The organism is Sandaracinobacteroides saxicola (assembly GCF_014117445.1).
Classification (GTDB): Bacteria; Pseudomonadota; Alphaproteobacteria; order Sphingomonadales; family Sphingomonadaceae; genus Sandaracinobacteroides_A; species Sandaracinobacteroides_A saxicola.
Window position 1 is genome coordinate 3235141 of the sequence record NZ_CP059851.1, and the last position, 53903, is coordinate 3289043.

Genomic DNA, 53903 nt, shown 5'->3' on the forward strand with positions numbered 1-53903 from the left:
GGGCGGACGCAGCACCGGCTGGCGCTGTGGGGCGGGCTGTGCAAGGTCAACCTGGCGCCGGACGGCCTGCCGGCGGCGCCGCGTTCGCCGATCCGCCGCCTGCTGATCGCCGATGCCGCCTGCACAACGCGGGAGGATATGAGCGACCCCGATGACAACCTGGTGTCGCGCGTGCCGGTGGGTGAGGCAGGCGTGACGCGGGCGGGGTTTGAGATCGCGGTGCGCGAGCTGGCGGTGGTGAGCGGCTTTTTGCGGGATCTGGGCGCAGTAGAAGATGCCGACGGCCTGCTGCTGGGCAGCACCCGGATTATCCTGACTGCAGACCCGCACGCGACTATCGACGCGCCGCTCGAGGGCCCCGGCTGGCGCTACATTACAATTCAAGTGCAAAGCTGCGACCGCGCCTTCGCCGCGGCGCTGGCCGCCGGCGGCACGGCGATGATGCCGCCGCAAACCTACGCCGACATCGCCCGCTTCGCCATGCTCCGCGATCCCGGCGGCACGATCTGGGAAGTCAGCCAGAACCGGGCACTGGTGAGGCATCTGGAGGCGGGGTGACGAACGCTCCGGTTCTGACTCGCAACACGGGCACGCACGTTGAAAACAGCGACAGGCTCACCGCCGGTAAACCTCCCGCCGGTTACCCAACCTTACCACCGTGATCAGCACCACCTCATCTTCAATGTCGGCGATGATCCGCCAGTCGCCCACGCGATATTTCCAGAAGTCGCCCCATTCACGCCCGCGCAGTGCCTCGCCGATGCTGCGCGGATCGTCGAGCGCTGCCACACGGTCGCGCAGGAAGGTCAGGATGCGGCGCGCGATCTGCGGGTCGAGCTTGCGGAGCTGCTTTTCGGCGCTGGCGGCGAACTCAATCCGCCAGGCCATAGTCTTCCAGCAGTTCGCTCAGCGCCACGCGCCCCTCCGCACCGGCGCGCACCCGTGCGCGCACCGCGGCGGACAGATGCGCGTCCTCCAGATCGTCGATATGCTCCACGATCGCCTCGGTCGCGTAGAACGTCTTTGATCGCCCGGTCAGCGCCGCCAGCGCCGAGAGCCGATCCTCGATGGGTGCGGGAAGGCGAAGCGACATCGGCATGGGAACAGGGTAATTGTGCGATACGCGTATTGCAAGCCCGGGACACACTGCGCTTGCATCGTACCGCTGCCCCCGCTATCAGCGCGCACTTCACGCGAATCGAATGAACGCGTTGCCCGGCCGTATGGGCTGCCGTGGCCACGCCCGATACGCTTCACCCTGGGCGGCAACGCCCATGCAGGAGACCGTAAAATGCCCAAGATGAAGACCAAGAGCGGGGTGAAGAAGCGCTTCACCATGACCGCTTCGGGCAAGCTGAAGCATGGCGTCGCCGGCAAGCGGCACCGCCTGATCAGCCACAACGCCAAATATATCCGCCAGAACCGCGGCACCGAGGTTGTGAGTGACGCCGACACGCGCACGATCAAGCTCTGGGCGCCATACGGCCTGAAATAAGGAGGTTCTGACACATGGCACGGGTAAAGAGGGGCGTTACCGCCCGCGCGCGTCACAAGCGCGTCCTTGAACAGGCGAAGGGCTATAGCGGCCGTCGCAAGAACACCATTCGCGTTGCGAAGCAGGCGGTCGAGAAGGCCGGCCAATATGCCTATCGCGACCGCAAGGCGAAGAAGCGGTCCTTCCGCGCGCTGTGGATCCAGCGGATCAACGCCGGCGTACGCGAGCTGGGCCTGACCTACAGCGTCTTCATGAACAAGCTGGCCGCATCGGGCCTGGAGCTGGACCGCAAGATCCTCGCCGACCTGGCGATGAACGAGCCGGCGAGCTTCCGCGCGGTGGTGGACCAGGTGATGGGCACGACGCCGGCCACGGCCTGAGCCCAGCGCACACCATCGAAGGGCCGCGGACCATCCAGGTTCGCGGCCCTTTGTTTTGCACGCTTTCGGACTCGCCTTTTTGTTCCACCTATGTTCTCATGCGCCATGCTCCGCTGGCTCTACCTCGACCTCAACAGCTTTTTCGCCAGCGTTCACCAGCAGTTGCGCCCGGAACTGCGCGGCCGACCGGTTGCCGTGGGGCCCGAATCGGTCGATTCGGGCACCATCATCGCGGCGAGTTACGAAGCCAAGGCGTTCGGCGTGAAGACCGGCATGCGCGTCGGCGAGGCGAAGCTGCGCTGCCCCGGGCTGGTGTTCGTGGGCAGCGGCCATGATGCTTATATCCAGATACACCATAAGATCCTGAACGAGGTGGAGCGCCACATCCCGGTCACCAAAGTCTGTTCGATCGACGAATTCGCCTGCCGGCTGCTGGACAACGAGAATGACCCCGCCCACGCGCTGGCGCTGGCGAAACGCATCAAGGCGGGCATCGCCCGGAATGTCGGCGAATGCCTGACCAGCAGCATCGGCATCGCGCCGACACGGCTGCTCGCCAAGATCGCAGGCGACATGCAGAAGCCGGACGGGCTGACCCTGATCGAGGCGCATGAGCTGCCGCAGCGGCTCTATCCGCTGCCGCTGCGGGACATTCCCGGTGTCGGCGCGAAGATGGAGGCGCGGCTGGCGGCGCGCGGCATCACCACCATGCAGGCGCTGCTGGAACGCAACCCGATGGCCGCGGGCAGCGCCTGGGGCAGCGTGGTCGGCGCCCGCTTGTGGTGGATGCTGCACGGGCATGAAATCGCCGATGCGCCGGCGAAATCGAAGTCGCTGGGGCACAGCCATGTGCTGGCACCGCAGCTGCGCGATGCCGAAACGGTGCGGCTGACGGCGCGGCGGCTGCTGCTGAAGGCGGCCACGCGCCTGCGCAGCGGCGATTTCCTGACCCGGCATGTCACGCTGCACGCCCGGTTCGAGGATCGATATGGCTGGGCGGAGACGCGGCGCGTGGCGCCGACCAACGACAGCTATCCCCTGCTGGAGGCGCTGGGCGACCTGTGGCCGGTGCTGCACCAGGTGATCCGGGCGCGCGGCGTGCGGGTGCGCACCATCGGCGTGACGTTCGACGATATCGCGCCGCGCATCGGCGCGCAGGGCAACCTGTTCGAATTCGCCGCCACCCGACCCGTGCGCACGCCGGCGCTGTCCGCCGCGCTTGACCGCCTGAACCGCCGCTTCGGCCGCGATACCGTCACCCTCGGCCCACCCCCCGTTGGCCGGGCGCGGGAAATGGGCGCCAAGATCGCCTTCGGGCAGATTCCGGAGCGCGCCGAATTCCACGCTTGATTGCGCTTGCCCTGCCCCTCCCCTAAAGCCGCGCGCATGACCGACATCACCCCGCAGATCGTCGCCGAACATGGCCTTTCGCCCGACGAATATGAGCGCATCGTCGCCGCCATGGGGCGCACGCCGAACCTGCTGGAACTGGGCATCTTCTCGGTCATGTGGTCCGAACATTGCAGCTATAAATCCACGCGCCTGCATCTCGCCAAGCTGCCCACCAAAGCCCCCTGGGTGATCCAGGGGCCGGGGGAGAATGCCGGCGTGATCGACATCGGCGATGGTCTCGCCGCCATCTTCAAGATGGAGAGCCACAACCACCCCAGCTTCATCGAACCCTATCAGGGCGCGGCGACCGGCGTGGGCGGTATCATGCGCGACGTGTTCACCATGGGCGCGCGGCCCGTCGCCAACCTGAACGCGCTGCGCTTCGGCGCGCCCGACCATCCGAAGACCCGCCACCTGCTGCGCGGCGTCGTCGCCGGCATCGGCGGCTATGGCAATTGCGTCGGCGTGCCGACCGTGGGCGGGGAGGTGAATTTCCACCCCAGCTACAACGGCAACATCCTGGTGAACGCCATGACCGTCGGCATCGCCCGCGCCGACCGCATCTTCTATTCGGCGGCCGCCGGCATCGGCAATCCCGTGGTCTATGTCGGCAGCAAGACCGGGCGGGACGGCATCCATGGCGCCACCATGGCCAGCGCCGAGTTCGACGCTGACAGCGAGGAGAAGCGGCCGACGGTACAGGTCGGCGACCCGTTCATGGAGAAATTGCTGATCGAGGCCTGTCTTGAGCTGATGGAGACCGACGCCATCGTCGCCATCCAGGACATGGGGGCGGCGGGGCTGACCAGCAGCAGTGTCGAGATGGCATCGAAGGGCGGCGTCGGCATCCACCTGAAGCTGGATGACGTGCCGCAGCGCGAGAGCGGGATGACACCCTATGAAATGATGCTGTCGGAATCGCAGGAACGCATGCTGATGATCCTGAAGCCCGGGCGGGAGGCGGAGGCGGAGGCGATCTTCCGCAAATGGGCGCTGGATTTCGCGGTGATCGGCAGCGTGACCAATACCGGCCGGCTGGTGCTGGAGCATGGCGGCGCGATCGTGGGCGACCTGCCGCTGGCACCCATCGGCGACGAGGCACCGAAATATGACCGTCCCTGGGTGCCGACGCCGAAGCGGGCACCCCTGGGGCCGGTGGCGGAATCGGGCGACCTGCTGGCAGACCTCGCCACGCTGATGGCCAGCCCGGACGTCGCCAGCCGGCGCTGGATCTGGGAACAATATGATTGCGAGGTCGGCGCGGACACGGTGCAGCGGCCCGGCGGCGATGCGGCGGTGGTGCGGGTGCACGGCACGGCCAAGGGCCTGGCGATGACCACCGATTGCACGCCGCGCTATGTCTTTGCCGATCCGGTGGAGGGCGGGAAGCAGGCGATCGCGGAAGCCTGGCGCAACCTGTGCGCGGTGGGGGCGAAGCCGCTGGCGGTGACCGACTGCATGAATTTTGCAGCACCCACGCGGCCGGAGGTGATGGGGCAGTTCGTGGGTGCCATCGAGGGCATGGCGGCGGCCTGCGCCGCGCTCGACTTTCCGGTCGTGTCAGGGAATTGCAGCCTGTACAACGAGACCGAGGGGCGCGGCATCCTGCCGACCCCGGCGATCGGCGCGGTCGGCCTGCTCGACGACTGGAGCCACAGCGCCAGCATCGCGCTGAAGGCCGCGGGCGACGAGATCTGGCTGCTGGGCGGCCTGCCCGGGCATCTCGGGCAGAGCCTGTGGCTGCGCGACGTGCGCGGCAGGGAGGACGGCCCGCCGCCGCCGGTCGACCTGGCGGCCGAACGCGCCGCCGGCGATGATGTCCGCGCCGCCATCGCGGCCGGGCTGGTCACCGCGGTGCACGACCTCAGCGACGGCGGCCTGCTGGTGGCGCTGGCGGAAATGGCGCTGGCCGGCGGATGCGGCGCGTCGCTCGACACGCCGCTCACCACGGCGCAGGCCTTTGGCGAGGACCAGGGCCGCTATCTGCTGACCCTTCCCGCCGGCACCCCGCCGCCACCGACCGGGCTGCCGCTGCGGCTGATCGGCACGGCGGGCGGCGATTCGATCGTCCTCGCCGATGGGACCAGCGTGCCGCTGGCCAGCCTTCGCGCCGCGCACGAAGGCTGGCTGCCGGCGCTCATGCAGGCTGTTTAGCGTCGGCCTCCAGCCAGCGCAGGATGGTTTCCGGGTCGCTCACCTCATAGGGGTCGCCGCCCTCGCCCTCGTCGTTGCGGCCCGGCTCCTCGAAAAAGGCTTCGATGATGCCGTCGTTGACGACCATCGAATAGCGCCAGCTGCGCCAGCCGAAGCCGAGGTGGTCCTTGTTCACCAGCATCCCCAGCCCGCGGGTGAAATGCCCGCTGCCGTCGGGAATCAGCGCCACGCGCTTCAGCCCCAGTTTCAGGCCCCACTGGTACATCACGAAGGCGTCGTTGACGCTCAGGCAATAGACCTCGCTGACGCCGTGGCGCGCGAAGGCATCCATCGAGCGTTCATAGGCCGGGCATTGTTCGTTGCTGCACGTCGGCGTGAAGGCGCCGGGCAGGCCGAACAGCACCACGCGCTTGCCGGCGAAATAGTCGGCGCTGGTCATGTCCTGCCAGCGAAAGGGGTTGTCGCCGCCGATGCTCGCGTCGCGCACCCGGGTGCGGAAGGTGACGTCGGGAACGCGCCGGCCGATCAGGGGATGGGTCATGGGCTGCCTTTCAACGATGTTGATGCCCGCCGGATAGCGTCGCGCGTGTCCGGCGGGCAATCGATTCATCTGAATGACAGCCAGTGAGGCGGTCGATCAGCGCGCCATCCGCTATCGCCAGCGGTTGTGCCGCGCGAAACGGATGCTGCCGCTGGCGCCGCGCTGCTGGGCGCGGACGATGCGCGCGTCGCGGCGGGAATAGAGCCCGTCAGACACCCGGCGGTCGATGGCGCGGTCGATGTGCGCCTGCTGGCGGTTGAGCAGGCGGGCCTCGCGCGGCGCGATCTGCCCTTGCGCCACGCCGGCGTCGATGCGCCGGTCCTGGTTGGCCTGGCGCGCCTCCGCGCGGTCGAGCGCCGCCATGGGCCCGGCATGGGCGATACTGGCCAGCCCCAGCAGGGCGGCGGTGATGATGATACGCATCGCTTCACTCCCTCTGCCGCCGCGACCATCACGGCAGCAGAGGGATTACGACGCCGCCCGCCCGCGTCCCCCGTTACAGGCTGGACAGCGCCGCGCGCACGATCATCACGCCCATCGCCAGCCAGGACAGGGCGAACAGCAGGAAACGCAGCGCCACCTTGTTGATCGTGGCCTGCACCAGCGAATGCAGCACCCGCAGGCCCAGATAGGCCCAGGCGCAGGCCGCATGCACCGGGTCGGCAAGGCCAAGCAGCACCACCGTCAGCGCGATGGCGTAGAACAGCGTCGGCGCCTCGAACAGGTGATTGTAATTGTCGGCGACCCGCCGCACCTCGCTGGGGATGCGATCGTGGTAGCTGCCGGGGTGCATGGCTTCCTGCGGGTCCAGCTTCGCCCGGCTGAACGCCGGCAGGCGGGTGGCATACATCCACAGGAACATCAGCAGGCTCAGCATCCCCATGCCGATCACGGCATGCAGGATGGACACGGCATGCGGGTTGGAAATGGTCTCGATCATGCGAACTCCCCTTTTTGTCCCGTCACCATGCGAAAGCGCCGCCGCGGTCGCAACCTATGCAAAAGGCCGCCGGGATTGCCCCCGGCGGCCTTTCCATCGTTCGGCCTTTCGGCTGCGCGAATCAGCCGAGGGTGACCCCAGCCGCGATCCGCATGACCTGCGGCTTCGAGCGATGAGACATGGGACCACCTCCTTTCGATTGTTGACGGATGCCCTCAACATGGGCTGGAACGCGGGCCATGACAAGTCCCTCCCTCCTGGAGCTGCGGATCGGCCGCGCTGTCCGCTTCGGCAAGACCGTCACCGCCTATGGCAAGCAGCCGGTCCAGGGGCCGCTGGCCGCGCATCAGCTGGGGCTGGTGGGCGATCAACAGGCCAACCAGCGCGTGCATGGCGGCCCGGAAAAGGCGATCTATGCCTATGCCGCCAGCAATTACCCGCACTGGGTGGCGGAGCATCCGCGGCATGCCGACCGCCTGGTGCCCGGCGGCTTCGGCGAGAATCTGCTGGTGGCGGGCCTGGACGAAACGACCGTCCACATCGGCGACCGGTGGCGCATCGGCAGCGTGGTGCTGGAGGTCTGCCAGCCGCGCCAGCCCTGCAACACGCTGGCGCGCTGGTATGGCGACCCCGCCATGGTGAAGGCGATGATCGAGAACGGCCGCAGCGGCTGGTACAACCGCGTCGCTGAACCGGGCCAGCTGGCCGCCGGCGACGTGCTGACATGGGAGGAACGCCTGCCCGGCGCCTGGAGCATCGCCCAGGTGCTGCGCGTCAGCTACGCCGATCCGCCTGACAGCGCGGCGCTGGAGGCGCTCGCCGCCCACCCCCGCCTCGCCAAAAGCTGGGCGACCTGGGCGGCCCGGCTGGCGAAGGCGGCGCGCTGACGCCGGTCAGCTGGCGAGCACCGCCATGTTCGGGCCACCCTTGCCGGCCGTCACCGTCACCGGCGCGCCGATCAGGTCGGCATCGACCATCGCGCCGCAGCCGTCATGCACCTGCGCCAGAAACCGCGCGCCGTCGCCCGCCTGCCGGCCGATGACGATGGCAAAGGCCGGCCGGCCGCGGTCGTGGATCACGGTGAAGGCCTCAATCCGGCCCTCGCCGGCGGGCGCTTCCTCCAGGCGGGGGGAGGCCATCGCATCCACCTCGGCCTGATAGCCGGCCGGGTCGGCGCGTTCGAACGCGCGCGGCGTGGTGTTCCACACACCGAAACTGTGCTTGGTCAGATAGCCGCCGTTGGCGAACACGAAGCCGTGGCTGCCGGGGTTGGCACGGCAGCGCGCCGCGACCTCGGCGATGCCGTGCATGGAATAATTGTTGCCCGGCCCGCCGAAGTAACACAGCCCGCCGGTCAAGGTCAGGCCGCGCGGATCGTCATGCGCGATGCCGATACTGTCGGCGGCGATCTGCACCGCGCTGGAAAAGCAACTGTAGAGGTCCATGTGCGCGATGTCGTCCGCGCGGATTTCCGCCGCCGCCAGGGCGTGCGCCGCGCCGATGCGCACCGCCGGCGAGCTGTGGTAATCGACCCGCTCGCTGACCAGGATCTTCTCCTGCGTGTCGGCGCAGCCATGCAGATGGACCCGCTTGCCCGCCGGCACCCCCAGCCGGTCGGCGGCGGCGGTGGACATCAGCAGCAGCGCTGCCGCCTGATCCACGAACATGTTCGAATTCAGATATTTGGTGTAGGGATAACCGATATAGCGATTGTCGTCGGTCGGCGTGATGATCTCCGCCGCGCTGCGTTCCACCGGCAACTGCGCGAACGGGTTCGCCGCCGCCACGCGCGTGAAGCGCGCCATCAATTCGCCGATGTGCGCCCGCTGCGCCACCATGCTGCGGCCATAGTGCGCCGCCAGCGCCGTTTCGAACAGCGGATAGACATTCACCGGCAGCGCGATCCCATGCAGCAGCTCGTGGCGGGAGATCATCTGGATTTCCTTGCCCAGCGTCTCCGGTTCGCCCGCATCCTCGCGCCAGTCCAGTTTCAGCCCGGCCTTCTGCGCCCTCGCTTGGGTGCGGATCGGCTCGCAGCCGGCCAGCAGGACAACATCATGCTCGCCGTTCGCGATCTGTTGCGCGAACAGGTTGGCCAGCATCTGCGGCGTGTTACCCCCCACTGGCCCATAGAGGCAGCGGCGCGGGCTGGCACCGATACGGTTGGCGATGGACCGCGGATAATTGGACGACCCCCCGAACGGCCCCGCGAACGCCGCGGCGCTGTCCGCGAACAGCTTCACCACCGCGATGGCATCGATCGCCGCCGCGACATCATGCCCGCCGCAATCGGCGATCGCCCGCCTCGCCACCGCCGCCAGCATGTCCTGCGGGCTCAGCATGGCATCGCCGCGGTCGACATATTGGCCGATGCCGACCAGCACGGGGGTCATCGAGGGAAGGGTCATGCGATTGTCCTGCTGTTGCTGGCGCAGGTCGCTACTATGACGGCCGCTGCCGCGGCATACCCCAAAAGAAGAGGAAAAATGGTGCCCAGGGACGGGATCGAACCGCCGACACTGCGATTTTCAATCGCATGCTCTACCAACTGAGCTACCTAGGCACGGGATGCGCGCTATAAGCGCGGGCGCGGAGCGGGTCAACCGTCGCCGTCGTCCTCCGGCTTCAGCGGCACGCGATAATCCTCGTCCAGCCAGCGGATCAGGTCACGGTCCCGGCAGGCGGCCGAACAAAAGGGCGCGTGCGCGGCGACGATCGCCTTGCCGCAGATCGGGCATCGCTCAGACCGCTTCGACATGGCCACCCCCTACCCCCGCCCGGGCGGTGACCGCAACAGGCCGGCCTGTTGTGGCCGACAGCGCGGCCGGCAGCGCCGGCTGACCCTCCAGCCAGCGCGCGGAGTCGGGTTCCAGCACCAGCCGCATCGGGCCGTGGCCGCTGTCGCGCGCGGCCGCCTCCAGCAGCGCAAGGGCACGCGATTCCGCCCGCTGATACCAGGCGCGCTCGATGATCGACGGGCCCTGTCGCGGCAGGATGACCTGCATCAGGCCATAGCCATTGATGGCCGTGCGTTCGTGCGGCGGCGCCATGGCGGCATCGAAGGCTTCACCCACCGCCGTTCGCGCCGCCTTGTCGGGCAGCGACGGCAGGTCCAGCACGACGCTGCCGCCGACGCCATAGAGCCGCAGCGCCGCCGCCAGCGCCCGCACCGCCGCCATCGCCAGAACCAGCGGCGGCGCGTCGCCATCGACATCGACCGCCAGATGCGCCGGCGTCGGCGTCAGCAGCAGCACCCCGCCGGGAAAGGCCAGCCGGCCGAGTTCGGCGGCGGTCCAGGCGTCATCCCACTGTTCCGCCAGCCAATCCGGCCATTGGTCACGCGCCAGGATGGCCGGGGCTGCCCGCAAAAGCCCTTCGCCGGGCATGTCGGGCGCCGGGCGGGCGCGCGCCGGTTTCAGGCGGCCGCGTTCGGGAATCGCGGCGCGCGTCACCTCGATCACCAGCCGCGCGCCCTGGGTCAGCCCGGCGGGCCAGGGCGCGACCGCCAGCACTTCGTCGCCGATGCTTGCCCGACCCGGCGCGTCGACCCGCGCGGCCCAGACCTCGCCAGGCTGCACACCATCGCCTGCGCGGCGCACTGTCATCGCGGTCAGCCGCCGTTCGTGAACCTCGGCCAGCCGGACGTCGCCGATGCCCTCACGCCGGAAGAACATGCGCCGTCACCAGCATGGCGCGCGTCTCGAACAGCGGCAGGCCCATCACGCCCGAGAAACTGCCCGACAGGAAACGCACATGCGCCTCGAACGCACCCTGGATGGCATAGCCGCCGGCCTTGCCGCGCCATTGCCCGCCGTCGACGTAGCGCTCGATCATCGCCGGGGTCAGCGGCGCCACCGCGACGGTCGTGCTGCTCAGCCGGTGCCGCGCGATGCCGGCCGCGTCGATCACGGTGACCGCCGTCAACACCTCGTGGCGGCGGCCCGACAGCAGCCCCAGGCAGGCACGGGCGGTGGCTTCATCGTCGGCCTTTGGCAGGATGCGGCGCCCGGCGGCGACCAGCGTGTCGGCGGCGAGCACCACCTTGCCGGGGTGACGCGCGGCGACCGCGGCCGCCTTCTCCGCGGCAAGCCGCGCCACATGGGGCCGCGGCACTTCCGCCTTGCGCGGCGTCTCGTCGATGTCGGCGGGGTCGATCGCCGCCGGCGTCACGCCCAGCCGGGCGAGCAGTTCGACCCGGCGCGGGCTCGCCGATGCCAGGACCAGCGGGGTCAATGCCAATGCACCATGGCGCCATGCGGGTGCACCGTGGCGAGCAGCCGCTCCCGTCCATCGGGCCACAGCGTCAGGCGAAGGGTCGGCGGTTGGCCCGCGGCCACCGCGTCGGGGTCCACCGCATCGAACTCGAACCGTAGCCAGGCGAGCGGCGCCTGCGCGCTGGCGCGCGCGCCCATTGCGGCCATGTGCGCCGCGATCCGCGCCTGCACGTTTTTGGGGAAATATTGGAAGGCGATGGAGTGGAATACCACGGTCGCGGCACCGGCCTCAGGGGCCACCTTCGCCTCCACGAAATCAGCGGCATCGCCACGCGTCAGCGGCGGCGGGTCGGCGCGCGCGGCGGCGATCGCCGCCTCCATGCGCGCCAGCCGCTCCCGCTGGTCGGGCCAGACATAGGCAAGCATGCGCCGGGCATCGTCCGCGCTGCCCACGTCGAGGGGGTTGAGGTCGACGCCGGCGCGGGCAACCACGCGCACCGTCGCCCCGGGCGGATCGGCGCCCTGCCATACCGGCGCGAGCAGCAGCGGCGCGTCGGCGGGGCCGGTCTCCAGCGTGCCAAGGCGATAGCGATAATGATCGAGCCGCAGGTTCAGCCCGGCGCTGGCGCCCAGCTCGAACAGCCGCAGCGGCAGGCCGGTCTCGGCGGCCACCACCATCATGCCGGGCATCAGCACGCCCGAGCGGGCGACCTCGTTGGTCTGCGGCGCGCTGTCCAGCCAGGGCAGCAGCGCGGGATCGGCGAGCACCGGTTCCAACGCCGCCCACAGCGCCTGCGGATCAGGCAGCGGCGCCGGGGGATAGAGCGCGGCCAGCATCGGTGCCCGGCCCTGCCGCACCTGCGCGTGCAGGGCGCCGGTCAGGCGCAGCACGGTGGCGTCGGCGGCGTGATTGTTCGGCAAGGGGTCCAGTCGCAACGCCATGGCGCCCGCCGGGTCGAGCCGGTCGGCGATCAGGCGGCACAGCAGCGCGGTGAAAGGCGATCCCAGCGCGTCGCACCATCCCGCCTGGGTGCGGGCATGGGTTCGGAACGCGCTGTCCGCCGTCATTTGAACCGGTAGGTGATCCGGCCCTTGGTCAGGTCATAGGGGGTCAGTTCGACCAGCACCTCGTCGCCGGTCAGCACGCGGATGCGGTTCTTGCGCATCTTACCGGCGGTATGGCCCAGGATCTCGTGGTCATTCTCCAGCCGGACACGGAACATGGCATTGGGCAGCAATTCCACCACCTGCCCGCGCATCTCCAGCAACTCTTCTTTCGCCATGAAGCTCTTTCAAAGGATTTCGTGGCCGTGCCCTAGCCGTGAAAGGGGGTTTTTGTCCAGCGGTCAGCCAAAGACATCGGCCATGGCATAGCGTCCTGGCGGTTTCCTCGCCAGCCAGCGCGCCGCCGTCACCGCACCCCGGGCGAAAATCTCGCGGCTCTCGGCGCGGTGCGTCAGCTCGATGCGCTCGCCGTCCGCCGCCAGGATCACGCTGTGATCGCCCGCCACGCTGCCGCCGCGCAGGCTGGCGAAACCGATGCTGCCCGCCCTGCGCGCGCCGGTCACGCCGTCGCGCAGCGCGGTACGCAGGGCGGCGAGGGGCTGACCGCGCCCCTTCGCCGCCGCCTCCCCCAGCGCCAGCGCGGTGCCCGACGGCGCATCCACCTTGTGCCGGTGGTGCATCTCGACGATCTCGACATCCCAGTCCGGCCCCAGCGCCGCCGTCGCCTCCGCCACCAGCCGCGCCAGCAGCGTCACCCCCAGCGAGGTGTTGGCCGCCTGCAGGATGGCGATGCTGCGCGCGGCGCGGTCGATGGCGGCATGGTGCGCCGCCTCCAGCCCCGTGGTGCCAACGACGATGGCCGCGCTGCCCTCCACCGCGGCGCGCAGGTTTTCGTCCAGCGCGGCGGGCGAGGTGAAGTCCACCAGCACATCCGCGGCGCGCGCCAGCGGCGCCACGTTGGTGCAGATCACCTTGCCCTGCCCCAGCGGCTGGCCGCATGCCGGATGCCCGGCCCGCTCCACCCCGCCGGCCAGCACAAGGTCCGGCGATGCGGTGATCTGGGCGATGATCGCCTGCCCCATGCGCCCGCCCGCGCCCAGGATGCCGACTCTGATGCGCTCTGCCATGCCGCCGACTTTTCCGCTAAGCCGCTTGTCATGGCAAGAGACAGCATCGTCATCCTGACCGGCGCCGGCATCTCCGCGGAATCCGGCGTGCCGACGTTCCGCGCCGCCGACGGCCTGTGGGAAGGCCATCGCGTGGAGGATGTGGCGACGCCGCAGGCCTTCGCCCGCAACCCCGACCTGGTGCAGGGGTTCTACGATGCGCGCCGCGCCGCGCTGGCGGCTGTGGTGCCGAACGCGGCGCACCATGCGCTGGCGCGCCTGGAGCGTGAATGGGATGGCGGCTTTCTGCTGGTGACGCAGAATGTCGATGACCTGCACGACCGCGCCGGCTCGCGCGCCCTTGTTCACATGCATGGCGAACTGCTGAAAGCCTGGTGCACCGGCTGCGATGCGCGCCATGCATGGCAAGGCGATTTGCGATGCATGCCGCGCTGCCCCACGTGCGGTGCCGCGAACCTGCGCCCGGACATCGTCTGGTTCGGGGAGATGCCCTATGCCATGGACACCATTGAAACGGCGCTTCACCAGTGCAGCCTGTTCATCAGCATCGGCACGTCGGGCGCGGTCTATCCGGCCGCCGGCTTCGTGGAGATCGCGCGCTGGGCCGGCGCGCGGACGGTCGAGCTGAACCTGGACCCCAGCGCCACCAGCAGCCGGTTCCACGAGAGCCGGCTGGGCCGCGCCACCGACCTGGTGCCGGCGTTCGTGGATGAACTGCTGGCCTGAGCGTATTGCGCGCGTGTTCCGATTGCACCGGTTCACGGCGCATGGCAGGCTGCGGCCATGAAACCGCTGTTCCTCGCCGCCCTGCTGCTCGCCACCAGCGCCACCGCCCGCCCGCCCGAGATGCGCGGCACCGAATGGGTGCTCGTGGAGATGAACGGCAAGCCTGTCGCGCCCATCCCGCGCGTGACGCTGACGCTGGGCAAGGATGGGCGGATGAACGGTGCCAGCGGCTGCAACCGCTTCATGGGCGGCTATGAACTTCGCGGTGGCAGCATGACGGTCCCGGGCCCGGTGGCCGGCACCATGATGGCCTGCACGCCGGAGGCAATGGCGTTCGAGGATGCCTATCTGACGCAGCTGAAAAAAGGCGGCCGGGTGCGGGTGAGCTGGGAAGGCAACATGCGCATCACGCCCGACGGCGGCGGCCAGTTGCGCTTCCGGGCGGACGTGCCGGCGCCCAAATAACGAAACCGGTGCTGCCGCCCGTCATCGCCGGCTGGTTCGCGGCCCGCGGCTGGACGGTACGCGCGCATCAGCTTGCCATGCTGGAGGCGGCACACGCCGGCGAGCATGCGCTGCTGGTGGCGGCGACCGGCGCGGGCAAGACGCTGAGCGGCTTCCTGCCGGTGCTCGCCGACCTGATCGAGCGGCCCGGGGAGGGCCTGCGCGCGCTCTATGTCAGCCCGCTGAAGGCGCTGGCGGCGGACGTGGCGCGCAACCTGCTGACGCCGATCGCCGACATGGGTCTCGACATCCGCGTGGAGACCCGCACCGGCGACACCAGCAGCGACGCCAAGAAGCGACAGCGCGAGAAGCCGCCGCACATCCTGCTGACCACGCCCGAATCGCTGAGCCTGCTGCTGACCTGGCCCGACAGCGCCACCATGCTGGCCGGGCTGGACACGGTGATCATCGACGAGATCCACGCCTTCGCGCCGACGAAGCGCGGCGACCTGCTGGCGCTGGCGCTGGCGCGCCTGCAGAAGCTGAACCCCCGGCTGCGGCGGGTGGCGCTGTCCGCCACCATCCCCGACGAACGCGGCATGCGCGGCTGGCTGGCGCCGGGCGGCAACCCCGACGCCGTGCGGCTGGTCACGGGCGAAGCGGCGGCGCTGCCCGACATCGGCATCCTGATCCCCGACGGGCGCATCCCCTGGAGCGGGCACAACGCCCGCCATGCCGCGCGGGAGGTGGTGCGGCTGATCGAGCGGCACCGGTTAAGCATCGTGTTCGTCAACACGCGCGCCGTCGCGGAACTGGTGTTCCGCGACCTGTGGGCGGAGAATGAGGCGGCGCTGCCGATCGGCATCCACCATGGCAGCCTGGCACCCGAGGCGCGGCAGAAGACCGAGGCCGCGATGGCCGCCGGGCGGCTGCGCGCGGTGGTGGCGACCGCCAGCCTGGACCTGGGAATCGACTGGGGCGATGTCGATCTCGTCGTCCAGATGGGCGCGCCGAAGGGGGCGAGCCGCATGGTGCAGCGCGTCGGCCGCGCCAACCACCGCATGGACGAGGCCTCGAAAGCGGTGATCGTGCCGGGCAACCGGTTCGAATATCTGGAGAGCCTGGCGGCCTATGACGCGGTGATGGCGGGCGACCTGGATGGCGACCCCTTCCGGCCGGGCGGGCTGGACGTGCTGGCGCAGCATCTGATGGGCGTGGCGTGCGCGGAGCCGTTCGAGGCCGGTACGATGCACGCGGAAATCAGCTCGGCAGCGCCCTATGCCGGGGTCAGCCGGGCGACGTTCGACCGGGTGCTGGAGCTGATCGCCACCGGCGGCTATGCGCTGCGCGTCTATGACCGGTTCCGCCGGCTGGTGCAGGGCAAGGACGGCCGCTGGCGGGTGACGCATCCGCGGCTGACGGCGGCGCACCGGTTGAACGCCGGGGTGATCGTGGAGGCGCCGGCGGTGAAGGTGCGTTTCGGGTCGCCCCGCGCCGGCGGCAAGGCGCTGGGCACGATCGAGGAATGGTTTGCCGCGCAGCTGCGGCGCGGCGACCGCTTCATGTTCGCCGGGCTGACGCTGGAGGTGGTGGCGAACGACGGGCCTGATCTGGTGGTGCGGATGGGGCGCGGCAATCCCAGCGTGCCCGCCTATGTGGGCGGCCGCATGCCGATGACCACGAACCTCGCCGACCGCGTGCGCGCCATGCTGCCCGACCGGGCGCAATGGGCGCGCATGCCCGACGATGTGCACGAATGGCTGGCGTTGCAGGCCGAGCGCAGCATCGTGCCCGCGCCCGACCAGCTGCTGGTGGAGACCTTCCCGCGCGACGGGCGCTGGCACATGGTGCTCTATGGCTTTGAAGGGCGCAACGCGCACCAGTCGCTCGGCATGGTGGTGACGCAGCGGATGGAGGCGCAGGGGTTGCAGCCGCTGGGCTTCGTGGCGACCGACTATGTGCTGAGCGTGTGGGGGCTGCGGGAAGTGACGAACCCGCTGGCACTGCTGCATCCGGATATCTTGGAAAGCGAATTCGCCGCCTGGATCGAGGGAACGCCCTTCCTGAAGCGGGCGTTCCGCGATGTGGCCGTCATCAGCGGCCTGATCGAGCGCACGCTGCCGGGGCAGGCCAAGACGGGGAAGCAGGTGATGTTCTCGACCGACCTGATCTTCGACGTGCTCCGCCGGCACGAGCCGGGCCACCTGCTGCTGGAGGCGGCCTGGGCGGATGCGCACAACAAGCTGACCGACCTGCCGCGGCTGGAGGGGTTGCTGCGCCGCGCGCAGACGCAGCTGCTGCATGTGCCGCTGGAGCGCGTCAGCCCGCTTGCCGTGCCGGTGATGCTGGAGATCAGCAAGGAGATGGTGACGGGACTGGCGGACGAGGCATTGCTGGAAGAGGCGGCGGCGCTGGCGGCAGAGGCGGCGTGACGGCGGTCACGCTCATGGCCTTTTGGGTGATGTAACCCGAGTTCCTGACAAGGACAGGGGAATATCTCATGTTATTGAAGTCGAAACGGGGCCGGGGCGTGCTGCTGCTTGCCGGGGCGAGCCTTCTGATGAGCGCCTGCGCCAACCGGCATGCGGTATTCCGGAACAACAGTTTTGCTGCAGCGCCGTCAATCGTCACCGTAGATGCCAAGCAGCGCAACATTATCAGCAACAAGATCGGCAATGACCTGCGCATCTGCGCGGAGGCTGCGCCGGATGTCTTCAGCGTGCTGAGCAGTAGCGGATCTTTCGACGCCAATGTCACCGATGCGGTTCGGGCCAAGCTGGGCATCTCGATTGCCGAATCCGGCGCTACCATAGAGCGCACGCAGACCATTAACCTTTTGCGAGAATCGCTTTATCGCACGTGCGAACGCTATTTGTCCGGTGCCATCAATCAGGACCAGATGGTGGTGCAGGCGGCGCGCGATCAGCGTGTGATGCTGGGGGTGCTTGCGATCGAACAGATCACCCGTACCGTGCGGCCACCGTCGACCGTGATCGTCGCCGGGGGCACGACGACGAGCGTCAGCGGCACCCTGGACGAAGCGATGGCGGAGGTGGACAAGCGGGTCGAGGCCGAAGCCGACGCCAAAGCCGCCTTCGACAACGCCAAAGCCGCCAAGGCTAAAGTGAAGCCGGACAAGACGGACTGACTGGACTGTGACGCCGTCAAAAAAGATGACAAGGCCAGCAAGGAGGACAAGGACGTCTGCACCCTGGCCGGCACCGTCGATGCGAAGAAAACGGCGCTAGCAAAAGCCACGGCGTCCCGCGAGGCGGCCGAACGGGTGGCGGGCGGTGCGACCGGCGGCGTCACGGCAGGAACAGGCGAAGGAGGCGCCCCATCGGGCACGATTGCCACGACAGTCGCCGATCCGGCCGCATTGAAAGCCGTGGCGGACAGCGTCAAGGATATCGTCAATGAATCGAACACGGTCGATGACTTCCTGATGCTGTGCATCAACATGCTGTCGCGCGCGCCGGAGCCCGGGGTTCACGATCTGCGGGCGTCCTGCCTCACGCTTGTCACCAGCGCGGCCAACCTCAATGCCGCGAAACTCGATCAGCAAGTCGAGAAACTCACGGCACGACGGCAAGATATCATCAACACGGCGCCAGCAGCCGGGAAAAATCTGTCCCAGATGTCATTCGACAAGATCGAACCGCAGCTGCGCGCCGCGCGCGAAAGCATCGGTTTGCCACGCGAGGACAGCGTCTGGCAGGCGCTTCTCGCCGGGATCAAGGCTAATGACGCAACCGCCGTCGAAGCTGCGATGAAGCGTCTGAACAACACCAGTCTTGTTACTAAACTCAACGCGATCAAGGAGTAAGTCAACATGCCGGATCAAGCCATCTATGCCCAAAGCCAGGCACAATGTCAGGCGGCGGTAAACACATTCATCATAAACAATCCAGGCGGCAACTGTCTGTTCGGACCGGCACTGATTCCCCGGACCCAGAATATCGACACCGGTCGCTTCCTGCCTTCGGTTCAGGGTTTCTGGCTGGCGGTCGTCGGATTCTGATCGCTTCCGCCGCCATGACGATTGCCGATAGGTCTTTTCCGGTGACTGCGCCCGGGTGAACGCGCCATTGACAGCATCGGTGTGCCCGCACAGGTTCGCCGCTGATGTCCCTGCTCTTCTCCCGCAACTTCGGCCCGCTGATGGCGGCGCAGTTCCTGAGCGCGTTCAACGACAATCTGTATCGCACCGCGATGGTGTTCCTGATCAGCTTCCAGTTGCTGCGCGACCAGCCCGACCAGGCCGCGGCACTGGCGACGCTGGGGGCGGGCATCTTCATCCTGCCCTTCTTCCTGTTTTCCGGCATGGCGGGCGAGCTGGCCGACACGCGGGACAAGGCGGCGATCACCCGCGTCATCAAGGCGGTGGAGATCGGCATCTTGGGCGTCGGCGCCTGGGCGTTGTTCACGGACAGTGTCATGCTGCTGATGATCGTGCTGTTCCTGACCGGCACGCACTCGGCCTTCTTCGGCCCGATCAAATACTCGATCCTGCCGCAGCACCTGCCGCCGCAGCTGCTGCTGAAGGGCACCGCCTGGGTGGAGGCGGGCACCTTCATGGCCATCCTGCTGGGGCAGATCGCCGGCGGGCTGGTGGGGCACAGCGGCGCCGCGTTCGGCATGGTGGCGGTGGCGTTCGCGGGCTGGCTGTTCTCGCTGTTCATCCCGCCCGCGCCGCCGGTCGAGCCGGGGCGACGGGCCGACCTGAACCCGTGGACCAGCAGCGTGAAGGTGGTGCGCGCCAGCTGGGCGGACGGGCGGCAGCGGGAGGCGATCATCGCCATCAGCTGGTTCTGGGCGATGGGGGCGGTGTTCACCGCGGGGTTCGTGCCACTGGTCAGCACGCGGCTGCTCGCCTCCCCGGCGGTGGCGACGCTGTTCCTGACGGTGTTTTCGGTGGGCATCGCGGCGGGGTCGCTCGCCATCAACCGCATCATGAAGGGCAGCATCAGCGGCCGCCTGGCGCCGGCCACCGGCGTGGCGCTCGCGGCCTCGGGCGCGCTGCTCTATCTTGGCATCCAGCTCTATGATGCGCCTTCCGTTCCGATCGGCGTGGCGGCCTTCCTGGCCCGCGCTGACGGCTGGCTGATCCTGGCGGCGCTGCTGGGGATTTCGGTGGCGGGCGGCATGTTCATCGTGCCGCTCTATGCGCTGTTGCAGACGGCGGCCGGCGCGGCGGAGCGCAGCCGGGCGATCGCGGCGAACAACATCATCAACGCCGCCGCGATGGTGCTGGCAAGCGGCGTGTCGGCCGCGCTGCTGGCGGCGGGCCTGGGCATTGCCGAAGTGCTGCTGCTGGTCGGGCTGCTGAACCTGCTGATCGCGCTGCGGCTGCGGCGCAACCGGGCGCTGCTGGCGGCGGTTTAGGCAATACCGTCAAGGCCCTTTCGCTGCACGATTGACAGAAGGCGCAGTGCCGGACCGCCCGGGCGTTTTGTGCCACGCTCCCAATCGGAAACCAGGTTTTTCGAGACGTTGAGGTAACGGGCGAACACAGGTTGCGAAACATGCTGCGCCTCTCGGATCGCGCGAATCTCCTCCGGCGCCAATCGTGTCGCCGGTGCAAGGCAGGCTTCATCGAATTCGCGCATCGTACGCTTCCCAATGGCGCCGCTTTCGTGCAGGCCTTCCATCATCTCGTGCACAGCGGCCAGGGGCTCACTCTTATAGGTCTGCGGCATCGTCATTCACCTCAAACAGTCGTTCTGCCAGCACTTCCCTGTCGATCTGGGCTTGGGAAAGGCCGAACATGATCTTTGCCGCTTTACGATACATAGCCAGTTCCGTGGTGGTCAGACTGGCCTTGTCGTTCTTGGCAAAGCCAAACACGAATATGGCGTATTCGCCCTGTCGAAAGAACAGGATGGTGCGATAACCGCCGGACTTCCCTTCACCCTGCCGCGCGACCCGTTGCTTGATCACGCCACTGCCAAGATTGGCATCAATCAACCCTGCCTCAGCCTGCTCTACGGCAAGCCGTAGCGCTTCATTGCCGATGCCATGCTGTCTGGCGAATTTCGCGAACCAGCGGTTCGTGTAAAGCCTGGTGGGCGACGTCGTCGGCATGCGCGACGATGCTTCTATCATTCATGGTATGACAGTTCAAGTTGCCGCTTCAACGGCCTCGCTTGCCTCCAGCCAGCGGGCTTCGGCGGCTTCCAGTGCACGGCTGGTTTCGCCGTGCAGGCGCATCAGTTCGCTCGCCGTCCGCTTCGCGTCCGCCGGGTCGGCGCTGCCGGGATCGAACAGCGCGCGGTCGATGGCGGCGCGGCGGGTGGCAAGGCGGGTGACGTCGGCTTCGGCCGCGGCCGCGGCCTCGCGCAGGGCCTTGGTCGCCTCGCGTGCCTTGGCCGCGGCCTGCCGATCCTTCTTGCCGCTGCCCTTCTGGCCCTCGCTCTTCGGCTGGTTCTTGCCGAGCACGAAGTCGGTATAGTCGTTCAGGCTGCCGTCGAACTCCCGCACGCTGCCACCATCCACCAGCAGCAGGCGGTCGGCGGTCATCTCCAGCATGTGGCGGTCGTGGCTGACAACGACGACCGCGCCGCCATAATCGTTCAGCGCCTGCACCAGCGCCTCGCGCGCGTCGACATCTAGGTGGTTGGTGGGCTCGTCGAGGATGAGCAGGTGCGGCGCGTCGCGGGTGATCAGCGCCAGCGCCAGGCGCGCGCGCTCGCCGCCCGAGAGTTTGCCGACCTTGGTCAGCGCCTTGTCCCCGGCGAAACCGAAACGGCCGAGCTGCGCGCGCACCTGCGACGGTTTCGCCGCCGGCATCAGGCGCGAGAGATGCTCGAGCGGCGTGTCGTCGCGGTCCAGCTCCTCGACCTGATATTGGGTGAAATAGCCGACGGTCAGCTTGCCCGACTTGAACACGCCGCCGCCGCGCGTTTCCAGCTGGCCGGCGAGCAGGCGTGCGAGCGTGGTCTTGCCATTGCCGTTGCGGCCCAGGAGCGCGATGCGGTCGTCGGGGTCGAGCCGCAGGTCGAGGTTCGACAGGATGGTGCGATCGCCATAGCCAACGGCGGCCTTGTCCAGCGTCATCAGCGGCGGGCGCAGTTCGGGCGGGCTGGGGAAATCGAAGCTGAGCGTCGGATCCTCGGCCATGGCGGCGATCGGCTGCATGCGCGCAAGCGCCTTCGCCCGTGACTGCGCCTGTTTCGCGGTGCTGGCGCGGGCGCTGTTGCGGGCGATGTAATCCTGCAGCTTCGCCCGCTGCGCCAGCTGTTGCGCGCGCGCCGCGGCGAGCTGCGCCTGCCGTTCGGCGCGCTGCCGTTCGAAGGCGTCGTAGCCGCCGCTGTAGAGGGTGGTCTTGCCGGCCTCCAGATGCAGGATGTGATCGACGACATTGTTCAACAGGTCGCGTTCGTGGCTGACCACCAGGATGGTGCCGCGATAGCTGCGCAGGAAGCTTTCCAGCCAGAGCGTGGCCTCGAGGTCGAGGTGGTTCGAGGGTTCATCGAGCAGCAGCAGGTCGGGTTCGGAGAAAAGCAGCGCGCCGAGCGCCACGCGCATGCGCCAGCCGCCGGAGAAACTGTCCATCGGGGCGTTCTGCATCGCCTCGTCGAACCCCAGGCCGACGAGGATGCGGGCGGCGCGGGCCGGGGCGGCATGGGCGTCGATCGCCATCAGCCGCTCGTGGATCTCGCCCAGATGGTGCATGTCGGTGCAGGTTTCCGCCTCGTGCAGCAGGGCGGCGCGCTCCACATCCGCGGCCAGCACGGTTTCGATGGGGGTGATGCTGCCGGCCGGCGCCTCCTGCGCGACATAGCCGAGGCGGGCGCCGCGCGGCATGTCCACCCGGCCGTCGTCCGGCGCCAGGTCGCCGATGATGACCCGCAGCAGCGTGGACTTGCCGGCGCCGTTGCGGCCGATGAGACCGACGCGGCTCTTGGGCGGCAGCGCGGCGGTGGCGCCATCGAGGATGGTGCGCCCGCCGAGGCGCACGGTGATGCCGGAGACGTTGAGCATGGCGCCGCCTAACAGGCGCGCGCCGGAATCGCCAGTGTCAGGCGGCCTTGCGCAGGCGGGGCGCGGGTTCGCGCGCGGCAATGTCGCTGCCGGCGAGCGCGCTGACGAACTGGTCCACCGCGGCATCCCAGCTGAAGCGCCGGCCTTGCGCGATGGCGGCACAACGGGGAATGCGCAGCGCGGCGGCGATGGCGGTGGAAAGATCCTCGTTGAGCGCGCCCCCCTCGCCGACCACATCCAGTGGCCCGGCGACGGGGTAGGCGGCGACGGGGAGTCCACTGGCCATCGCCTCCACAAGGACGAGGCCAAAGGTGTCGGTGCGGCTGGGGAAGACGAACAGGTCGGCGCCGGCATAGGCGCGCGCCAGTGGCTCGCCGGACAGCGCGCCGGTGAAGAGGGCATTCGGGAAGCGCGCCTTCAGGCCGGCGAGCGCCGGGCCATCGCCAACGACGACCTTGGTACCGGGGGCGTCGGCGGTAAGGAAAGCCTCGATATTCTTTTCGACTGCCACCCGCCCGACCGTCAGCAGGATCGGCCGCGGCAGCGCTTGCCAGCCGTCGGGTTTGGGGAGGCCGGGGCGAAAGGCGGAGAGATCGACCCCGCGCGACCAGAGGCGGGTGCGGGGCAGGCCCTGGTCCGCCAGTTCCGCGGCCAGGCGCGGCGTGGCGACCAGCACGTGGCGCGCCCGGCCATGGAACCAGCGGAGGAAGCGCCAACTGAGGCTTCGCGGGATGCGAAAACGGGCGTGGACATAGTCCGGGAAGCGGGTGTGGAAGCTGGTGGTGAAGGCGGCGTTGTTCGCCTCGCACCAGCGGCGCGCGGACAGGCCGAGCGGCCCTTCGGTGGCGATGTGGATCGCATCCGGCGCGAAGGCGCGGATCATCCGGCCGACGGCGCCGGGCGGGGTCAGCGCCAGGCGGATTTCCGGATAGGTCGGGCAAGGGAGCGAGGCGAAACGGTCGGGCGTGATCGTCTCGACGGTGATGCCGCGCGCGCGGAGATGCTCGACCGTGGTGGTCAGCGTGCGGACGACGCCGTTGACCTGCGGTGTCCAGGCATCGGAGACGAGCAGCAGGCGCTTCATGCGGGGATTGGTGTGGAAATTGACGGCCCCACCCCCGGCCGCTGACGCTTCGCGTCGTCTTCGACTTCCCCTGAAGGGGAGGGGAGGCGTTTCGCACGGTTGCGGGCGGCCCAGTCGAGGATCTTCATGCGGCCGTCGGCATGTTCGACCAGCGCGGTGCAGCTTTCCACCCAGTCGCCATCGTTCATGTAGAGGATGCCATTGAAATCGCGGATTTCCGCGCTGTGGATATGACCGCAGATGACACCATCGGCACCGCGTTCGCGGGCGGCGTGGGCGACGGCTTCCTCGTACCTGCATATATATTCAACGGCGTTCTTCACCTTGGCCTTCAGGTGGGCCGACAGCGACCAGTAGGGCAAGCCGAAGGCGCGGCGGGCGGCGTTGAACCAGATGTTGAGGCGCAGCAGCAGGGCATAGGCATGGTCACCGAGGAAGGCGAGCCAGCGGGCGTAGAGCACGACGCCGTCGAACTCGTCGCCGTGCAGCACCAGATATTTCCTGCCGTCGGCGCTGTGGTGGATGGCTTCGGCGACAATTTCCACGTCGCCGAAATTGAGGCCGACGAAATCGCGCAGCACCTCGTCATGGTTGCCGGGCACATAGATGATGCGCGTGCCCTTCTTCGCCATTTTCAGCACGCGGCGCACCACGTCATTGTGGCGGGTGGGCCAGTACCAGCCCTTTTTCAGGCGCCAGCCGTCGATGATGTCGCCCACCAGATAGAGGGTTTCGGTCTCGATCGACTTCAGGAAATCGAGCAGCAGGTCGGCATTGCAGCCGGCGGTGCCGAGGTGGGTGTCGGAAATGAACACCGTGCGATAGCGCAGCTTGCGACGGGGCTCGTCGCTGTCCTCCTCCTGCATCCAGTCGGGACCGCTCGACAGGTCGGCAAGGCGCGGGAAGCGCGGCGCTTTGGCAGCGGGTCTGGTTGGGGCACGGGCAACCGTGGCCATGGAAGGTCCCCTTCATCGGTTGCCCGACGGCAGTAGGGCGAAGGCATGACGCGGGCGTTGCGGCTTTGTGACGGTTGCGCGACGGCGGGTGCGGCGGATTGACTCAGGTGGCGGTGGCTATTCCGCTCTGAGCGGCCGGCTGAGCAGTGCGTCGGTGACGGCGCGGACATCGGCGCTGCCGGTCAGCAGCGCGGCGACGGCGGCGGCGATGGGCATGTCCACACCGGCGGCCTGCGCGGCGCGGACCAGGACGGGGGCCGTCGCCGCGCCTTCGGCGACACTGGTCTTGCCGGCGAGCGCCTGGGTGGCGCTCTGCCCCTGGCCCAGGGCGTGGCCCAGCGTGAAGTTGCGGCTTTGCGTACTGCCGCAGGTCAGTACAAGGTCGCCGAGGCCGGAGAGGCCGGCGAGCGTTTCCGCGCGGGCGCCGCGCGCCAGGCCGAAGCGGGTCATTTCAGCGAAACCGCGCGCGATCACCGCGGCGCGGGCATTTTCCCCCAGGCCGGCGCCGATGACGACGCCGCAGGCGATGGCCAGCACATTCTTGACCGCGCCGCCGATTTCCGCGCCGATGACATCGTCGCTCCAATAGGGGCGAAAGGCCGGGCGGGCGAGGGTGCGGGCGAGGCGCTCCCCGCAGTCGGCATCGGCGCAGGCGAGGGTGACGGCGGTGGGTTTGCCCTCCGCCACCTCGCGCGCGAAGCTGGGGCCGGAGAGGACGGCGAGCGGGCTGGCAGGCGCGACCTGGGCGGCGATGTCGGACATCAGCGCGAGTGACCGCGCCTCGATGCCCTTGGCGCAGAGGATCAGGGTGGGGCGGTGGGCGACCGGGCTTTCGGCGAGCGTGGCGCGCAGATGTTGCGCCGGGGTGACGACGAGCCAGACCGGGCAGGATGCGAGATCGCCGGTCAGGCCGGTGGCGCGGATGTTGGCGTGCAGCGGGACGCCAGGGAGGAAGGCGGGGTTTTCATGGGCCTGGTTGACGGCGCGGACCACTTCCGGCTCGCGCGCCCAGATCAGGACGGGGATGTCGTCTGCAGCGAGGGTCTGGGCGAGGGCAGTGCCCCAGGCGCCGGCGCCGAGGATGGCGAGCGGGGCGCTCATGCCTTGACCCCGGCGCCGCGGACGGGGTCGGCCCGGTCGTCCAGCGGCCAGCGCGGGCGGGCGGGGGTTTCCAGGGGGTCGGTGAGGCCGAGGGCGAAACGTTCGCAGCCGGCCCAGGCGATCATGGCGGCATTGTCGGTGCAGAGCTTGAGCGGCGGCGCGACGAAGGGCAGGCGGTGCGCGGCGGCGAGCGCGGCGAGGCGGGCGCGGATGGCGGCATTGGCGGCGACGCCGCCGGCGACCACCAGCGCGGTGGCTTCGGGCATGGCGGCGAGCGCCAGGCGGGTGCGGTCCTCGAGCGCGTCGGTGATGGCGGCCTGGGTGGCGGCGGCGATGTCGGCGACGCCGTGCCTGCCGGACTGGTGGGCACGGAGCGCCGCGGTTTTCAGGCCAGCGAAGCTGAAATGCGGTTCGTCGCTGCCGACCATCGGGCGCGGCAGGGGAACGGCGGCGGGGTCGCCGGTGGCGGCCGCGCGTTCCAGCGCCGGCCCGCCGGGAAAGCCTAGCCGCAAGATCTTCGCCACCTTGTCGAAGGCTTCGCCGGCGGCATCGTCGATGGTGGTGGCGAGGCGGCGGTAGCGGCCGACGCCGTCGACGCCGAGCAGCTGGCAATGGCCGCCGCTGACCAGCAGCAGCAGGTAGGGGAAGTCGAGCGTGGCGTCGGCGAGGCGGGGCGAAAGGGCGTGGCCTTCGAGATGGTTGATGGCGAGGAGCGGCTTGCCGGCGGCGTAGGCCAGCGCCTTCCCCGTCACCAGCCCGACCATGACGCCGCCGATCAGGCCGGGGCCGGCGGTGGCGGCGATGGCGTCCACATGCCCGAGCGCGATGCCGGCGTCTGCCAGCACGGCCTCCACCATGGGCGTCAGGCGTTCGGTGTGGGCGCGGGCGGCAAGTTCGGGGACGACGCCGCCCCAGGGCGCGTGGGTCTCATCCTGGCTGGCGATGCGTTCGGCGAGGATGGTGCGGTCATGGCGCACCAGCGCGACGGCGGTTTCGTCGCAGCTGGATTCGATGCCCAGGATCAGGCCGGCCGTGTCCATGGCTGGCCCCCTCCGCCGCGGCTTTGCCGCGAGTCGCTCCCCCGTGCCGGGGGAGAGGGCGTCAGGTTGTTACTCGCCACCTTCTTCGTCGCTGCCATCGTCGCGGATGCGGGCGGTGCTGACGACATGTTCGTCGTCGGCGACCTTGAACAGCGTCACCCCCTGCGTGCCGCGGCCCATGATCCGGATGTCGGACACGCCGGTGCGGATCAGCTTGCCCTGGTCGGTGACCAGCATCAGCTGTTCGGTGGGTTCGACCGGGAAGCTGGAGACCACCGGCCCGTTGCGCTCGCTGGTGTCGATGTTCACCACGCCCTGGCCCCCGCGCCCGGTCTGGCGATATTCGAAGGCGCTGGAGCGCTTGCCATAGCCGTTGGCGGTGATGGTGAGGATGAACTGCTCGGCGGCGGTGAATTCCGCCATGCGCTCGGGCGGCAGCGTCGGTTCGGCCGGGTCGGCCTTCCACGGCGCGGCTTTCAGATAGGCTTCGCGCTCGTCCGCCGTGGCCTCGAAGCCGCGCAGGATCGACAGGCTGATGACCTCGTCGCCGGGCGCCAGCGTCATGCCGCGCACGCCGGACGAGGTGCGGCTCTGGAACTCGCGGACATCGTCGACGGCGAAACGGATCGCCTTGCCGCTGCGGGCGGCGAGCAGCACATCCTCCCGCTCGTGGCAGAGGGCGACGCCGATCAGGCTGTCCTCGTCGCCATCCTCGAAGCGCATGGCGAGCTTGCCGTTGGCCGGCACGTTGGCGAAGGCATCCATGCTGTTGCGGCGGACATAGCCATGGGCGGTGGCGAACATCACGTGCAGCTTCGCCCATTCGCCCTCGTCCTCGGGCAGCGGCAGCACGGTGGCGATGGTCTCGCCGGGCTCCAGCGGCAGCAGGTTCGCCATGGCGCGGCCCTTCGACTGCGGCGTGCCTTCGGGCAGTTTCCACACCTTCAGGCGATAGACCTTGCCCCGCGTGCTGAAGAACAGCACCGGGGCGTGGGTGGAGGCGACGAACAGCTCGGTGATCGTATCCTCCTCCTTGGTGGTCATGGCGTTGCGGCCCTTGCCGCCGCGGCGCTGGGCGCGGTAGCTGTCCAGGCTGACCCGCTTGATCCAGCCGGAAAGCGTGGTGGTGACGACCATGTCCTCCCGCGCGATCAGGTCCTCGTCGTCGACATCGTCGGCCTGCACGATCTCGCTGCGGCGCGGGGTGGCGAAACTGTCGCGCACGACGGCGAGTTCGGCGCGCAGCACGCTTTCCAGGCGGGCGCGGCTGGCGAGGATGTCGAGCAGGTCGGCGATGGTGGCGGCAAGCGTCTTCAGCTCGTCCGCGATCTCGTCGCGGCCAAGCGCGGTCAGGCGGTTGAGGCGCAGCTCCAGGATGGCGCGGGCCTGCGCGTCCGACAGGTAATAGCTGTCGGTGGCGGCGGACGCGCTGCCGCTGGGGCCGGTTTCGACGGTGGCGTCCACCAGGGCGAGATAGGGCGCGATCTCGGCCGCCGGCCAGGCGCGCGCCATCAGCGCCTCGCGCGCTTCGGCGGGGCTGGCGGCGGCGCGGATCAGGCGGACCACCTCGTCGAGGTTGCTGACCGCGATCACCATGCCGAGCAGCAGGTGGGCGCGGTCGCGCGCCTTGTTGAGGAGGAAGCGGCTGCGGCGGGTGATGACCTCTTCGCGGAAGCGGATGAACGCCTCGATCACGTCGCGCAGGTTGAGGAGTTCGGGGCGGCCGCCGCGCAGCGCCAGCATGTTGACGGGGAAGCTGGACTGCGCCGGGGTGTGGCGCCAGAGCTGGTTGAGCACCACGTCGGGCACGGCGTCGCGCTTCAGCTCCATGACGATGCGCACGCCCTCGCGGTTGCTCTCGTCGCGCAGGTCGGAGACGCCCTCGATGCGCTTGTCCTTGACCGCGTCGGCGATCTTTTCAACGAGGCTGTTCTTGCCGAGCTGGTAGGGGATTTCGGTCAGCACGATCTGCTGGCCGGTTCCGCGCCGCTCCTCGATGACATGGCGGCTGCGCATCATGATGCTGCCGCGACCCGTGGTCATGGCGCTGGCGATGCCGCTGGTGTTGAGGATGAGCGCGCCGGTCGGGAAATCGGGGGCACGGACATGGGCCATCAGGTCGGCGGCGGAAAGGCCGCGATCATCGAGCCATGCAAGGCAGGCATCGATCACTTCGCCCAGGTTATGGGGCGCGATGTTGGTCGCCATGCCGACGGCGATGCCGCCGGCGCCGTTGACCAGCAGGTTGGGGAAGCGCGCCGGGAGAACGGATGGTTCCGATTCCTGACCGTCGTAATTCGGGACGAAATCGACGGTGTCCTTGTCGAGGTCGTCGGTCAGCGCCTCCGTCACCCTGGCGAGCCGCGCCTCGGTATAGCGCATGGCGGCCGGCGGGTCGGGGTCCATCGAGCCGAAATTGCCCTGGCCGTCGATCAGCGGCAGCCGCATCGACCAGTCCTGCGCCATGCGGGCGAGCGCGTCGTAGATCGCGCTGTCGCCGTGCGGATGGTATTTCCCCATGACGTCGCCGACGATGCGGGCGGATTTGCGATAGGGTTTGCCGGGGCCGAAGCCGTTTTCGTGCGCGCTATAGAGGATGCGGCGATGCACGGGCTTCAGGCCGTCGCGCACGTCCGGCAGCGCGCGGGCGACGATGACCGACATGGCATAGTCGAGGTAGGAGGTGCGCATCTCCTCGACGAGGTTCACGGGCGCGATGTCGCCGCCGGGGGCAGGAGGAATAGGGGGGGGAATGGGGGTGGGGGGATCGATCACGTCGGACATGCGGGGGCCTTAGACCCCATGGCCGCAAAAGGCCAGTTTTTGGATGAATCCGACGGGAATCGCAGGCCCCGTTAATCCGGCTTGCGCGGGGGCTGTTTTCCCCGTTAACCTGTGAACAAGAATTACCAGAGTCGCAGTCGTCACAAGCCGAACGGGGGTGGTTCCGGTGTTTGTCGCTGTCTGTCCGATCTGTGCCATGAGCGGTTTCGGCGCCGGCTGCCACCGGTGCAGCCCATGCTGATGACCGACGAGCGGCCCGTCGCGGCGACGGACGCGGATGCCCGATCCGACCTGCTGATCCTGGGTGTCGGCCGGGCATCGCCGCGCGTGGCGGGGGCGTTGGCGGAGGCGCTGGAACTGCCGATCGAGCTGGTGGTGGATGCCATCTACCGCGCGCCGGCGCGGCTGCTGGCCAACCTGCCGCACGATGACGCGCAGCGGCTGGCGGGGATCGTCGCCGGGCTGGGGCTGGAAGTGGCGGCGGCACCCGCGGGTGAGGCGCCGCCACGGGCGGCGGTGCTGGACATCGCGGCCGACCTGGTGGAGCCGGCGGCAGCCGACGCGGTGGCCGACGCGCTGGGTCGGTTTCTGGGGATGCCGCCCGAACAGGCGCTGGAGACGCTGTTGACGCCGCCGGGGATCGTGCTGGGCAATGTGACGGCGGCGACGGTGCAGGCGCTCGACCGGGCATTGCCGGCCGGCGCCGTCGAACTGACGGCGTCGGAGGCGGCGACGGCGCGCTATGCGCTGTTCGCCGGCGGGCTGAGCGCGGCGCAGCGCGCGGTCTTGCGACCGCACATCGCGGCGGATGCGGCGACGGGGGCGGATGGCAGCGTGACGCTGTTCGACCTGGAGCGCGGCGCGGCGGATGCGCTGTGGCGGCGGCTGAAGGCGCCCGAGGGCGTGCGGATCGTCAACCAGGCCTTCCTGCGCTTCACGCTGTGGCTGACGGCGATGCCGGCGGACGCGACCGCCGGCGTGGCGGCGCTGGAGATGCTGGCCGGCGTGCCGGCGGAGGATTATCCGCTGCTGGCGGAGATTTTGCCGGTGCCGGTCGCCGAGCGGGTGCCGATGGCGGATGTGCCGGAGCGGCTGGCGGCGTTCGCGCAGGCCGGGTTCGGTGCCCGGGCGGAGCTTTCGACCTTTGGCGCGATGGCGTTGCATATATATTCAGCGCCGCCGGGCGTGCTGGCGGGCTTCGGCTTCGATGCCGCGCCGCCGTTTGCGACACCACCCATGGCGGAGCCGCGCGCGCGGCTGCTGCGGGCGCGGCTGGAAGCGGCGGGCGTGGAGGTGGTGGCGGCATGAGCGACCTGCACCAGCTGCATGTGGGGGTGGCCGAGGGCGGCAAGCTGCTGGCGCTGAAGGGCCGGCACAAGGAGGCTTTGGCGCGCTATCGCGAGGCGCTGCGGCTGGCGCAGGCGGCGCGGGCGCCGCAGCTGTTCGCGCGGCATTACCTGCACTGCGTGCTGGAATCGCTGGAGCATATGGGCGCGCATGCGCGGGCGGTTGCGCTGGCGCGGGAAGCGGCGAGTGCGGCCGCCAACCCCGACCCGAGCGATTTCCAGCGCCGCGACCGCGCGCACCTGCTGGAGCGGCAGGGGGTCAATGAACTGAAGGCCGGCGAGGTGGCGGCGGCGCAGGCGACGCTGGCCGGGGCGCTGGCGCTGGATGCGGCGCTGCCGCTGGCGGCGCAGCTGCTGGAATGGACGGCACGCGGGCTGAGCGTCAGCCCGGCGCGGCTGGCCGAGGCGCAGCGGCGGCACGGTTATTTCGTGGTGCGGGCGGACAGTGTCGAGGCGGCGCGCGCGCTCGATCCCCCCGCGCGGGCTCAGCAATCGGACCCCCTGAAGGAGGCTTTCCATGGCCGATAATCCCATCGAGACGATGACGCCGGGACAGATACTGACCGACACGAGCGTCGCCAATTTCATCAAGGCGATGGGCATCAGCATCGCCGAGGCGCAGTTGCAGCTGGACCTGAACAGCCTGGCGCAGGTGGGCGAATATGTGCAGCCACGCGAGGGGCTGGGGGGCAAAAGCCTGTTGCAGCTGGGGCTGTCGCCGCCCTTTTACCATTATCAGCATGCCGATCTGACGGTGTCGTTGCAGCTGACCATGAAGGTGGGGCGGACGGAGGCGTTCGGCATCGGCGGCCGGGTGGATTTCGGGCTGAACAATGGTCCCGGGGCGGCATCGGGCACGCCGGCCAACGCGCGGCTGGCGCAGGTGACGCTGACCGCGATGCCGGCGAGCGTGACGGTGGCGGGAACGCGGCTGGAGGTGACCGGCGCGGATCTGGAGACGGCGGCCAATGGCCTGGCGGACCGGTTGCGGATGCCGACGGGGCGGTTCGACCGGGTGTTCGTGAACAACACCGCGCGCGACGTGACGCTGGCGCTGACGCCGGGCAGCGCGACCAACCCGGTGCTGTCGCGCAACGCGGTTGCTTTCCTGCCGACGGCGCGGGCGGATGCGGCACTGATCCGCATCAGCAATACGCCGACGGCGGGGGCAAACGAGGTCTATACGCTGGCCAGCGGCAAGGTGGCGACGGTCAATTCCGAGGCGGATTCGCTGGCATTCGCGCGCAGCGTGCGGACGGCGATCGCCGGGCTGGGCGGGTTCAACGCGCGGCTGGTGCGCGATGCCAATGGCGCGACAACGGCGCCGGATGCACCCGGTGCCATCGCCATCGCCCTGTTCGATACCGGCAGCAGCGTGCTGAAACCCGCCGCCCTGACCGAGCTGGGGGTGATCGCCTCCATCCTGCGCGGCGGCACGCAGGCGATTACCGTGAGCGGCTTCACCGACCGGCAGGGGGGTGAGGCGAACAATGTCCGGCTGGGCAGCGACCGCGCGACGCGGGTGCGCGACCAGCTGATCGCGCTGGGCATCGCGGCGTCGCGCATCACCACGGTGTTGCCGAGCACCGGGGAGACGCGCTGGGCGGGGACGCCCAACGGCGCCGACAATGCGCAGTTCCGGCGGGCGGAGGTGACGATCCCCGGCAACGACCATTATATCGTGGTGGAATCGGCGGGCACCAACCTGCAGGCGACGCCGACGCCGAACCGCACCGATGGCTCGGCGGGGAACGGTTTTGTCGCGCTGGCGCGGTCGAGCGCGCAGGCGGTGGATGCGACGGCGGTGAATGTCGGCACGGCGGCGACCGCGGTGGCGGTGAGCGGCGCGGCGGTGAACAGCGACGGCACGGTGTTCGCGACCGACAGCCCCGAAGCCTTTGCCTTCAACCTGGCGCGCGACATCAACGCCGGTTCGGCGACCAATGGCGCGCGGGCGACGCGGCGCGGCGCGGTGGTGTTCGTGGCGCGGGCGGACGATGCCATCGTGCTCGACCTGCTGACGCTGGGCACCGCCGACATCACGCTGGCGGCGGATGGCGGCGCGCGCATCAGCCAGCCGCTGGCGAGCGCGGCGGGGCCGGGCAGCAGCAGCACGCCGACGGCCGATCCGAACCGCACCAACTATGCGCTGGCGGTGGGCATTTCGGTGGATTACCGCACCAGCCGGATGTTCGAGCAGTCGGTGAACGGCAACAGCAGCATCAGCGCGCGGATCGTCTCCATCCCGGCGCCGGTCGAGTTCCTGGATGAAATCCGCACCTTCCTGGCGCCGCAGCCGGCGACACCGACACCCAGCCCGACACCCACCCCGACACCGACGCCGACGCCATGAGCGAGGTTCCCCAGGTCACGCGGCAGCTGCTGTCCGCGCCGCTTCCCGACATCATCCAGCGGCTGGGGATCGCCATTGCCGACGCGCAGCGGGCGCTGGACGCGAACAGCGTGGCGAGCGCGCAGCTGATGGCGACGACCGAGGTGGAGGTGGGGGGCGAGAAGTATAACCTGATGGCGTTGGGGTTCACGCCGACCTTCTACAGCTTCACCGAGGCGACGGTGGAGGCGAAGCTGAGCTTCAGCATGACCGAGGGCACCGAGTTCGGCGTGACCGCGGGGGCGCAGGTGGGGGTGCAGGCCGGGTTTGTGATGGTCGCGGCCTCGGTCAGCGTGTCCTATGCCCGGAAATTTTCGGTGAGTGCCGAGGGGATGAGTTCGATCGCGGCGCGCGTCGTCAGCCTGCCGCCGCCGGAGATCCTGGAAAATCTGCTGCGCAAGCTGAGCGCGAAGACGGTCTGAGAAGGGAGAGACGATCATGTCGATTGGTCAGGAGCTGCTGAACGTCCCGATGGGGGACATGATCCGGCAGATGGCGTTCGCGATTGCCGAGGGGCAGATGAAGCTGGACGCCAGCAGCATCGAGGTGGCCGAGATGATGGGCGGGCTGAAGGTCATCTATGACGAGGAGGGCAAGCCGACCTTCGACGACAGCCGCATCTTCTTCGGATACGACCTGATGACGATCAAGCAGGCCGAGGCCTATATGGCGGCCGACGTCGGGCTGACGGGGGGCGACGCGACGGCGATGATGAACCGGCTGCGCGAGATCGCCGGCGTGCCGAACAATGCCAACAAGGACACGACGCTGATCCGCGTGCCGACGCGGCTGTCGATGCTGGAGCTGGGCTTCTCGCCGACCTTCTACCAGTTCGTCGACACGATCATCGAGGTGAAGATCGCGATCAAGATCACCCGCAGTTTCGAATCGACGCGGACGACGCGCGACACGCGGCAGAACACCACCAAGTTCGGCATCGGCGGCGGGGTTTTCGGGGCGATCTTCGGCGGGCCGAAGGCGAGTTCGGACACAGTCAGCACCAGCCAGGTGGATGCCACCTATTCGGCGAAATACAGCTATAGCGCGGAGGGCAGCAGCCTGCTGCGCACCAAGCTGGTGCCGCTGCCGCCGCCGCCGATCCTGGAGGAGCGCATCCGGCGGCAGCTGGACGAGGATGTCGAGCGGCGCAGGAAGCTGCTAGAGCGTGAGCTGGGGCCGGCGCCGACGCCCGGGCCGGGGCCGACATGATGGGGCGTAACGCTGTGCAAAGGATATCGCGATGAGCGTTGGAACCGAATTGCTGGCGGTGCCGTTCCCCGAGATGGTGCAGCGGCTGGGCGTGGGCATCGCGCAGGCGCAGTTGCAGCTGGACCTGGTGTCCTTGCGCATCGCCCGCCTGATGGCGGGCTATGACGAGGAAAAGGATGAGGCGACGCCGGGCGAGGGCAACAAGAGCAAGAAATATCTGGTGAAGTTCGGCGACGGGCAGGAATACAGCCTGATGGAGCTGGGGTTCACGCCGACCTTCTATCAGTTCGTCGACACCGTCATCGAGCTGAAGATGTCGATCAGCTTCAAGAGCGAGACCGAGATCAAGCGCGAGGCGAGTTCGAGCGTGACCGCGGGCGGTGCCTTCTGGACGCCGTTCGGTGGCGGCGGTTCGGTGGCGTCGAGCAGCGTCAGCGCCAGCTATGCCGCGAAATACCAGTATAGCGCGGAGGGCAGCAGCCTGATGCGCACCAAGCTGGTGCCGGTGCCGCCGCCGGCGCTGTTCGAGGAGCGGGTGCGCGACCTGATTTCCAAGCGCGCGGCGCCGACGACCTGATGCCGGCGCCGTGGCAGGATGCGCTGGCGCGGGCACGGGCCGGGGGTCGCCCGCCGACGGCGGTCGCGGCTGCGCCGACGGCGGTTGCCGCCGCGCCTGCGCCTGTTGCGGCTATCGCCGCGCCGGCGGTCGATCCCGCCAGCGTGGCGCCGGGGCTGGCGCGGTTGCTGGAGGAGCGGGCGGCGCTGGAGCGGTCGATGGCGGCGCTGACGGGGGCGGCGCCGAGCGATCCGCGCTATGCCGTGGCGCCGCTGGCGGAACGGCGGGCGGAACTGGCGCGCTGGGGTGGCGCGCGGGATGCGGCACGGGCAGAGGCGGCGCGCGAGGCGCCGCGGACGCCGGGGATGGCCTTTCCCGAACCGCTGTTGCGCGGGACGCCGGGCGAGAGCGTGCGCGCCACGCCGGGCGAAAGCGTGCGCGAGACCCCGGGGGCGCTGCCACGGGTGCCGGCGCTGCCCGACCTGGCGCGCGGGCGGGCCGAGGCGGGCCGGCGGATTTCGGCGCTGCGGGACGTGGGCAGCGCGCTGAGCGATGCCGGCCGGGCGCTGCGCGCGCCGGGGGAGCGGCGGGAGGGCGGCGGTGATCCGCTCGACCGGCGGCTGGCGGCGGCGCGGGACATGGCGGCGCGCGGGCGGAGGAGCTATGCCGCGGCGGAACGGGCGCTGGGGGCGGCGCGCAGCGCCATCCCGGATGGCTGGGAGGAGCGGGCGCGGGAGCGGATTCCGGGGCTGGGGCGGGCCGATCCCTATGTGCGGGAGGCGGCGCGGAAGCTGGCGGTGGTGGTGGGGACGATCGACGAGATGACGGCGAAGGCGGAGCAGCTGCGGGAGAGCGCGTCCGCCGCGCGCGAGCTGCGCGAGGCGGACGCGGCGAACGACGATGCGCGGCGCGACCGGGCGCTGGAGCGGCTGCGGGCGCGGCGGGCGGAGGGAGGCGGCGATGCCTGAGCAGAGCCAGTTCGTCGGCAATTCGGTGGAGGAGCTGCTGGTCTCCCTGGCCGAGGGGGTGCGCGAGGCGCAGATGGCGCTGAACAGCGGCCCGTTGGTGGACCCCAGTGGCCGGCCGCTGACCAGTTACCAGCTGCCCTTCCTGGATTTCACCATCCAGGTGACCATGGAAACCAAGAGCGGCGCCGGCGGCCGGCCGGTGGCGCTGATGTTCCTGCCCAAGGCGGCGGACAGCAAGGACCAGTCGGTGCGCAGCACGATTTCCGGCCGGCTGGTGGCGACGCCGCCGGGCGAGGGGCTGCCGGTGCCGCGCATCACCATCGACACCGCCGGCAACATCGGCGGCAAGGCGGCGATCACGCTGACCGTGAGCAACAGCGCCGGCGAGACGCTGGCGAACCAGCCGGTGGAGCTGAACATCGATGACCGGGATTCGGACCTGCTGTCGAAGGCGCGGGGGACGAACGGGATGACGCGGCTGCCGGGCACGCGGCTGGCCGCGGCGCTGTTGACCACCGATGCCGCCGGCAAGGCGTCGACCGTGCTGGAGATCGCCGACCAGCAGGCGGGCAAGGGCGTGGTGGTGGTGGTGGCGTCGATCGGGCCGTTCAGTGCCCGGGCGGCGATCCCGGTGGAGCTGGTGGGATGAGCACGAGCTTCCAATGGTTCGCGCGGCTGCTGGACGGCGATGCCAAGCCGGTGAGCGCCGTGAAGGTGGAGGTGCAGCTGTTCGACCTGGCGGGCGGCGCCTGGACAGCCTTTGGCGGCGCGGAAAGCGACGGTGACGGCCGGCTGCGCGGCAAGGGCGAGATCGCCGACGACAGCGTGGCGGTTGCCCCGGCGATGCGGCTGGTGGAGGCGGGGACGACCACCGTGCTGTCGGCGACGCCGGGGATCACGCGCAGCGCGCGCGGCCTGTTGAACGTGGATTTCGGCGAGCTGACGCGATTGCCGCCGGAGACGCATTTCACCCTGGCGCGGGCGGCCGGGCGGTTCGGCGGGCGCGACCGCTTCACCATCGGCGGGGTGGCGCGCGGGGTGACGGTAGCAGGCGGTACGGCGGCGAGCGACACAGCGACCAGCGAAACGGGGGCGAGCGATAGCGGCGGTGATGACCGGATCGCGGCGGCGAACCTGCTGGCGGCGCGGGAGGCGGTGCTGGCGAGCCGCGAGCGGCTGCTGGCCGAACGGGAGCGGACCTTTACCACCGTGCGCGGCGCGGCGGATGCGGCGAGTGCCGCGACGGCGCCGGGGCTGGCGACGGCGGCGACGGCGGCAGCCTTGGGGGGCGATGGCGGGGTGGTGGGCATGCGCGACCTGGCCATCGGCCTGGGGACGCAGCTGGACGATGCGCAGGTGGCGCTGAAATCGCGCGGCTTCTCGCTGGGGGCGGTATCCATCGTGGCGCGCGGCGCGGCGGTGGGGGATGGCACGCAGATGCGCTTCCTGGGGGCGGAGGAGCTGAAGTCGGCGACCGGGGCGGCGATCTCGGAATTCAAGGTCAACATGGCGCCGGACAGCGAGCGCGCGGCCGACACCGGGCTGCGCGTGCCGGACGTGTCGCAGCTGACCGAAAATGCCGCGCGGCGGGTGCTGGCCTCGGTGGGGCTGGTGCTGGAGGCGACCTATGGCAGCCGCGCGCTGAACCCGGCGGCGGCGGAGGGCCAGGCGATGTTGCAGACGCCGGCGGCGGGGACGGAAAGCAGCCGCGGCGCGCGGGTGCTGGTGGTGTTCGCGCGCGGGCAGGGATAGGAGCGGAGGATGGCGGACACGCTGGGCGACCTGATGAGCGACGGCCTCGCCTCGCCGCTGGGCGATGTGATCGCCGCCGTGGGGCGCGGCGTGGCGGACGCGCAGGCGGCGCTGGACGCCGCCAGCCTGAAGGCGACGCTGGCGGTTTATGAGACGGAGGGCGATGCCGGCGCGGCGCTGCTGCGGGAGATCGGCTATCGCCCAACCTTCTATGTGCTGCCGGAAACCACCTGCGAGGTGCAGCTGTCGATGCGGGTGGGCGGCAGCGGCGGGGCCGATGGCAGCGCGGGGTCGCTGCCGGGGGCGGGGCGCACCTATGTGACGCCGGTGGATGCCGGGTTCCAGCAGCGCTATGGCTTTCTGGCGCAAGGGGCGGCGAAGCTGACCTTCAAGGTGGTGCCGGTGCCGCCGCCGTCGGCGCTGGATGAGGCGCGGCCGGTGCCCGACCTGGTGGGCAGGGATGCGGTGGCGGCGGCGACGGCGCTTGGCACGCTGGGGCTGGTGGCGGCGACGGTGACCGGCGACGGCAAGGCCATCCCGCCGGAGAAGCGCGAGGGGCTGGTGGTGGCGGCGCAGGATGTGCCGGCGCCGCGGCTGGTGCCGATCGGCGGGACGGTCACGCTGACACTGAAGAAGCCCTGAGGGCTGGCGTTCGCCGGCTTGGAAAGACGGGGGCGTTTGCGCTAAGGACGGGCTTTCCCCACACGTTCGCGAGCGAGACCCCCGTGGCCTATCAATATAGTTTTGTGATGAAGGGTCTGACCAAGACCTTCCCCGGCGCGCCGAAGCCGGTGCTGAACAACATCAACCTGCAATTCCTGCCGGGCACGAAGATCGCCATCATCGGGTCGAACGGCAGCGGCAAGTCCACGCTGATGAAGATCATGGGCGGGATCGACAAGGAGTTCCAGGGCGAGGCGTGGGCGGCGGAGGGCGTGCGCGTCGGTTATCTGCCGCAGGAGCCGCAGCTGGACCCCGCCAAGACCGTGCTGGAGAATGTGAAGGATGGGGTGCGGCCGGTCGCGGACATGGTGGACCGGTTCAATGCCATCTCCGCCGAGATGGGCGAGCCGACGGACACGACCGATTTCGACGCGCTGATGGAGGAGATGGGCGCGTTGCAGGAGAAGATCGACGCGGTCGACGGCTGGACGCTGGACAACCAGCTGGAGATCGCGATGGACGCGTTGCGCTGCCCGCCCGGCGATTCGCCGGTGACCAGCCTTTCGGGCGGGGAGAAACGGCGGGTGGCGCTGTGCCAGCTGCTGCTCTCAAAGCCCGACATCCTGCTGCTGGACGAGCCGACCAACCACCTGGATGCGGAAAGCGTGTCGTGGCTGGAAAACCATCTGAAGGATTATGCCGGCAACGTCATCCTGGTGACGCACGACCGGTATTTCCTGGACAATGTCGTGACCTGGGTGCTGGAGCTTTATTACGGTGCCGGCATCCCGTTCGAGGGCAATTACAGCGCCTGGCTGGAGAACAAGACCAAGCGCATGGCGCAGGAGGAGCGCGAGAGCGATTCGCGCAGCAAGGCGATCGCGCAGGAGCTGGAGTGGATCCGCAGCAGCCCGAAGGCGCGGCAGACCAAGAGCAAGGCGCGGATCAAGGCGTTCGACGAGCTGGTGGCGAAGCAGGACCAGCGCCGCAGCGGCGAGCGCGAGATCCTGATCCGCGTGCCGGAGCGGCTGGGCAGCAATGTCATCGAGCTGAACAATGTGTCGAAGGCCTATGGCGACAAGCTGCTGTTCGAGAATCTGAGCTTCAACCTGCCTCCCGGGGGGATCGTGGGGGTGATCGGGCCGAATGGCGCGGGGAAGACCACGCTGTTCCGGCTGATCACCGGGCAGGACACGCCGGACAGCGGGACCATCCGGATCGGCGAGACGGTGCATCTGGGCTATGTCGACCAGAGCCGCGATGACCTGTCGCCCAACAAGAATGTCTGGGAGGAAGTGAGCGGCGGCAACGACCGCTTCTATTTCGGCAAGCAGGAAGTCTCGACGCGGGCCTATGTGGGCGCTTTCGGCTTCAAGGGCGGCGACCAGCAGAAGAAGGTGGGCGTGCTTTCGGGCGGGGAGCGCAACCGGGTGCATCTGGCGAAGATGCTGAAGGACGGCGGCAATGTGCTGCTGCTGGACGAGCCCACCAACGACCTGGACGTGGAGACGTTGCGCGCGCTGGAGGAGGCACTGGAGAATTTCGCCGGCTGCGCAGTGGTGATCAGCCACGACCGCTTCTTCCTCGACCGGCTGGCGACGCATATCCTGGCGTTCGAGGGCGACAGCCATGTGGAATGGTTCGAGGGCAATTTCGAAGCCTATGAGGCGGACAAGGTGCGCCGCCTGGGCGATGCCGCGACGCGGCCACACCGGGTGAGCTACAAGAGGCTCACCCGGTAAAGTGGCCGCGCAACAAGCGACTCCGACGATGCCCTGCATCGTCGGGGGGCCACACCGGGTGAGCTACAAGAGGCTCACCCGGTAAAGTGGCGGCTATGCCGGCGTCAGGACGACGCTGACACCGGGGTTCGTGATCGAGGCGAGCGGCTGGGTGAGCGGTTGTTCCCGCCGGGTGCGATAGCCTGCCGCGGCCGGGGCGGCGTGCTGCCACAGGCGCCGGCATTCGATGTCGATCACCCAATATTCCGGGATGCCCGCCGCGGCGTAGAGCTGGGCCTTGCGGCCGAGGTCGTGGGAGAGGGTGGTGTCGGCGACCTCGATGACGATGGCCGCCTGTTCGGCGGGAACCGCGCCGTCGCCGCGATAGCCGGTGAGCGTGATGTCGGGTTCCAGCAGCGAGGTGGGCGACAGGCGAACGGCGACCTCGACCTGAGGTTCGAGCGGGGACGCGATGGCACGCAAGGCGAGCGCCAGTTCGACCGCGAGGCGGGATTTCAGGCGCGCATGCGGGCTGCATTGCGCGTTCATGACCTGGATTTCCCCATCGACCAGCTCGCTCTTGGCATAGCCCTCGAACAGGCCCTGGTCGCTCATCGAGAGGAACTGGTCCACCGTGAAGCGGTAGGGCATGGGGGTGGTCGCAGCGAGGGATACAGCGGCGTTCATGGAGAGAGGATAGCGCATGTCGCCAGGGAGGCCAATGGTACAGGGGGCAATGGGGCGGATGATGAAGACATGACGGACCTGTCAGGGTCCATGATGGACCGTGACCATCGCATCATCGCGCTGTGGCTGCCCGCCCCGGCGCGCGCGGTTTTCCAGGCGGTAACCGCGTTCGACGCCGAGCTGGCGCGGGTGGCGACCGGGGCGAAGGAGCCGATGCTGGGCGCGATCCGGCTGGCGTGGTGGCGGGAGCGGGTGGAGGATCTGGCGAACGGGCGCGACGCGCCAGCGCAGCCGATCCTGGCGGCGCTGGCCGCCGTTCGGGCGCAGGTGGATCTGCGGCTGCTGGCGCAGCTGGACGAGGCCTGGCTGCCGCTGCTGGAGGAGGGGGTGGCGGACTGGGCCGGGCATGCCGCGGTGCGCGGCCGGCTGCTGTTCGCGGCGCTGGGGGAGGCCGGCGCGTTCGGCGCGGCGGCGGGCGCCAGCTGGGCGGCGGGCGAGGTGGCGCGCGGCGCGCTGGGCGCGGCGGCCGGGGAGCCGGTGCTGGCGTCGCTGCGGCATCTGGCGACCCCGCCACGGACGACCGAAGGCGCGGCGCGGGCCTTGCTGGCGCTGGCGCGGCTGGGGGCGCGGGATCTGGCGCGGGCGGTGGCGGGGCGCGGGGTGGAGCCGCGTGGCACCGCGGGGCGGCAGTGGCTGATCGCGCGCACGATGCTGGCGGGATGAGCTGACAGGGTGATTGACGGAAAAGTCGCGGCGGCATAGCCTGGGGCCATGGCCAAGAACCCGCCGTCCGCTGCCACCATCGCGCTGCGCATCGGCGCGGGCTGTCATTTCGGCGCCGGGATGATGGCGCACATGATGCATGGCGGGCAGGTGGCGGGCAACGGGCCGCACAGCGGGCTGCACAGCCTGAACCTGGCGGCGGGCATGTATCCGGGGCTGCACGAGGTGGCGCGGATCGACACCGATGCGCGGGTGCCGGGGATCTATTGCGCCGATGTGGCGCTGACAGGGGCGAAGGCGGCGAAACGCAGTTCCTTCTTTCCGGCGATCATGACCTGGGTGCAGATCCAGGCGGCGATCACCGCCGCCTGGGAGGACAGCCATGTCTATGCGCCGCAATCCGAGGTCTATGGGCAGATCGCCGCCAAATATGGGCTTTCCTGGGCCGGGCTGGCGACCATCGGCGGGCACCGCATCTGGGTGGGCGGCACGCGCGCCGGCACGATGGCCAACCCGCTGGACACCGCCTTTCCGGCGGTGAACAACAAGTTCCTGTAGCGCGGCGGCGCGTGCCGCGATAGGATTCGGCCGGGTCGATGCAGGAATGCTGCCGATGACCCTTTCCGACCATCTTCGTTCCCTGTCGCCGCGCTGGTGGATCGCCGGTGGCGCGGTCCTGCTGCTGCTGGTGCTGACGCTCGGCTGGATGCTGGGGCGTGCCGGCGTGGAGCCTTCGGTGGCAAGCCCCGCGGTGGCGAAGGCGGCACTGCCGGCGGCAGAGGGGCCGGTGCTGCCGTTGCCGGTGGCGGACGTGAAAAGCCGGGAGAAGAAGCGCTTCGCCCGCGCCGACCGGGACGATGACGGGCTGATCGAGCAGGCAGAATATCTGGCCAACCGGAAGAAGGCGTTCGACAAGCTGGACGCGAATGGCGACGGCCGGCTGGATTTCGCCGAATATGCCGTCAAGACGGTGGCGAAGTTCGCGGGCGCCGATGCCGACAACAATGGCCGGCTGACCGCGGCGGAGTTCGCGACGACGGCGCCGAAGCCGCGGGTGAAGAAGCCGGTGGATTGTCCGCCGGTGATGGCGGAGGCGGATTGAGGTGAGGTGAGGGGCTTGCTGGCCCCCTCCGCTCGGCTGCGCCGAGTCGCTCCCCGGCAGCTTCGCTGGCCTTCGGCGCCGGGGGAGAGGGAGGTCAGCGACCCCGGGCGGCGAGGCCGAGGAGGCCTTGCCAGGCGAGGATGTCGCCGGGGGACTGTGGCGCCTTGATGGCGCGTTCCAGCGTCAGCATGCGGTCGAGCGCGGCGGCGAGGGCCGGAGTGCGCCAGCGTTGCAGCTGGGCGGCGGTGCGGTCCTTGTCTTTCCAGAAGACGGGGGGGCGGGCGGCGTCCACCGCGGCCTGCGCGCTCCTGCCGCCATCCATGGCGGCGCGCAGCTCGGCGAGCTGCATCAGCTTGCGGGCCATGGCGCGCAGGACGGGGATGGCGCTGGTGCCGTCGGCCGCGAACAGGGTCAGCTGGCGGTCGACCGCGGCGGTGTCGCCATCGAGCAGGGCGTTCACGAAAGCGTCGATTTCGGCTTCGCCCGAATCGGCGCCGAGGGCGGCGAGATGATCGGGTTCAAGCGCTTTCGGCGCTTCGGGCGAGGCGTCGAGCCAGAGGGCGAACTTCTCCAGCTCCTGCGCGATCAGCCCGCGGTCGCCGTTGGTGGCGGCGATCAGCTGCCGCAGCGCGGGCCGGGAGAGTTTGAGGCCGAGGTCGCGCGCGCGGTCGCCGGCGAGGCGGCCCGATTGGTCGGCGTTCAGGGCATAGTTCTGGAAGGCGAGCGCATGGCCATGCGCCTCGGCGGCGGCTTTCAGCTTGCTGGCCTTGCTGAGGTCGCCGGCGATGAGGAGGACAGGGTTGCCGGCGGCGGGCGCGGCCAGCAGCAGCTCGACTGCCTGGGTGATGGCGTCGGCGGCGCCGGTCACGCGGATGACACGGGCGCCGCCGAACATGCTGATGGCGGCGGCTTCATCCGCCAGGCGCGCCGGATCCTCGGCCAGCTGCGCGGGCGAAAGCTCAGTGATGCTGAGCGGATCGCCGGGGTCGGCGAGTTTGGCGGCGAGCTGCGCGGCCATGTCGCGGGAGGCGGATTCATCCTCGCCATGGAACAGGGCGAGGCGCAGGGTGGGCGGCCAGGCGGCGAGAAGCTGGGGGAAGCCGTCCTTCGCGGCCTTCATTGGCCCTGCCGGGCGTAGAGCGAGAGGCGGGCGACGATCTGGTCGGCGACGGTGTCCGCCAGCCGTTCGAGCGCGGTGGTCTCGGCAGCGACGGTCGCATATTCGGAGCCGACGACATCGATGCCGGCATCCGAGCCGGCGGTGGCGTCGAGCACCGGCTTGTCGCTGCCGACCGGCGTGAGCTGATAGCGGGCGCGCAGCGTGCGGCGTTCGCGGATGATCGAATTGTCGCCGCGCACGCCGAAGCCGTCGATGCGGTCGTCGAGCGCGATCGTCAGGCGGTAGCGGACCTCGCCGCCTGGTTTCAGCCGCTGGTTGAGGCGGTCCCGCATCAGGAAGCCGGCCTTGTCGGGGATGGGGGCGATTTCGATCTGCGACAGGAGCGTGGCGGTGGGGCCGGCCTCCCCGCCGGAATAGATGGGCGTGAGGCCGCAGCCGGGCAGCGCCAGCAGCAGGGCGAGGGCGGCGAGCCTAGGCGACAAGGTTCACCAGCCGGTCAGGCACGACGATGATCTTCTTCGGCGCCACGCCGTTGAGGGCCGCGGTGATTTTCGGCAGCGCGAGGATGGTCGCCTCCACGCTATCGCGCGCCAGGCCCTTGGGCAGGGTGGCGGTGTCGCGCAGCTTGCCGTTGACCTGGACGGCGTAGGTGACGCTGTCCTCCACCAGCAGCGCGGGATCGGCGACGGGCCAGGGGGCGTTGGCGATGAGGCTGGTGTTACCGAGCGACGCCCAGGCTTCCTCCGCCACGTGCGGGATCATCGGGGCGACGAGGCGCAGCAGCGTGCGGGCGGCGTCGGCGCGGGTGGCGCAGGGTGATGCGCGTTCGATGGCGGTCGCCAGTTCATAGGCGCGGGCGACCGCCTTGTTGAATTGCAGCCGGTCGATGTCCTGGGTGATGCCGTCGATGGCGCGGTGGAGCGCGCGGGCGAGCGGCAGGTCTTCGCCGCTGCTGGTGTCAGCCCCCAGCGCCCCGATGCGCCAGACGCGCTGGACGAAGCGCCAGGCGCCTTCGATGCCGGCCAAGGACCAGGCGAGGTCGCGTTCCGGCGGCGAATCGGAGAGCATGAACCAGCGCGCGGCGTCGGCGCCGAACTGGTCGATGATGGCGTCGGGATCGACGACATTCTTCTTCGACTTCGACATTTTCTCGGTGCGGCCGATGGTGATGGGGGCGCCGCTGGCGATCTCGACGGCGGTATCGCCGCGTTTTTCGACCAGCGCCGGTTCCAGCCACTGGCCGTCGGCGTTGCTGTAGGTCTCGTGCGTGACCATCCCCTGCGTGAACAGGCCGGCGAAGGGTTCGGTGAGGCCCAATTGCCCCATGTGCGCCAGCGCGCGCGTCCAGAAGCGGGCGTAGAGCAGGTGCAGGATCGCATGTTCGACGCCGCCGATATATTGGCCGACGGGAAGCCAGGCCTCCGCCTCGGCACGGTCGAAGGGCCTGTCCGCCGGCTGGCTGGCGAAGCGGATGAAATACCAGCTGCTGTTGGTGAAGGTGTCGAGCGTGTCGGTCTCCCGCCGGGCGGGTGTGCCGCAGGCGGGGCAGGGGACATGTTTCCAGGTCGGATGCCGGTCGAGCGGGTTGCCGGGGACATCGAAGCTGACATCCTGGGGCAGCACCACCGGCAGGTCGGCGCGGGGGACGGGGACGGCGCCGCAATCCTGGCAATGGATGATCGGGATCGGCGTGCCCCAGTAGCGCTGGCGGCTGACCCCCCAGTCCCGCAGGCGGAACACGGTGGTGCCCTGGCCCCAGCCTTCGGCCTCGGCCCGGGCGATGACGGCGCGCTTGGCGCTTTCCACGTCCAGGCCGTTCAGGAAATCCGAATTGATGATGCGGCCGGGGCCGACATACGCCTCGTCAGCGATGGGCGTGTCCTCGTCCCCGACCTCCGCGACGACGCGCGGCACGGGCAGCATATATTTGCGGGCGAAGTCGAGGTCGCGCTGGTCATGCGCCGGGCAGCCGAAGATGGCGCCGGTGCCATAGTCCATCAGCACGAAATTGGCGACAAAAACGGGCAGCGTGCGGCCGGGGATCAGCGGGTGGGCGACGCTGAGGCCGGTGTCGAAGCCCTTCTTCTCCTGTGTCTCGATCTCCGCCGCCGACGTGCCGCCGGCGCGGCATTCCGCGATGAAGGCGGCGAGCAGCGGCTGCGCGGCGGCGCAGGCGGTGGCCAGCGGGTGGTCGATGGCGACGGCGGCGAAGGAGGCGCCGAAGAGGGTGTCCGGGCGGGTGGTGAAGACGTCGAAGGCGGCAATGCCGTTGGCGTGAGGGGACTCCCCCACCCCCGGCCCCTCCCCTGAAGGGGAGGGGAGATGGAAGGTGAAGCGCAACCCTTGCGACTTCCCGATCCAGTTTTCCTGCATCAGGCGGACTTTTTCCGGCCAGGCGTCGAGCGATTTCAGGTCGTCGGCCAGTTCGCCGGCGAAGGCGGTGATGCGCAGGAACCATTGGGTGAGCTTGCGGCGCTCGACCGGCGCGCCGGAGCGCCAGCCGCGGCCGTCGATTACCTGTTCGTTGGCCAGCACGGTCATGTCGACCGGGTCCCAGTTTACCCAGGCGTCCTTCCGCGTCACAAGGCCAGCGTCGAGCATGTCCAGGAACAGCGCCTGTTCGTGGCCGTAATAATCGGGTTCGCAGGTGGCAAGCTCGCGGCTCCAGTCCAGCGCGAAGCCGAGGCGCTTCAGCTGCGCCTTCATCGCGGCGATGTTGGCGCGGGTCCACTCGCCGGGATGCACCCGTCGTTCGATGGCGGCGTTTTCGGCGGGCATGCCGAAGGCGTCCCAGCCCATCGGGTGCAGCACCTCGTGCCCCTGCATGCGCCGCGCGCGGGCGATCACGTCGCCCATGGTATAGTTGCGGACATGGCCCATGTGGATGCGGCCCGACGGGTAGGGGAACATCTCCAGCACGAAGCTCTTGGGTTTCGGGCTGGCGCTGTCGGCGCGAAAGGTGCCCTCCGCCTCCCAGCGCGCCTGCCAGCGGGCATCGGCGGCCGCAGGGTTGAACCGGCTGTCACTCATCAGTTGGCGCCGGCGGCCGCCTGCCGCAATTCGCGCGCGCGCGTCAGGATGGCTTCCTCCAGCTTCTGCACGGTGCCGGCGCGCACCGGCGCCTCCACCCAGCCGGCGGCGCCCATCGTCTGGCGCGTGGCACTGACCTGCAGCGCATCCGCGCGCAGCGCGCCATCGAGGATGGCGACGGAGACCTTCACCCGCTCGTTGGGCAGCTGCGGGTTGTTGAACCAGTCGGTCAGGATGACGCCGCCGTTCGAATCGACCTGGGCGAGCGGCATGAACTTCAGCGTTTCCAGGCTGGCGCGCCACAGGAAGCTGTTGACGCCGATCTGGGTGACCTTGGTGGCCTGCGCCAGCTCGGTGCGCACGCGATCTTTCTTGCCGCAACCGGCGAGCAGCCCGAGCGCGGCCAGCGCGATGACGGCAACGGTGGTTGCGTGGCGGGGACGGGCGAGGACCATGGGCTACTCCAGCAAGAACAGGGGCACGCCATAGCGGTGCGGAGGGGGAGCACGCAACCATGCAGTCGGGCGCGTCCCGCCTGATGAGTGTCATGGAAATGTCAAATGCTGTGGGCATTTGGCAACAGGGTTGTTCGCTTTCCATTCAGGATGGCGGAAATAAGGCACAAAGGATTGACCGCGCCTGTCGCGTATGGATGATGGAGTCATGGAGTCGTTCGGGGCCTTCGACCGTGCAAAACCGGCTGCCCGCCTGCTGGCGGGGCTGCTGCTGTGCGCCGCGGTGCTGGCACCGGCGACCGCGAATACCGCGCCGCGGACGAAGGCGAAACCGCAGGTGACGACGGAGAGCGAGACCGCGGCCTATCGCGTGAAATCCAATGCGCTGCCTGACCTGACGCCGCCGACGCTGGATGTCAGCCGGTTCGCCTTCACCGCGCCCGGCCGCGTGTCCGGCGCGCGGGTGGCGACGGTGGAACGGGGATTTCGCTTCACCCCGGCCGGCGCGAGCGACCGGCGGGCGATCGCGGTGGGCGTGACCAGCCGGGTCATCACGGCCAGCGCCGCGCCGACGGGCAGCGCCGCGGTGCGGGCGGCGAATGCGGCGTCCGCCGCTGATTTCGGCATGATGCCGAGCAGCTATAATGTCGACCTGTCGGTCGGCTGGCTGGGCTTTGCCGTCAACGGCGGGATCAGCCGGGTGGATCAGGGGCTGGCGCTTGGCCGGCGGGACGGGGTCGATGTCGGACTGAGCTATCGCGGCAGTCGCTGGCGCACCGCCCTGATGGCGACCGCCGAGCGGGGCGGACCGTTGCTGATCGACCGGCGCAAGCCCGAGGAGCGTTATTCGTTCGAGGCGACCGGCGCCTATCTGCTGTCGCCGGGCGTCGCGGTGACGGGCGGCGTGCGCTATCGCCTGACGCCGGTCAACCCGACGCTGCTTGATCCGGACCGCGAGGACCGCGCGGTGTTCGTGGGCGGCGCGCTGGCGTTCTGATTGGCTGACGGTCAGTCCGGCCCTGCCGTGACACGGCATTCGAAAATCGCCTAACATTCCCGCGATCCTTGCGGGAGACGATGATGCGCGCGATTGCCCTGGCCCTGCTGCTTGCCGCGCCGCTGCGGGCGCAAACCGCGCCGCCCGTCACCGCGCCCGCCGCCCCGCCGGCGTTCCCGCCCAATGCCGAGGCCGATCGATACGCGCCGCTCGATCCCGTGCCGGGCTGTGGCGAACGGGCGCTGCCGGCGGCCAGCGCGCCACGGCTGCCGGATGCGGCGTTCGCGGCGATGCGCGCCTATCATGACAGCCAGAAGGGGCTGGGGCTGCTGGTGATGGTGGACGGCAAGGTGGAGCGCGAACTCTATGCGCCGGGCATGGGCGCGGCGACGCGGACGGCGACGGCGAGCATGCACAAATCGGTGCTGGCGCTGCTGACCGGGATCGCGATCCAACGGCGGCTGATGCCGGGCGAGGACCAGCCGCTGTCGGCGTTCCTGCCGGTGGCGGGTGACAAGGGGGCGGTGCCGCTGCGCGCCTTCCTGACCATGTCCTCCGGCATGAGGAATTACCGTTTTGCCGAGCCGGAATCGCGGCGCATCGCGCTGGGGCCGGGGATCAGCGACGTGGCGCTGGCGGCGCCGATGGAGAAGCCGTTCGACAGCGAGTTCAAGTACAACAACGCCAACAGCCAGATCCTGGGGGAGGCGCTGAGCGCGGCGGTGGCGAAACGCGGCATGACCTATGCCCAGGCGCTGTCGACGATGCTGTGGTGCCCGCTGGGCAATGCGCCGGCGACGCTGTGGGTGGAGGCGCCGGGCAAACCACGATTCTATGCCGGGCTGAACGCCAACCTGCGCGACTGGGCGCGGATCGGCGAGATGATCCGGCAACAGGGCAAGGTGGGGCGTCGGCAGGTGGTGCCGGCGGCCTGGCTGGCGAAGATGACGGCACCGTCGAAGGCGAGCGCCAACTATGGTTACCAGATGTGGCGCGGCTCGCCCTATGTCGCCGTGCGGCGCTATTCCCCCGAATCGCCCACCACCGTCGCGCAATCCGCACCCTATCGCGCGGATGACGTGCTGTATTTCGACGGGTTCGGCGGCCAGCGCGTTTACATCGTGCCGTCAGCGAAGCTGGTGATCGCGCGGACGGGCGAGACCAGCATGAGCTGGGATGACGCGGTGCTGGTGAACCTGGCGCTGGACGGGCTGAAGCGGTAGGCCGTTTAACGAGCCCAGAAATCGATGGCGGCGAAGCCGTGGCTGCCCAGCGGGGCGAGGCGGTGCTGGCGGGCGGGGGTCATGCCGCCCAGCGCGATGACGGGCACCGGCGAGCGGCGGGCCAGCGTGGCGAAGCGCATGGGGCCGAGGGCGCGCGCGCCGGGGTGGCTGCGGGTGGCGAACACCGGCGAGAGGAAGATGAGGCCGGCGCCGAGAAGCAGCGCGCGGGACAATTCGCGTGGGGTGTGGGCACTGGCGGTGAAGGGGCGGGCGGGCGCGCGGCGCGACCAGCGGGGGACGTGGGTGAGCGATGGCAGCGGCAGCGGCTCGCCGGCGATGACCAGCAGCAGGTCGGGGCGGGCCTTCACGATCCGGCGGGCGAGCGCGAGGCGGCCGGCGGGCGGCAGGCTGTAGTGGCGCAGCACGATGCCGGCGCCGGGCGGCAGGCGGGCGAGGGCGGGCGACAGCGAGTCGCCCAATCGCTCGTCGGTGAAGAGCCAGTGGCGGGGCCAGTTGCGCAGCGGCATGCGGGCTTATAGAGCGCATCGCGGAAAAGTGGGAACCGGTTTTCCGCAAAAGATGCGCGACAACAATAATCTAACCCCAGATGCATTTTGATTTCATCAAAATGCATCTGGGGTTAGGCAAGGGTGATGCGCAAGGCGAGTTTACCCGATTATGCCGCCGTGGAGGGCGATGCGGCGGCGCGGCTGGCAACCGTGCGGGCGCGGCTGGCCGATGCGGCGGCGTTGGGCGGCCATGCGCCCCCGGCGCTGATCGCCATCAGCAAGACGTTCGGGGCGGAGGCGATCCGGCCGCTGCTGGAGGCCGGGCAGCGGCGCTTCGGCGAGAATCGCGTGCAGGAGGCGGCGGCGAAATGGCCGGCGCTGAAGGCGGCGTTTCCCGATGTGGAGCTGCATCTGGTGGGTCAGCTGCAATCCAACAAGGCGGCCGACGCGGTGGCGCTGTTCGATGCGATCCACAGCGTCGACCGGCCCAGCTTGGTGGCGGCGCTGGCGCGGGTGCGGCGGGAGCCGATGCCGACGCTGTTCGTGCAGGTGAACATCGGCGACGAGCCGCAGAAAGGCGGCTGCGCGATCGCCGACCTGCCGGCGCTGCTGGCGCAGGCAGCCCAGGCGGGGCTGGCGGTCACCGGCCTGATGGCGGTGCCGCCGGCCGGGCTGGACCCGGCGCCTTTCTTCGCGCTGCTGGCAAAGCTGGCGCGCAGGCATGGGCTGCCCGGCCTGAGCATGGGCATGAGCGCGGATTTCGACACCGCGGCGATGCTGGGCGCCACCCATGTGCGGGTCGGAAGCGCGCTGTTCGGGGAGCGGTAGTTACACCGCCGCGCGCAGGGCCTCCACCAGGTCGGTCTTTTCCCAGCTGAAGCCGCCGTCGGCGTCGGGCGTGCGGCCGAAATGCCCATAGGCGGCGCTGCGGCGATAGATCGGCCGGTTGAGCTGGAGGTGGGTGCGGATGCCCTTGGGCGTCAGCCGGACGAGCGCCGGCAGCACGGCTTCCAGCCGGTCCTCCCCAACGGTGCCGGTGCCGTGCAGGTCGACGTGCAGGCTCAGCGGTTCGGCGACGCCGATGGCGTAGCTGATCTGGATGGTGCAGCGCTTGGCGAGGCCGGCGGCGACGATGTTCTTGGCAAGGTAGCGGCACATGTAGGCGGCGGAGCGGTCGACCTTGGTGGGGTCCTTGCCGCTGAAGGCACCGCCGCCGTGCGGCGCGGCGCCACCATAGGTGTCGACGATGATCTTGCGGCCAGTGAGGCCGGCGTCGCCATCGGGGCCGCCGATCTCGAACAGGCCGGTGGGGTTGACATAGATGTCGGCGTCGTCGGCCGGCATCCAGCCGTCGGGCAGCACGTCCGCCATCACCCCCTTCACATAGTCGCGCAGTTTCGCCTGGTCGTAACCCGCGGCGTGCTGCGTGCTGACCACCAGCTTGACGGCGCGCACCGGCACTTCGTTTTCATAGGCGAGCGTCACCTGGCTCTTGGCGTCGGGCTCCAGGAAGGGCGCGACGCCGCTGTGGCGCAGTTCGGCGAGGCGTTGCAGGATCTTGTGGCTGTAATCCAGCGTCGCCGGCATCAGGTCGGGCGTCTCGTCGGTGGCATAGCCGAACATGATGCCCTGGTCGCCGGCGCCCTCATCCTTGTTGCCGCTCTCGTCCACGCCCTGCGCGATGTGCGCGGACTGACCGTGCAGGTGGTTTTCATAATGGGCACTGTTCCAGTGGAAGCCGGTCTGTTCATAGCCGATGTCGCGCACCACCTTGCGGACGGCGGCCTCGATCTCGTCGCGCACGCCGGGGGCCCAGCCGGCGGTGTCGGGATATTTCTGCTCGTCGAAGCAGGGGGCGCAGCGGATTTCGCCGGCCAGCAGGATGCGCTGCGTGGTGACCATGGTTTCGCAGGCGACGCGGGACTGCGGATCCTTCCCCAGGAAATAATCGACGACTGCGTCGCTGATCTGGTCGGCGACCTTGTCGGGATGGCCTTCGCTCACTGATTCGCTGGTGAAGATGAAATTCCGGCGGGGCATGGGCGTTCCTTGTCGCAAAGCTGCCGGAGCGCATAGCGGCGACGCCATGGGGAGGCAAGATTTGACTTAAAGACTTGCTTAAATCTTTCTCTCCCGTTGCAAAGCGAGGGTTGCGCCCAGCAGCAGCAGGCCGAAGACCAGCGTCAGGCCATGGCCCCAGCGGGCGAAGGGCGTGGCGGGCGCGGCGCCGGGGACGCTGGCGGGCAACACCGCGGCCTGCGCCATGCCGACGCGGGCGAGGACCTGCCCCCGCGCATCGATCACCCCGCTGATGCCGGTGGGGGTGACGCGCACCACGGGCAGCCCTTCCTCGATGGCCCGCAGCCGCGCCTGCGCGAAATGCTGCGGCGGGCCGGAGGCGCCGAACCAGGCATCGTTGGAGACGGTCAGCAGCCAGGCCGGCCGGTCCGCGGCGACGACGCGCGCAGGAAAGATGATCTCGTAACAGATCTGCACGCCGAAGGGCGGGATGCCGGGCAGGCGCAGCGTGCGCGGGCCGGGGCCGGGGCGGAAATCGAGGCTGCCGGGCACCAGGCGGGCGAGGCCGAGCGGTTCCGCGAGCCAGCGCAGCGGCAGATATTCGCCGCCGGGCACCAGATGCGCCTTGTCATAACGGGCGCGGATGCGGCCCTTCGGATCGAGCGCGAACAGGCTGTTGGTGGCGGCGGTGGCGGCGCCGCTGCCATCCCGAAGGACGGCGACGCCGCCGGTGAGCAGCATGCCGCGCGGCGGCAGCGCGGAACCGATCACGGCGCGGAGCGCGGGTTCCTCCTCCAGCAGCATTTCGATCGCGGCCTCGGGCCAGATGATGACCGGCGTGCCGCTGCCGGGCGTGATCGACTGGGTGAGCGCGAGGTAGCGGGTGAGGATGGTGGCATCGCTGTTGGGGGCGAGTTTCTGGGCCTGGTCGATGTTGGCCTGGACGAGGAAGAGCTGCACGCCGGGGAGCGGCGGCGGGGGCGCGGGGCGGATGCGGGGCCACAGCAGGCCCAGCGCCAGCACGAGGGGGAAGACGGCGACCAGCGCCGCACGGCCGCGCTCGCCACGCCCGCCGATCAGCGCGGCGAAGCTGCCGGCACAGAGCAGGGCAAGGCCGGAAAGGCCGATGGCGCCGATGACCGCCGCCAGCGCGGCGACACCGGGCAGTTGCAGCCAGGGCGCGCCGAGCGGGTTCCAGGCGAAACCGGTGAACAGCGTGCCGCGCAGCCACTCGCCCGCCATCCAGGCGGCGGCGAACAGCAGCGCCCGGGTGACGGCGGTGCGGGCGAAGCGGACGGTCAGCGCGGCGGCAAGGCCGGGATAGACGGCGAGGAAGGCCGACAGGCCGACGACCGCGACCCAGCCCATCCACACCGGCATCGCCGCCTGGAAGCCGAAGGCGGTGGCGATCCAATCGAACCCCAGCGCGAAATGGGCAAGGCCGAACGCCCAGCCGAGCGCGAAGCCGGCGCGGGCGGTGGTGGCCCCGTTCAGCAGCAGCAACAGCAAGGTGCCGCCGAGCAGCACAGGGGCGATATTTTCCAGCGGCGCGAAGCCGGTGGCGGCGATCAACCCGGCCAGCGCCGCCAGCAGCAGGCGCGCGGGCGGCGGCAGGGCGGCGAGGCGCGCGGCGGGCGGCGTCATATCAGGTCCAGCGCGCCCAGTTTCGCCGCGAGCTCGGGGGGCAACGCCGCCGCGTCGCCGGCGTCGGCGAGATCGGGCGGCGCGTCCTCGGGCGTCAGATAGCGCCAGCCCTGGTGCGAGCGGCGGGCGCTGGCCAGCGTCGGGATGACAGGCGGGTGCAGCAGGATCGCGGTGGCGCCGTCGAGCGGGCGGAAGCCGACCAACGCCTGGCGCGCGACGATGCGGTGCTTGATGATCCAGAACAGCGAGCCGCCGGCCATTTCCGCGGCGCGGGTGGGGCCGTTGCGGGTGGTGAGGATGACGGCGCCGTCCGGTCCGCGCCCGGCGAACTGCGCCTGGCGTTCGGCGATCTCGGTCCACTCGGTGCAGCCGAACGCCACCCTGCTCATGTGCAGCATCAGCCGGTCAGCCCGGCGAGGGA

At 69.6% G+C, this 53903-nt stretch carries 60 protein-coding genes and 1 tRNA gene (2 of these 61 only partly in view); 30 read left to right on the forward strand and 31 right to left on the reverse strand.

Going from position 1 to position 53903, the window contains the following annotated elements:
- A protein-coding gene (locus tag H3309_RS16215) for a VOC family protein (protein WP_182296079.1) crosses the window boundary here: on the forward strand, positions 1-558 show its 3' portion. 117 nt of this gene lie to the left of the window's left edge; only the last 558 of its 675 coding nucleotides appear in the window; the start codon falls outside the window, past its left edge; the stop codon is at positions 556-558.
- A 57-nt stretch (positions 559-615) separates the two neighbouring features.
- On the opposite strand, the gene H3309_RS16220 is transcribed toward H3309_RS16215, so the two are convergent.
- Positions 616-888, reverse strand: a complete 273-nt coding sequence (locus H3309_RS16220; protein WP_182296081.1) for a type II toxin-antitoxin system RelE family toxin — start codon at positions 886-888, stop codon at positions 616-618.
- Positions 872-1099: a type II toxin-antitoxin system RelB family antitoxin gene (relB, locus tag H3309_RS16225; RefSeq protein ID WP_243453778.1), complete on the reverse strand. Its 228-nt coding sequence runs from the start codon at positions 1097-1099 to the stop codon at positions 872-874. Before relB ends, H3309_RS16220 begins: the two co-directional genes overlap by 17 nt.
- A 192-nt stretch (positions 1100-1291) precedes the next feature.
- Between relB and rpmI the strand changes: the two genes are divergently transcribed.
- From rpmI to purL, 4 genes are all read left to right on the forward strand, one after another.
- Positions 1292-1495, forward strand: a complete 204-nt coding sequence (gene rpmI, locus H3309_RS16230) for a 50S ribosomal protein L35 (RefSeq protein ID WP_182296083.1) — start codon at positions 1292-1294, stop codon at positions 1493-1495.
- 14 nt (positions 1496-1509) lie between these two features.
- A complete protein-coding gene (gene rplT, locus H3309_RS16235; RefSeq protein WP_182296085.1) occupies positions 1510-1875 on the forward strand; it encodes a 50S ribosomal protein L20 in 366 nt (121 codons plus the stop codon).
- A gap of 90 nt (positions 1876-1965) precedes the next feature.
- Positions 1966-3225, forward strand: coding sequence for a Y-family DNA polymerase (locus H3309_RS16240; protein WP_182296087.1), 1260 nt, complete (start codon positions 1966-1968; stop codon positions 3223-3225).
- Positions 3226-3261: 36 nt separating this feature from the next.
- Positions 3262-5421 (forward strand): phosphoribosylformylglycinamidine synthase subunit PurL, encoded by a 2160-nt coding sequence (gene purL, locus H3309_RS16245; RefSeq protein WP_182296089.1) that lies wholly within the window; start codon positions 3262-3264, stop codon positions 5419-5421.
- On the opposite strand, the gene H3309_RS16250 is transcribed toward purL, so the two are convergent.
- The 3 genes from H3309_RS16250 to H3309_RS16260 all read right to left on the reverse strand — a co-directional run bounded on the left by H3309_RS16250 (position 5405) and on the right by H3309_RS16260 (position 6902).
- Positions 5405-5950 (reverse strand): peroxiredoxin, encoded by a 546-nt coding sequence (locus H3309_RS16250; protein WP_182298866.1) that lies wholly within the window; start codon positions 5948-5950, stop codon positions 5405-5407. The two genes, purL and H3309_RS16250, sit on opposite strands and share 17 nt — an antisense overlap.
- Before the next feature lie 123 nt (positions 5951-6073).
- Positions 6074-6385, reverse strand: coding sequence for a hypothetical protein (locus H3309_RS16255; protein WP_182296091.1), 312 nt, complete (start codon positions 6383-6385; stop codon positions 6074-6076).
- Positions 6386-6458: 73 nt separating this feature from the next.
- Positions 6459-6902, reverse strand: a complete 444-nt coding sequence (locus H3309_RS16260; RefSeq protein ID WP_182296093.1) for an MAPEG family protein — start codon at positions 6900-6902, stop codon at positions 6459-6461.
- A gap of 239 nt (positions 6903-7141) precedes the next feature.
- Between H3309_RS16260 and H3309_RS16265 the strand changes: the two genes are divergently transcribed.
- Positions 7142-7789, forward strand: coding sequence for an MOSC domain-containing protein (locus tag H3309_RS16265; protein ID WP_182296095.1), 648 nt, complete (start codon positions 7142-7144; stop codon positions 7787-7789).
- Between the two features lie 6 nt (positions 7790-7795).
- On the opposite strand, the gene H3309_RS16270 is transcribed toward H3309_RS16265, so the two are convergent.
- The 8 genes from H3309_RS16270 to dapB all read right to left on the reverse strand — a co-directional run bounded on the left by H3309_RS16270 (position 7796) and on the right by dapB (position 13248).
- Positions 7796-9310, reverse strand: coding sequence for an acetyl-CoA acetyltransferase (locus H3309_RS16270; protein WP_182296097.1), 1515 nt, complete (start codon positions 9308-9310; stop codon positions 7796-7798).
- 79 nt (positions 9311-9389) lie between these two features.
- Positions 9390-9465: transfer RNA gene (locus tag H3309_RS16275), tRNA-Phe, on the reverse strand.
- 36 nt (positions 9466-9501) lie between these two features.
- Positions 9502-9660 carry a DNA gyrase inhibitor YacG gene (locus H3309_RS16280; protein ID WP_182296099.1) on the reverse strand — a complete coding sequence of 53 codons (159 nt, stop codon included), beginning with the start codon at positions 9658-9660 and terminating at the stop codon, positions 9502-9504.
- The gene (locus tag H3309_RS16285; RefSeq protein ID WP_182296101.1) at positions 9644-10576 is read right to left on the reverse strand and encodes a ribonuclease; all 933 of its coding nucleotides are present in this window, start codon (positions 10574-10576) and stop codon (positions 9644-9646) included. Before H3309_RS16285 ends, H3309_RS16280 begins: the two co-directional genes overlap by 17 nt.
- Positions 10560-11135 (reverse strand): Maf family protein, encoded by a 576-nt coding sequence (locus H3309_RS16290; protein WP_182296103.1) that lies wholly within the window; start codon positions 11133-11135, stop codon positions 10560-10562. The genes H3309_RS16285 and H3309_RS16290 overlap by 17 nt, the downstream gene beginning before the upstream one ends.
- Positions 11132-12184: a DUF2332 domain-containing protein gene (locus tag H3309_RS16295; RefSeq protein WP_182296105.1), complete on the reverse strand. Its 1053-nt coding sequence runs from the start codon at positions 12182-12184 to the stop codon at positions 11132-11134. Before H3309_RS16295 ends, H3309_RS16290 begins: the two co-directional genes overlap by 4 nt.
- Positions 12181-12399: a translation initiation factor IF-1 gene (gene infA, locus H3309_RS16300; RefSeq protein ID WP_182296107.1), complete on the reverse strand. Its 219-nt coding sequence runs from the start codon at positions 12397-12399 to the stop codon at positions 12181-12183. The genes H3309_RS16295 and infA overlap by 4 nt, the downstream gene beginning before the upstream one ends.
- Positions 12400-12462: 63 nt before the next feature.
- Positions 12463-13248, reverse strand: a complete 786-nt coding sequence (gene dapB / locus H3309_RS16305) for a 4-hydroxy-tetrahydrodipicolinate reductase (RefSeq protein WP_182296109.1) — start codon at positions 13246-13248, stop codon at positions 12463-12465.
- Between the two features lie 30 nt (positions 13249-13278).
- Between dapB and H3309_RS16310 the strand changes: the two genes are divergently transcribed.
- The 7 genes from H3309_RS16310 to H3309_RS16340 all read left to right on the forward strand — a co-directional run bounded on the left by H3309_RS16310 (position 13279) and on the right by H3309_RS16340 (position 19803).
- On the forward strand, positions 13279-13974 hold the full coding sequence (locus H3309_RS16310) for an NAD-dependent deacylase (RefSeq protein WP_182296111.1): 696 nt from the start codon (positions 13279-13281) through the stop codon (positions 13972-13974).
- 57 nt (positions 13975-14031) lie between these two features.
- Positions 14032-14439, forward strand: coding sequence for an META domain-containing protein (locus H3309_RS16315; protein WP_182296113.1), 408 nt, complete (start codon positions 14032-14034; stop codon positions 14437-14439).
- A gap of 77 nt (positions 14440-14516) precedes the next feature.
- Positions 14517-16850, forward strand: coding sequence for a ligase-associated DNA damage response DEXH box helicase (locus H3309_RS16320; RefSeq protein WP_243453946.1), 2334 nt, complete (start codon positions 14517-14519; stop codon positions 16848-16850).
- Positions 16851-16948: 98 nt separating this feature from the next.
- Complete coding sequence (locus tag H3309_RS16325; protein WP_182296115.1) at positions 16949-17566, forward strand: hypothetical protein; 618 nt, start codon at positions 16949-16951, stop codon at positions 17564-17566.
- A gap of 135 nt (positions 17567-17701) precedes the next feature.
- Complete coding sequence (locus H3309_RS16330; protein WP_182296116.1) at positions 17702-18244, forward strand: hypothetical protein; 543 nt, start codon at positions 17702-17704, stop codon at positions 18242-18244.
- 6 nt (positions 18245-18250) lie between these two features.
- The gene (locus H3309_RS16335) at positions 18251-18439 is read left to right on the forward strand and encodes a hypothetical protein (protein ID WP_182296118.1); all 189 of its coding nucleotides are present in this window, start codon (positions 18251-18253) and stop codon (positions 18437-18439) included.
- Positions 18440-18543: 104 nt separating this feature from the next.
- Positions 18544-19803: an MFS transporter gene (locus tag H3309_RS16340; protein WP_182296120.1), complete on the forward strand. Its 1260-nt coding sequence runs from the start codon at positions 18544-18546 to the stop codon at positions 19801-19803.
- On the opposite strand, the gene H3309_RS16345 is transcribed toward H3309_RS16340, so the two are convergent.
- The 8 genes from H3309_RS16345 to gyrA all read right to left on the reverse strand — a co-directional run bounded on the left by H3309_RS16345 (position 19800) and on the right by gyrA (position 29366).
- Positions 19800-20117, reverse strand: a complete 318-nt coding sequence (locus tag H3309_RS16345) for a helix-turn-helix domain-containing protein (protein ID WP_182296122.1) — start codon at positions 20115-20117, stop codon at positions 19800-19802. The genes H3309_RS16340 and H3309_RS16345 overlap by 4 nt on opposite strands.
- On the reverse strand, positions 20101-20502 hold the full coding sequence (locus H3309_RS16350) for a type II toxin-antitoxin system RelE/ParE family toxin (RefSeq protein WP_182296124.1): 402 nt from the start codon (positions 20500-20502) through the stop codon (positions 20101-20103). The genes H3309_RS16345 and H3309_RS16350 overlap by 17 nt, the downstream gene beginning before the upstream one ends.
- Positions 20503-20538: 36 nt before the next feature.
- The gene (locus H3309_RS16355) at positions 20539-22401 is read right to left on the reverse strand and encodes an ABC-F family ATP-binding cassette domain-containing protein (RefSeq protein WP_182296126.1); all 1863 of its coding nucleotides are present in this window, start codon (positions 22399-22401) and stop codon (positions 20539-20541) included.
- Positions 22402-22438: 37 nt separating this feature from the next.
- Positions 22439-23485, reverse strand: a complete 1047-nt coding sequence (locus H3309_RS16360; RefSeq protein ID WP_182296128.1) for a glycosyltransferase family 4 protein — start codon at positions 23483-23485, stop codon at positions 22439-22441.
- Entirely contained in the window at positions 23482-24351 is an 870-nt protein-coding gene (locus H3309_RS16365) for a UDP-2,3-diacylglucosamine diphosphatase (RefSeq protein WP_182298870.1), read from the reverse strand. The genes H3309_RS16360 and H3309_RS16365 overlap by 4 nt, the downstream gene beginning before the upstream one ends.
- 207 nt (positions 24352-24558) lie before the next feature.
- The gene (locus H3309_RS16370) at positions 24559-25542 is read right to left on the reverse strand and encodes an NAD(P)H-dependent glycerol-3-phosphate dehydrogenase (protein WP_182296130.1); all 984 of its coding nucleotides are present in this window, start codon (positions 25540-25542) and stop codon (positions 24559-24561) included.
- A complete protein-coding gene (gene tsaD, locus H3309_RS16375) occupies positions 25539-26582 on the reverse strand; it encodes a tRNA (adenosine(37)-N6)-threonylcarbamoyltransferase complex transferase subunit TsaD (protein ID WP_182296132.1) in 1044 nt (347 codons plus the stop codon). Before tsaD ends, H3309_RS16370 begins: the two co-directional genes overlap by 4 nt.
- Positions 26583-26651: 69 nt before the next feature.
- Complete coding sequence (gyrA, locus tag H3309_RS16380; protein WP_182296134.1) at positions 26652-29366, reverse strand: DNA gyrase subunit A; 2715 nt, start codon at positions 29364-29366, stop codon at positions 26652-26654.
- 240 nt (positions 29367-29606) lie between these two features.
- Between gyrA and H3309_RS16385 the strand changes: the two genes are divergently transcribed.
- The 11 genes from H3309_RS16385 (at position 29607) to ettA (ending at position 39994) form a co-directional block, all read left to right on the forward strand.
- The gene (locus tag H3309_RS16385) at positions 29607-30674 is read left to right on the forward strand and encodes a hypothetical protein (RefSeq protein ID WP_182296136.1); all 1068 of its coding nucleotides are present in this window, start codon (positions 29607-29609) and stop codon (positions 30672-30674) included.
- Positions 30671-31240, forward strand: a complete 570-nt coding sequence (locus tag H3309_RS16390) for a peptidylprolyl isomerase (protein WP_182296138.1) — start codon at positions 30671-30673, stop codon at positions 31238-31240. The genes H3309_RS16385 and H3309_RS16390 overlap by 4 nt, the downstream gene beginning before the upstream one ends.
- Positions 31230-33065: an OmpA family protein gene (locus H3309_RS16395; protein ID WP_182296140.1), complete on the forward strand. Its 1836-nt coding sequence runs from the start codon at positions 31230-31232 to the stop codon at positions 33063-33065. The genes H3309_RS16390 and H3309_RS16395 overlap by 11 nt, the downstream gene beginning before the upstream one ends.
- The gene (locus tag H3309_RS16400) at positions 33062-33526 is read left to right on the forward strand and encodes a hypothetical protein (protein WP_182296142.1); all 465 of its coding nucleotides are present in this window, start codon (positions 33062-33064) and stop codon (positions 33524-33526) included. The genes H3309_RS16395 and H3309_RS16400 overlap by 4 nt, the downstream gene beginning before the upstream one ends.
- Before the next feature lie 16 nt (positions 33527-33542).
- Entirely contained in the window at positions 33543-34313 is a 771-nt protein-coding gene (locus tag H3309_RS16405; protein WP_207791531.1) for a hypothetical protein, read from the forward strand.
- Between the two features lie 31 nt (positions 34314-34344).
- Entirely contained in the window at positions 34345-34890 is a 546-nt protein-coding gene (locus H3309_RS16410; protein WP_182296144.1) for a hypothetical protein, read from the forward strand.
- Positions 34890-35837 carry a hypothetical protein gene (locus tag H3309_RS16415; RefSeq protein WP_182296146.1) on the forward strand — a complete coding sequence of 316 codons (948 nt, stop codon included), beginning with the start codon at positions 34890-34892 and terminating at the stop codon, positions 35835-35837. Before H3309_RS16410 ends, H3309_RS16415 begins: the two co-directional genes overlap by 1 nt.
- Positions 35830-36486, forward strand: a complete 657-nt coding sequence (locus H3309_RS16420; protein WP_182296148.1) for a hypothetical protein — start codon at positions 35830-35832, stop codon at positions 36484-36486. The genes H3309_RS16415 and H3309_RS16420 overlap by 8 nt, the downstream gene beginning before the upstream one ends.
- Entirely contained in the window at positions 36483-37589 is a 1107-nt protein-coding gene (locus tag H3309_RS17595) for a PASTA domain-containing protein (protein WP_182296150.1), read from the forward strand. Before H3309_RS16420 ends, H3309_RS17595 begins: the two co-directional genes overlap by 4 nt.
- A 9-nt stretch (positions 37590-37598) precedes the next feature.
- Positions 37599-38231, forward strand: coding sequence for a PASTA domain-containing protein (locus H3309_RS16430; RefSeq protein WP_182296152.1), 633 nt, complete (start codon positions 37599-37601; stop codon positions 38229-38231).
- A gap of 83 nt (positions 38232-38314) precedes the next feature.
- The gene (gene ettA / locus H3309_RS16435; RefSeq protein WP_182296154.1) at positions 38315-39994 is read left to right on the forward strand and encodes an energy-dependent translational throttle protein EttA; all 1680 of its coding nucleotides are present in this window, start codon (positions 38315-38317) and stop codon (positions 39992-39994) included.
- 93 nt (positions 39995-40087) lie between these two features.
- Here ettA and H3309_RS16440 read toward each other — a convergent pair whose 3' ends face one another.
- Positions 40088-40660 carry a Uma2 family endonuclease gene (locus H3309_RS16440; protein WP_182296156.1) on the reverse strand — a complete coding sequence of 191 codons (573 nt, stop codon included), beginning with the start codon at positions 40658-40660 and terminating at the stop codon, positions 40088-40090.
- A gap of 90 nt (positions 40661-40750) precedes the next feature.
- On the opposite strand from H3309_RS16440, the gene H3309_RS16445 reads away from it, so the two are divergent.
- The 3 genes from H3309_RS16445 to H3309_RS16455 are packed head-to-tail and all read left to right on the forward strand — an operon-like array spanning position 40751 to position 42485.
- A complete protein-coding gene (locus tag H3309_RS16445) occupies positions 40751-41383 on the forward strand; it encodes a squalene/phytoene synthase family protein (protein WP_182296158.1) in 633 nt (210 codons plus the stop codon).
- Positions 41384-41431: 48 nt separating this feature from the next.
- Positions 41432-41941 (forward strand): EndoU domain-containing protein, encoded by a 510-nt coding sequence (locus H3309_RS16450; RefSeq protein ID WP_182296160.1) that lies wholly within the window; start codon positions 41432-41434, stop codon positions 41939-41941.
- A gap of 46 nt (positions 41942-41987) precedes the next feature.
- Positions 41988-42485, forward strand: a complete 498-nt coding sequence (locus tag H3309_RS16455) for an EF-hand domain-containing protein (RefSeq protein WP_243453779.1) — start codon at positions 41988-41990, stop codon at positions 42483-42485.
- Between the two features lie 94 nt (positions 42486-42579).
- Here the strand turns inward: H3309_RS16455 and holA are convergent, their stop codons facing one another.
- The 4 genes from holA to H3309_RS16475 are packed head-to-tail and all read right to left on the reverse strand — an operon-like array spanning position 42580 to position 47090.
- Positions 42580-43605, reverse strand: coding sequence for a DNA polymerase III subunit delta (gene holA, locus H3309_RS16460; RefSeq protein ID WP_182296162.1), 1026 nt, complete (start codon positions 43603-43605; stop codon positions 42580-42582).
- Positions 43602-44087 (reverse strand): LPS assembly lipoprotein LptE, encoded by a 486-nt coding sequence (gene lptE, locus H3309_RS16465; RefSeq protein ID WP_182296163.1) that lies wholly within the window; start codon positions 44085-44087, stop codon positions 43602-43604. The genes holA and lptE overlap by 4 nt, the downstream gene beginning before the upstream one ends.
- Complete coding sequence (leuS, locus tag H3309_RS16470) at positions 44077-46635, reverse strand: leucine--tRNA ligase (RefSeq protein ID WP_182296165.1); 2559 nt, start codon at positions 46633-46635, stop codon at positions 44077-44079. The genes lptE and leuS overlap by 11 nt, the downstream gene beginning before the upstream one ends.
- Entirely contained in the window at positions 46635-47090 is a 456-nt protein-coding gene (locus H3309_RS16475) for a DUF3576 domain-containing protein (protein WP_182296167.1), read from the reverse strand. Before H3309_RS16475 ends, leuS begins: the two co-directional genes overlap by 1 nt.
- A 208-nt stretch (positions 47091-47298) precedes the next feature.
- Between H3309_RS16475 and H3309_RS16480 the strand changes: the two genes are divergently transcribed.
- Positions 47299-48087, forward strand: a complete 789-nt coding sequence (locus tag H3309_RS16480) for a hypothetical protein (RefSeq protein ID WP_182296168.1) — start codon at positions 47299-47301, stop codon at positions 48085-48087.
- A gap of 80 nt (positions 48088-48167) precedes the next feature.
- Positions 48168-49310 (forward strand): serine hydrolase domain-containing protein, encoded by a 1143-nt coding sequence (locus tag H3309_RS16485; protein WP_182296169.1) that lies wholly within the window; start codon positions 48168-48170, stop codon positions 49308-49310.
- 5 nt (positions 49311-49315) lie between these two features.
- Here the strand turns inward: H3309_RS16485 and H3309_RS16490 are convergent, their stop codons facing one another.
- A complete protein-coding gene (locus tag H3309_RS16490) occupies positions 49316-49837 on the reverse strand; it encodes a thiamine phosphate synthase (RefSeq protein WP_182296170.1) in 522 nt (173 codons plus the stop codon).
- A gap of 126 nt (positions 49838-49963) precedes the next feature.
- Here H3309_RS16490 and H3309_RS16495 point away from each other — a divergent pair, with 126 nt between their 5' ends.
- Complete coding sequence (locus H3309_RS16495; RefSeq protein WP_182298876.1) at positions 49964-50647, forward strand: YggS family pyridoxal phosphate-dependent enzyme; 684 nt, start codon at positions 49964-49966, stop codon at positions 50645-50647.
- On the opposite strand, the gene metK is transcribed toward H3309_RS16495, so the two are convergent.
- The 4 genes from metK to mgtE form a co-directional block, all read right to left on the reverse strand.
- The gene (gene metK, locus H3309_RS16500; protein WP_182296171.1) at positions 50648-51859 is read right to left on the reverse strand and encodes a methionine adenosyltransferase; all 1212 of its coding nucleotides are present in this window, start codon (positions 51857-51859) and stop codon (positions 50648-50650) included.
- A gap of 78 nt (positions 51860-51937) precedes the next feature.
- Positions 51938-53482, reverse strand: coding sequence for an apolipoprotein N-acyltransferase (gene lnt, locus H3309_RS16505; RefSeq protein ID WP_182296172.1), 1545 nt, complete (start codon positions 53480-53482; stop codon positions 51938-51940).
- Positions 53479-53880 carry a DUF1489 family protein gene (locus tag H3309_RS16510; protein WP_182296173.1) on the reverse strand — a complete coding sequence of 134 codons (402 nt, stop codon included), beginning with the start codon at positions 53878-53880 and terminating at the stop codon, positions 53479-53481. Before H3309_RS16510 ends, lnt begins: the two co-directional genes overlap by 4 nt.
- Positions 53880-53903: the 3' portion of a magnesium transporter gene (mgtE, locus tag H3309_RS16515; RefSeq protein WP_182296174.1), read on the reverse strand. 1359 nt of this gene lie beyond the right edge of the window; the window shows 24 of its 1383 coding nt (coding positions 1360-1383); its start codon lies beyond the right edge, outside the window — the gene reads right to left on this strand; its stop codon occupies positions 53880-53882. Before mgtE ends, H3309_RS16510 begins: the two co-directional genes overlap by 1 nt.

What these genes read in the sequence shown, in the direction of transcription:
- H3309_RS16485 (WP_182296169.1), top strand. Translation starts at nt 48,168, where the DNA reads ATGATGCGCGCGATTGCCCTGGCCCTGCTGCTTGCCGCGCCGCTGCGG.
- lnt (WP_182296172.1), bottom strand. Translation starts at nt 53,482, where the DNA reads ATGACGCCGCCCGCCGCGCGCCTCGCCGCCCTGCCGCCGCCCGCGCGC.
- H3309_RS17595 (WP_182296150.1), top strand. Translation starts at nt 36,483, where the DNA reads ATGAGCACGAGCTTCCAATGGTTCGCGCGGCTGCTGGACGGCGATGCC.
- H3309_RS16295 (WP_182296105.1), bottom strand. Translation starts at nt 12,184, where the DNA reads ATGACGGCGGACAGCGCGTTCCGAACCCATGCCCGCACCCAGGCGGGA.
- infA (WP_182296107.1), bottom strand. Translation starts at nt 12,399, where the DNA reads ATGGCGAAAGAAGAGTTGCTGGAGATGCGCGGGCAGGTGGTGGAATTG.
- rpmI (WP_182296083.1), top strand. Translation starts at nt 1,292, where the DNA reads ATGCCCAAGATGAAGACCAAGAGCGGGGTGAAGAAGCGCTTCACCATG.
- H3309_RS16240 (WP_182296087.1), top strand. Translation starts at nt 1,966, where the DNA reads ATGTTCTCATGCGCCATGCTCCGCTGGCTCTACCTCGACCTCAACAGC.
- H3309_RS16405 (WP_207791531.1), top strand. Translation starts at nt 33,543, where the DNA reads ATGTCGATTGGTCAGGAGCTGCTGAACGTCCCGATGGGGGACATGATC.
- holA (WP_182296162.1), bottom strand. Translation starts at nt 43,605, where the DNA reads ATGAAGGCCGCGAAGGACGGCTTCCCCCAGCTTCTCGCCGCCTGGCCG.
- purL (WP_182296089.1), top strand. Translation starts at nt 3,262, where the DNA reads ATGACCGACATCACCCCGCAGATCGTCGCCGAACATGGCCTTTCGCCC.
- rplT (WP_182296085.1), top strand. Translation starts at nt 1,510, where the DNA reads ATGGCACGGGTAAAGAGGGGCGTTACCGCCCGCGCGCGTCACAAGCGC.
- H3309_RS16510 (WP_182296173.1), bottom strand. Translation starts at nt 53,880, where the DNA reads ATGCTGCACATGAGCAGGGTGGCGTTCGGCTGCACCGAGTGGACCGAG.
- H3309_RS16450 (WP_182296160.1), top strand. Translation starts at nt 41,432, where the DNA reads ATGGCCAAGAACCCGCCGTCCGCTGCCACCATCGCGCTGCGCATCGGC.
- H3309_RS16455 (WP_243453779.1), top strand. Translation starts at nt 41,988, where the DNA reads ATGCTGCCGATGACCCTTTCCGACCATCTTCGTTCCCTGTCGCCGCGC.
- H3309_RS16410 (WP_182296144.1), top strand. Translation starts at nt 34,345, where the DNA reads ATGAGCGTTGGAACCGAATTGCTGGCGGTGCCGTTCCCCGAGATGGTG.
- H3309_RS16340 (WP_182296120.1), top strand. Translation starts at nt 18,544, where the DNA reads ATGTCCCTGCTCTTCTCCCGCAACTTCGGCCCGCTGATGGCGGCGCAG.
- H3309_RS16220 (WP_182296081.1), bottom strand. Translation starts at nt 888, where the DNA reads ATGGCCTGGCGGATTGAGTTCGCCGCCAGCGCCGAAAAGCAGCTCCGC.
- H3309_RS16270 (WP_182296097.1), bottom strand. Translation starts at nt 9,310, where the DNA reads ATGACCCTTCCCTCGATGACCCCCGTGCTGGTCGGCATCGGCCAATAT.
- H3309_RS16320 (WP_243453946.1), top strand. Translation starts at nt 14,517, where the DNA reads ATGCTGGAGGCGGCACACGCCGGCGAGCATGCGCTGCTGGTGGCGGCG.
- H3309_RS16350 (WP_182296124.1), bottom strand. Translation starts at nt 20,502, where the DNA reads ATGCCGACGACGTCGCCCACCAGGCTTTACACGAACCGCTGGTTCGCG.
- H3309_RS16395 (WP_182296140.1), top strand. Translation starts at nt 31,230, where the DNA reads ATGGCCGATAATCCCATCGAGACGATGACGCCGGGACAGATACTGACC.
- tsaD (WP_182296132.1), bottom strand. Translation starts at nt 26,582, where the DNA reads ATGGACACGGCCGGCCTGATCCTGGGCATCGAATCCAGCTGCGACGAA.
- H3309_RS16265 (WP_182296095.1), top strand. Translation starts at nt 7,142, where the DNA reads ATGACAAGTCCCTCCCTCCTGGAGCTGCGGATCGGCCGCGCTGTCCGC.
- H3309_RS16490 (WP_182296170.1), bottom strand. Translation starts at nt 49,837, where the DNA reads ATGCCGCTGCGCAACTGGCCCCGCCACTGGCTCTTCACCGACGAGCGA.
- H3309_RS16360 (WP_182296128.1), bottom strand. Translation starts at nt 23,485, where the DNA reads ATGAAGCGCCTGCTGCTCGTCTCCGATGCCTGGACACCGCAGGTCAAC.
- H3309_RS16345 (WP_182296122.1), bottom strand. Translation starts at nt 20,117, where the DNA reads ATGCCGCAGACCTATAAGAGTGAGCCCCTGGCCGCTGTGCACGAGATG.
- H3309_RS16400 (WP_182296142.1), top strand. Translation starts at nt 33,062, where the DNA reads ATGAGCGAGGTTCCCCAGGTCACGCGGCAGCTGCTGTCCGCGCCGCTT.
- relB (WP_243453778.1), bottom strand. Translation starts at nt 1,099, where the DNA reads ATGCCGATGTCGCTTCGCCTTCCCGCACCCATCGAGGATCGGCTCTCG.
- H3309_RS16495 (WP_182298876.1), top strand. Translation starts at nt 49,964, where the DNA reads ATGCGCAAGGCGAGTTTACCCGATTATGCCGCCGTGGAGGGCGATGCG.
- H3309_RS16285 (WP_182296101.1), bottom strand. Translation starts at nt 10,576, where the DNA reads ATGTTCTTCCGGCGTGAGGGCATCGGCGACGTCCGGCTGGCCGAGGTT.
- H3309_RS16280 (WP_182296099.1), bottom strand. Translation starts at nt 9,660, where the DNA reads ATGTCGAAGCGGTCTGAGCGATGCCCGATCTGCGGCAAGGCGATCGTC.
- H3309_RS16420 (WP_182296148.1), top strand. Translation starts at nt 35,830, where the DNA reads ATGCCTGAGCAGAGCCAGTTCGTCGGCAATTCGGTGGAGGAGCTGCTG.
- H3309_RS16480 (WP_182296168.1), top strand. Translation starts at nt 47,299, where the DNA reads ATGGAGTCGTTCGGGGCCTTCGACCGTGCAAAACCGGCTGCCCGCCTG.
- leuS (WP_182296165.1), bottom strand. Translation starts at nt 46,635, where the DNA reads ATGAGTGACAGCCGGTTCAACCCTGCGGCCGCCGATGCCCGCTGGCAG.
- H3309_RS16415 (WP_182296146.1), top strand. Translation starts at nt 34,890, where the DNA reads ATGCCGGCGCCGTGGCAGGATGCGCTGGCGCGGGCACGGGCCGGGGGT.
- H3309_RS16445 (WP_182296158.1), top strand. Translation starts at nt 40,751, where the DNA reads ATGATGGACCGTGACCATCGCATCATCGCGCTGTGGCTGCCCGCCCCG.
- metK (WP_182296171.1), bottom strand. Translation starts at nt 51,859, where the DNA reads ATGCCCCGCCGGAATTTCATCTTCACCAGCGAATCAGTGAGCGAAGGC.
- H3309_RS16255 (WP_182296091.1), bottom strand. Translation starts at nt 6,385, where the DNA reads ATGCGTATCATCATCACCGCCGCCCTGCTGGGGCTGGCCAGTATCGCC.
- H3309_RS16335 (WP_182296118.1), top strand. Translation starts at nt 18,251, where the DNA reads ATGCCGGATCAAGCCATCTATGCCCAAAGCCAGGCACAATGTCAGGCG.
- H3309_RS16370 (WP_182296130.1), bottom strand. Translation starts at nt 25,542, where the DNA reads ATGAGCGCCCCGCTCGCCATCCTCGGCGCCGGCGCCTGGGGCACTGCC.
- H3309_RS16355 (WP_182296126.1), bottom strand. Translation starts at nt 22,401, where the DNA reads ATGCTCAACGTCTCCGGCATCACCGTGCGCCTCGGCGGGCGCACCATC.
- H3309_RS16260 (WP_182296093.1), bottom strand. Translation starts at nt 6,902, where the DNA reads ATGATCGAGACCATTTCCAACCCGCATGCCGTGTCCATCCTGCATGCC.
- H3309_RS16315 (WP_182296113.1), top strand. Translation starts at nt 14,032, where the DNA reads ATGAAACCGCTGTTCCTCGCCGCCCTGCTGCTCGCCACCAGCGCCACC.
- H3309_RS16385 (WP_182296136.1), top strand. Translation starts at nt 29,607, where the DNA reads ATGACCGACGAGCGGCCCGTCGCGGCGACGGACGCGGATGCCCGATCC.
- H3309_RS16475 (WP_182296167.1), bottom strand. Translation starts at nt 47,090, where the DNA reads ATGGTCCTCGCCCGTCCCCGCCACGCAACCACCGTTGCCGTCATCGCG.
- H3309_RS16440 (WP_182296156.1), bottom strand. Translation starts at nt 40,660, where the DNA reads ATGAACGCCGCTGTATCCCTCGCTGCGACCACCCCCATGCCCTACCGC.
- dapB (WP_182296109.1), bottom strand. Translation starts at nt 13,248, where the DNA reads ATGGCAGAGCGCATCAGAGTCGGCATCCTGGGCGCGGGCGGGCGCATG.
- H3309_RS16390 (WP_182296138.1), top strand. Translation starts at nt 30,671, where the DNA reads ATGAGCGACCTGCACCAGCTGCATGTGGGGGTGGCCGAGGGCGGCAAG.
- H3309_RS16430 (WP_182296152.1), top strand. Translation starts at nt 37,599, where the DNA reads ATGGCGGACACGCTGGGCGACCTGATGAGCGACGGCCTCGCCTCGCCG.
- gyrA (WP_182296134.1), bottom strand. Translation starts at nt 29,366, where the DNA reads ATGTCCGACGTGATCGATCCCCCCACCCCCATTCCCCCCCCTATTCCT.
- H3309_RS16310 (WP_182296111.1), top strand. Translation starts at nt 13,279, where the DNA reads ATGGCAAGAGACAGCATCGTCATCCTGACCGGCGCCGGCATCTCCGCG.
- H3309_RS16365 (WP_182298870.1), bottom strand. Translation starts at nt 24,351, where the DNA reads ATGCAGGAGGAGGACAGCGACGAGCCCCGTCGCAAGCTGCGCTATCGC.